This window comes from Vibrio sp. HENC-03, from assembly GCF_000305755.2.
Classification (GTDB): Bacteria; Pseudomonadota; Gammaproteobacteria; order Enterobacterales; family Vibrionaceae; genus Vibrio; species Vibrio owensii.
In genome coordinates, this window is sequence record NZ_JH976129.1 from 1 (window position 1) to 57,671 (window position 57,671).

General features: G+C 46.1%; 53 protein-coding genes, 5 tRNA genes and 1 other RNA gene (1 of these 59 running past the window's edge). 14 read left to right on the top strand and 45 right to left on the bottom strand.

Annotation, left to right across the window (positions count from 1 at the left end; all coding sequences use genetic code 11):
• Positions 1 to 119: 119 nt before the first annotated feature.
• From VCHENC03_RS03590 to pncC, 11 genes are all read right to left on the bottom strand, one after another.
• A tRNA-Arg gene (locus VCHENC03_RS03590) sits at positions 120 to 196 on the bottom strand.
• Between the two features lie 57 nt (positions 197 to 253).
• Positions 254 to 330 (bottom strand) — tRNA-Arg (locus VCHENC03_RS03585).
• An 85-nt stretch (positions 331 to 415) separates the two neighbouring features.
• Positions 416 to 507: transfer RNA gene (locus VCHENC03_RS03580), tRNA-Ser, on the bottom strand.
• 29 nt (positions 508 to 536) lie between these two features.
• A tRNA-Arg gene (locus VCHENC03_RS03575) sits at positions 537 to 613 on the bottom strand.
• 31 nt (positions 614 to 644) lie between these two features.
• Positions 645 to 736 (bottom strand) — tRNA-Ser (locus tag VCHENC03_RS03570).
• 243 nt (positions 737 to 979) lie between these two features.
• A complete protein-coding gene (csrA, locus tag VCHENC03_RS03565) occupies positions 980 to 1,177 on the bottom strand; it encodes a carbon storage regulator CsrA (protein WP_004415691.1) in 198 nt (65 codons plus the stop codon).
• Between the two features lie 92 nt (positions 1,178 to 1,269).
• Entirely contained in the window at positions 1,270 to 2,457 is a 1,188-nt protein-coding gene (locus tag VCHENC03_RS03560) for an aspartate kinase (RefSeq protein WP_009707582.1), read from the bottom strand.
• A gap of 203 nt (positions 2,458 to 2,660) precedes the next feature.
• Positions 2,661 to 5,243, bottom strand: a complete 2,583-nt coding sequence (alaS, locus tag VCHENC03_RS03555) for an alanine--tRNA ligase (RefSeq protein WP_009707583.1) — start codon at positions 5,241 to 5,243, stop codon at positions 2,661 to 2,663.
• Between the two features lie 142 nt (positions 5,244 to 5,385).
• Positions 5,386 to 5,853: a recombination regulator RecX gene (recX, locus tag VCHENC03_RS03550; protein ID WP_009707584.1), complete on the bottom strand. Its 468-nt coding sequence runs from the start codon at positions 5,851 to 5,853 to the stop codon at positions 5,386 to 5,388.
• 206 nt (positions 5,854 to 6,059) lie between these two features.
• Entirely contained in the window at positions 6,060 to 7,103 is a 1,044-nt protein-coding gene (gene recA, locus VCHENC03_RS03545; RefSeq protein WP_005436413.1) for a recombinase RecA, read from the bottom strand.
• A gap of 200 nt (positions 7,104 to 7,303) precedes the next feature.
• Entirely contained in the window at positions 7,304 to 7,786 is a 483-nt protein-coding gene (gene pncC, locus VCHENC03_RS03540; protein ID WP_009707585.1) for a nicotinamide-nucleotide amidase, read from the bottom strand.
• A gap of 85 nt (positions 7,787 to 7,871) precedes the next feature.
• On the opposite strand from pncC, the gene mutS reads away from it, so the two are divergent.
• On the top strand, positions 7,872 to 10,433 hold the full coding sequence (gene mutS, locus VCHENC03_RS03535; protein WP_009707586.1) for a DNA mismatch repair protein MutS: 2,562 nt from the start codon (positions 7,872 to 7,874) through the stop codon (positions 10,431 to 10,433).
• 88 nt (positions 10,434 to 10,521) lie between these two features.
• Here mutS and rpoS read toward each other — a convergent pair whose 3' ends face one another.
• The 8 genes from rpoS to ftsB all read right to left on the bottom strand — a co-directional run bounded on the left by rpoS (position 10,522) and on the right by ftsB (position 16,496).
• Positions 10,522 to 11,505, bottom strand: coding sequence for an RNA polymerase sigma factor RpoS (gene rpoS, locus VCHENC03_RS03530; RefSeq protein ID WP_009707587.1), 984 nt, complete (start codon positions 11,503 to 11,505; stop codon positions 10,522 to 10,524).
• 80 nt (positions 11,506 to 11,585) lie between these two features.
• Complete coding sequence (locus VCHENC03_RS03525; protein WP_005436421.1) at positions 11,586 to 12,509, bottom strand: peptidoglycan DD-metalloendopeptidase family protein; 924 nt, start codon at positions 12,507 to 12,509, stop codon at positions 11,586 to 11,588.
• Positions 12,510 to 12,523: 14 nt separating this feature from the next.
• Complete coding sequence (locus tag VCHENC03_RS03520; protein ID WP_005436423.1) at positions 12,524 to 13,150, bottom strand: protein-L-isoaspartate(D-aspartate) O-methyltransferase; 627 nt, start codon at positions 13,148 to 13,150, stop codon at positions 12,524 to 12,526.
• Positions 13,150 to 13,926 (bottom strand): 5'/3'-nucleotidase SurE, encoded by a 777-nt coding sequence (surE, locus tag VCHENC03_RS03515; protein WP_009707589.1) that lies wholly within the window; start codon positions 13,924 to 13,926, stop codon positions 13,150 to 13,152. Before surE ends, VCHENC03_RS03520 begins: the two co-directional genes overlap by 1 nt.
• Positions 13,926 to 14,969, bottom strand: a complete 1,044-nt coding sequence (gene truD, locus VCHENC03_RS03510) for a tRNA pseudouridine(13) synthase TruD (protein ID WP_009707590.1) — start codon at positions 14,967 to 14,969, stop codon at positions 13,926 to 13,928. Before truD ends, surE begins: the two co-directional genes overlap by 1 nt.
• Before the next feature lie 45 nt (positions 14,970 to 15,014).
• Positions 15,015 to 15,491 (bottom strand): 2-C-methyl-D-erythritol 2,4-cyclodiphosphate synthase, encoded by a 477-nt coding sequence (gene ispF / locus VCHENC03_RS03505; RefSeq protein ID WP_009707591.1) that lies wholly within the window; start codon positions 15,489 to 15,491, stop codon positions 15,015 to 15,017.
• 14 nt (positions 15,492 to 15,505) lie between these two features.
• Positions 15,506 to 16,213, bottom strand: a complete 708-nt coding sequence (gene ispD, locus VCHENC03_RS03500) for a 2-C-methyl-D-erythritol 4-phosphate cytidylyltransferase (RefSeq protein ID WP_009707592.1) — start codon at positions 16,211 to 16,213, stop codon at positions 15,506 to 15,508.
• Position 16,214: 1 nt separating this feature from the next.
• Positions 16,215 to 16,496 (bottom strand): cell division protein FtsB, encoded by a 282-nt coding sequence (ftsB, locus tag VCHENC03_RS0126235; RefSeq protein ID WP_005436434.1) that lies wholly within the window; start codon positions 16,494 to 16,496, stop codon positions 16,215 to 16,217.
• Between the two features lie 230 nt (positions 16,497 to 16,726).
• On the opposite strand from ftsB, the gene VCHENC03_RS26410 reads away from it, so the two are divergent.
• Positions 16,727 to 18,406 carry a discoidin domain-containing protein gene (locus tag VCHENC03_RS26410; protein WP_009707594.1) on the top strand — a complete coding sequence of 560 codons (1,680 nt, stop codon included), beginning with the start codon at positions 16,727 to 16,729 and terminating at the stop codon, positions 18,404 to 18,406.
• A gap of 79 nt (positions 18,407 to 18,485) precedes the next feature.
• On the opposite strand, the gene eno is transcribed toward VCHENC03_RS26410, so the two are convergent.
• The 5 genes from eno to rlmD form a co-directional block, all read right to left on the bottom strand.
• Positions 18,486 to 19,787: a phosphopyruvate hydratase gene (gene eno / locus VCHENC03_RS03495; protein ID WP_009707595.1), complete on the bottom strand. Its 1,302-nt coding sequence runs from the start codon at positions 19,785 to 19,787 to the stop codon at positions 18,486 to 18,488.
• A gap of 78 nt (positions 19,788 to 19,865) precedes the next feature.
• Entirely contained in the window at positions 19,866 to 21,506 is a 1,641-nt protein-coding gene (locus VCHENC03_RS03490) for a CTP synthase (protein ID WP_009707596.1), read from the bottom strand.
• 151 nt (positions 21,507 to 21,657) lie between these two features.
• Positions 21,658 to 22,455, bottom strand: a complete 798-nt coding sequence (mazG, locus tag VCHENC03_RS03485; RefSeq protein ID WP_009707597.1) for a nucleoside triphosphate pyrophosphohydrolase — start codon at positions 22,453 to 22,455, stop codon at positions 21,658 to 21,660.
• A gap of 222 nt (positions 22,456 to 22,677) precedes the next feature.
• Positions 22,678 to 24,897, bottom strand: a complete 2,220-nt coding sequence (gene relA / locus VCHENC03_RS03480) for a GTP diphosphokinase (RefSeq protein WP_005436441.1) — start codon at positions 24,895 to 24,897, stop codon at positions 22,678 to 22,680.
• Between the two features lie 127 nt (positions 24,898 to 25,024).
• A complete protein-coding gene (gene rlmD, locus VCHENC03_RS03475) occupies positions 25,025 to 26,344 on the bottom strand; it encodes a 23S rRNA (uracil(1939)-C(5))-methyltransferase RlmD (protein WP_009707598.1) in 1,320 nt (439 codons plus the stop codon).
• Positions 26,345 to 26,536: 192 nt separating this feature from the next.
• On the opposite strand from rlmD, the gene barA reads away from it, so the two are divergent.
• Entirely contained in the window at positions 26,537 to 29,335 is a 2,799-nt protein-coding gene (gene barA / locus VCHENC03_RS03470) for a two-component sensor histidine kinase BarA (protein ID WP_009707599.1), read from the top strand.
• 90 nt (positions 29,336 to 29,425) lie between these two features.
• On the opposite strand, the gene acpS is transcribed toward barA, so the two are convergent.
• From acpS to rpoE, 11 genes are all read right to left on the bottom strand, one after another.
• Positions 29,426 to 29,806, bottom strand: coding sequence for a holo-ACP synthase (acpS, locus tag VCHENC03_RS03465; RefSeq protein WP_009707600.1), 381 nt, complete (start codon positions 29,804 to 29,806; stop codon positions 29,426 to 29,428).
• A gap of 12 nt (positions 29,807 to 29,818) precedes the next feature.
• Positions 29,819 to 30,550, bottom strand: coding sequence for a pyridoxine 5'-phosphate synthase (gene pdxJ, locus VCHENC03_RS03460; protein WP_005426507.1), 732 nt, complete (start codon positions 30,548 to 30,550; stop codon positions 29,819 to 29,821).
• A complete protein-coding gene (gene recO / locus VCHENC03_RS03455) occupies positions 30,547 to 31,278 on the bottom strand; it encodes a DNA repair protein RecO (protein WP_005426504.1) in 732 nt (243 codons plus the stop codon). Before recO ends, pdxJ begins: the two co-directional genes overlap by 4 nt.
• Positions 31,279 to 31,406: 128 nt before the next feature.
• Positions 31,407 to 32,369, bottom strand: a complete 963-nt coding sequence (gene era / locus VCHENC03_RS03450) for a GTPase Era (RefSeq protein ID WP_005436447.1) — start codon at positions 32,367 to 32,369, stop codon at positions 31,407 to 31,409.
• Entirely contained in the window at positions 32,362 to 33,039 is a 678-nt protein-coding gene (rnc, locus tag VCHENC03_RS03445; protein ID WP_005436448.1) for a ribonuclease III, read from the bottom strand. Before rnc ends, era begins: the two co-directional genes overlap by 8 nt.
• Positions 33,040 to 33,059: 20 nt before the next feature.
• Positions 33,060 to 33,959 (bottom strand): signal peptidase I, encoded by a 900-nt coding sequence (lepB, locus tag VCHENC03_RS03440; RefSeq protein WP_005436449.1) that lies wholly within the window; start codon positions 33,957 to 33,959, stop codon positions 33,060 to 33,062.
• 104 nt (positions 33,960 to 34,063) lie between these two features.
• Positions 34,064 to 35,857, bottom strand: a complete 1,794-nt coding sequence (gene lepA, locus VCHENC03_RS03435) for a translation elongation factor 4 (protein WP_005436452.1) — start codon at positions 35,855 to 35,857, stop codon at positions 34,064 to 34,066.
• A 127-nt stretch (positions 35,858 to 35,984) separates the two neighbouring features.
• Complete coding sequence (locus tag VCHENC03_RS03430) at positions 35,985 to 36,455, bottom strand: SoxR reducing system RseC family protein (protein ID WP_009707601.1); 471 nt, start codon at positions 36,453 to 36,455, stop codon at positions 35,985 to 35,987.
• The gene (gene rseB, locus VCHENC03_RS03425) at positions 36,452 to 37,417 is read right to left on the bottom strand and encodes a sigma-E factor regulatory protein RseB (protein WP_009707602.1); all 966 of its coding nucleotides are present in this window, start codon (positions 37,415 to 37,417) and stop codon (positions 36,452 to 36,454) included. Before rseB ends, VCHENC03_RS03430 begins: the two co-directional genes overlap by 4 nt.
• The gene (locus VCHENC03_RS03420; protein WP_005449785.1) at positions 37,414 to 38,040 is read right to left on the bottom strand and encodes a sigma-E factor negative regulatory protein; all 627 of its coding nucleotides are present in this window, start codon (positions 38,038 to 38,040) and stop codon (positions 37,414 to 37,416) included. The genes rseB and VCHENC03_RS03420 overlap by 4 nt, the downstream gene beginning before the upstream one ends.
• Positions 38,041 to 38,066: 26 nt before the next feature.
• Positions 38,067 to 38,645 (bottom strand): RNA polymerase sigma factor RpoE, encoded by a 579-nt coding sequence (gene rpoE, locus VCHENC03_RS03415; RefSeq protein ID WP_005436461.1) that lies wholly within the window; start codon positions 38,643 to 38,645, stop codon positions 38,067 to 38,069.
• Positions 38,646 to 39,200: 555 nt separating this feature from the next.
• On the opposite strand from rpoE, the gene nadB reads away from it, so the two are divergent.
• Positions 39,201 to 40,808: an L-aspartate oxidase gene (gene nadB / locus VCHENC03_RS03410; protein WP_009707603.1), complete on the top strand. Its 1,608-nt coding sequence runs from the start codon at positions 39,201 to 39,203 to the stop codon at positions 40,806 to 40,808.
• Between the two features lie 34 nt (positions 40,809 to 40,842).
• On the opposite strand, the gene VCHENC03_RS28075 is transcribed toward nadB, so the two are convergent.
• Positions 40,843 to 41,283: a protein YgfX gene (locus VCHENC03_RS28075; RefSeq protein WP_332307026.1), complete on the bottom strand. Its 441-nt coding sequence runs from the start codon at positions 41,281 to 41,283 to the stop codon at positions 40,843 to 40,845.
• Positions 41,231 to 41,491, bottom strand: coding sequence for an FAD assembly factor SdhE (locus tag VCHENC03_RS03400; RefSeq protein ID WP_005429937.1), 261 nt, complete (start codon positions 41,489 to 41,491; stop codon positions 41,231 to 41,233). The genes VCHENC03_RS28075 and VCHENC03_RS03400 overlap by 53 nt, the downstream gene beginning before the upstream one ends.
• 236 nt (positions 41,492 to 41,727) lie before the next feature.
• Between VCHENC03_RS03400 and ygfZ the strand changes: the two genes are divergently transcribed.
• From ygfZ to VCHENC03_RS03385, 3 genes are all read left to right on the top strand, one after another.
• Positions 41,728 to 42,696, top strand: coding sequence for a tRNA-modifying protein YgfZ (gene ygfZ / locus VCHENC03_RS03395; RefSeq protein WP_009707605.1), 969 nt, complete (start codon positions 41,728 to 41,730; stop codon positions 42,694 to 42,696).
• Positions 42,689 to 43,162, top strand: coding sequence for an aminoacyl-tRNA deacylase (locus tag VCHENC03_RS03390; RefSeq protein WP_009707606.1), 474 nt, complete (start codon positions 42,689 to 42,691; stop codon positions 43,160 to 43,162). The genes ygfZ and VCHENC03_RS03390 overlap by 8 nt, the downstream gene beginning before the upstream one ends.
• 651 nt (positions 43,163 to 43,813) lie before the next feature.
• On the top strand, positions 43,814 to 44,020 hold the full coding sequence (locus VCHENC03_RS03385) for a DUF1107 domain-containing protein (protein WP_005449772.1): 207 nt from the start codon (positions 43,814 to 43,816) through the stop codon (positions 44,018 to 44,020).
• Positions 44,021 to 44,098: 78 nt separating this feature from the next.
• On the opposite strand, the gene VCHENC03_RS03380 is transcribed toward VCHENC03_RS03385, so the two are convergent.
• From VCHENC03_RS03380 to VCHENC03_RS03370, 3 genes are read right to left on the bottom strand one after another with little or no spacing between them, the layout of a single operon-like run.
• On the bottom strand, positions 44,099 to 45,307 hold the full coding sequence (locus VCHENC03_RS03380) for an FAD-dependent 2-octaprenylphenol hydroxylase (RefSeq protein WP_009707607.1): 1,209 nt from the start codon (positions 45,305 to 45,307) through the stop codon (positions 44,099 to 44,101).
• A 27-nt stretch (positions 45,308 to 45,334) separates the two neighbouring features.
• Positions 45,335 to 46,513 carry a 2-octaprenyl-6-methoxyphenyl hydroxylase gene (ubiH, locus tag VCHENC03_RS03375; protein WP_005449769.1) on the bottom strand — a complete coding sequence of 393 codons (1,179 nt, stop codon included), beginning with the start codon at positions 46,511 to 46,513 and terminating at the stop codon, positions 45,335 to 45,337.
• A gap of 40 nt (positions 46,514 to 46,553) precedes the next feature.
• Positions 46,554 to 47,132, bottom strand: coding sequence for a YecA/YgfB family protein (locus tag VCHENC03_RS03370; RefSeq protein ID WP_009707608.1), 579 nt, complete (start codon positions 47,130 to 47,132; stop codon positions 46,554 to 46,556).
• A 250-nt stretch (positions 47,133 to 47,382) separates the two neighbouring features.
• On the opposite strand from VCHENC03_RS03370, the gene VCHENC03_RS03365 reads away from it, so the two are divergent.
• The 5 genes from VCHENC03_RS03365 (at position 47,383) to serA (ending at position 50,687) form a co-directional block, all read left to right on the top strand.
• The gene (locus VCHENC03_RS03365; protein ID WP_005436471.1) at positions 47,383 to 47,691 is read left to right on the top strand and encodes a cell division protein ZapA; all 309 of its coding nucleotides are present in this window, start codon (positions 47,383 to 47,385) and stop codon (positions 47,689 to 47,691) included.
• Positions 47,692 to 47,699: 8 nt separating this feature from the next.
• A non-coding RNA gene (ssrS, locus tag VCHENC03_RS27125) (6S RNA) lies at positions 47,700 to 47,884 on the top strand.
• Between the two features lie 5 nt (positions 47,885 to 47,889).
• Positions 47,890 to 48,483, top strand: coding sequence for a 5-formyltetrahydrofolate cyclo-ligase (locus VCHENC03_RS03360; RefSeq protein WP_009707609.1), 594 nt, complete (start codon positions 47,890 to 47,892; stop codon positions 48,481 to 48,483).
• Between the two features lie 58 nt (positions 48,484 to 48,541).
• Entirely contained in the window at positions 48,542 to 49,198 is a 657-nt protein-coding gene (rpiA, locus tag VCHENC03_RS03355; RefSeq protein ID WP_005436473.1) for a ribose-5-phosphate isomerase RpiA, read from the top strand.
• A gap of 259 nt (positions 49,199 to 49,457) precedes the next feature.
• Entirely contained in the window at positions 49,458 to 50,687 is a 1,230-nt protein-coding gene (gene serA, locus VCHENC03_RS03350; RefSeq protein ID WP_009707610.1) for a phosphoglycerate dehydrogenase, read from the top strand.
• Between the two features lie 76 nt (positions 50,688 to 50,763).
• Here serA and VCHENC03_RS03345 read toward each other — a convergent pair whose 3' ends face one another.
• Both VCHENC03_RS03345 and VCHENC03_RS03340 read right to left on the bottom strand, forming a co-directional pair.
• Positions 50,764 to 51,459, bottom strand: a complete 696-nt coding sequence (locus VCHENC03_RS03345) for an oxidative stress defense protein (RefSeq protein ID WP_009707611.1) — start codon at positions 51,457 to 51,459, stop codon at positions 50,764 to 50,766.
• 261 nt (positions 51,460 to 51,720) lie between these two features.
• Positions 51,721 to 52,617 (bottom strand): LysR family transcriptional regulator ArgP, encoded by an 897-nt coding sequence (locus VCHENC03_RS03340; RefSeq protein ID WP_009707613.1) that lies wholly within the window; start codon positions 52,615 to 52,617, stop codon positions 51,721 to 51,723.
• A gap of 142 nt (positions 52,618 to 52,759) precedes the next feature.
• On the opposite strand from VCHENC03_RS03340, the gene VCHENC03_RS03335 reads away from it, so the two are divergent.
• Both VCHENC03_RS03335 and VCHENC03_RS03330 read left to right on the top strand, forming a co-directional pair.
• Positions 52,760 to 53,389, top strand: a complete 630-nt coding sequence (locus tag VCHENC03_RS03335; RefSeq protein ID WP_009707614.1) for a LysE/ArgO family amino acid transporter — start codon at positions 52,760 to 52,762, stop codon at positions 53,387 to 53,389.
• 24 nt (positions 53,390 to 53,413) lie between these two features.
• A complete protein-coding gene (locus VCHENC03_RS03330) occupies positions 53,414 to 53,896 on the top strand; it encodes a YbaK/EbsC family protein (RefSeq protein WP_009707615.1) in 483 nt (160 codons plus the stop codon).
• A gap of 63 nt (positions 53,897 to 53,959) precedes the next feature.
• On the opposite strand, the gene mscS is transcribed toward VCHENC03_RS03330, so the two are convergent.
• The 3 genes from mscS to VCHENC03_RS03315 form a co-directional block, all read right to left on the bottom strand.
• Positions 53,960 to 54,826 (bottom strand): small-conductance mechanosensitive channel MscS, encoded by an 867-nt coding sequence (mscS, locus tag VCHENC03_RS03325; protein WP_005436480.1) that lies wholly within the window; start codon positions 54,824 to 54,826, stop codon positions 53,960 to 53,962.
• 458 nt (positions 54,827 to 55,284) lie between these two features.
• Positions 55,285 to 56,361: a class II fructose-bisphosphate aldolase gene (gene fbaA / locus VCHENC03_RS03320; RefSeq protein WP_005449757.1), complete on the bottom strand. Its 1,077-nt coding sequence runs from the start codon at positions 56,359 to 56,361 to the stop codon at positions 55,285 to 55,287.
• Positions 56,362 to 56,516: 155 nt separating this feature from the next.
• On the bottom strand, positions 56,517 to 57,671 hold the 3' portion of the coding sequence (locus VCHENC03_RS03315; RefSeq protein WP_005436484.1) for a phosphoglycerate kinase. It continues 6 nt past the right edge of the window; the window shows 1,155 of its 1,161 coding nt (coding positions 7–1,161); its start codon lies off the right edge, out of view — the gene reads right to left on this strand; the stop codon is at positions 56,517 to 56,519.

Genomic DNA, 57,671 nt, shown 5'->3' on the forward strand with positions numbered 1-57,671 from the left:
GGATTCGAACCTCCGACCGCCTGGTTCGTAGCCAGGTACTCTATCCAGCTGAGCTAAGGACGCGCAATAATCTTTATTTTACTTTGTATAACCCGTTTATCAAACGAATTATTAAATAGTGGCGCGTCCTGGAGGATTCGAACCTCCGACCGCCTGGTTCGTAGCCAGGTACTCTATCCAGCTGAGCTAAGGACGCGCAGTTTTCGATATCAGTGTTACCAATATCAGGAGTTCACAAGGAAACCCTAAAGAGTGGCGCGTCCTGGAGGATTCGAACCTCCGACCGCCTGGTTCGTAGCCAGGTACTCTATCCAGCTGAGCTAAGGACGCGCAGATCTTCTTGCTAGGAAGTTGTGAAGTAAATCACATTCATTTCTTACGAAACAAAAAAAAGGCCGTCGGGCCAGTCAATGAATGGCGGTGAAGGAGGGATTCGAACCCTCGATACGGGATAAACCGTATACTCCCTTAGCAGGGGAGCGCCTTCAGCCTCTCGGCCACCTCACCGTTTTCATTGTTATATCTCAGAAGAGATATGGCGCGTCCTGGAGGATTCGAACCTCCGACCGCCTGGTTCGTAGCCAGGTACTCTATCCAGCTGAGCTAAGGACGCGCTTTTTGTTGATAAATCAACGTTGCAAGAATGGCGGTGAAGGAGGGATTCGAACCCTCGATACGGGATAAACCGTATACTCCCTTAGCAGGGGAGCGCCTTCAGCCTCTCGGCCACCTCACCGTCTTGCGGAGGCACATATTACGTTTTACCGAAAATATGTCAAACACTTTCTTTGAAAAAAAACGCAAAAATCGCTTAACCGATGCGGATTTAATCAAAGTGATTATTAAACAAACTTTATCACTCTATTATGATGAAAAAAAGAGAGTCTTCTCTTAAAAAATGACATTTTTTCGAAACTAAAAAGGCTAGCCATTCGGCTAGCCTTTTTCATTCAAACTAAGCTCTGTAAACAGGAGCGGCTTAGTAGTTACCTGAAGCAACGTTACCGTTGCCTTTTTCAGCTTGAATGCGCATGTAGATTTCTTCACGGTGAACAGAAACCTCTTTCGGAGCGTTAACGCCGATACGTACTTGGTTACCTTTAACACCTAGTACAGTTACAGTCACTTCATCACCAATCATAAGTGTTTCGCCTACGCGGCGAGTCAAAATTAGCATTCTTTGCTCCTTGAGTAATCTCTAAATTTTCTTGCTACAAAGCTATTATCCAACAAAAGTTATATTTTCGTAAACTACCTTGTTACCGAAAATTAGCCCAAAAAGGCATGTTTTTGCTGAATGTTTAATACTTCACTAGATGTAACGTAAGCATTATGAAGAATGTTTGCTGCTGCATCCACACTCTCAGGTGGTAAGACTAGCATCATAGTGAGTGCATTCGTTGCGCAGAAATTGATCGCAATATCTTGCTGTGCCAACAATTCACAGGCATGGTCAACCATTCCATTGGCTTCTAGCCCCACAGCGGTCAACAGGCTTACTACTTCACTATTACGGATTTTATCGCTGAACACCAGATCCAACTTGGCACATGCATCTTGTTTTATCATGATACCTGTTCGTTCTGTTTCCTCGATCACATTCCAAATGTCGATACCTAACATCTGACATTGCTTTGTAACGCTAGGCAAATGTTCGTCGTCAACTTCAATAATGGCAAGGTCACGTTGAATGGCTAGACCAGAGACGGCTTTTGAGCCTGACTCCCCTTTCACCAAACTGCCTTCATTCAGTTCAAATGTCGAAAGCACGCGTAGTGGAACATTATTCTTCCATGCATACTGCACAGAAGGGAGATGTAACACTTTCGCTCCACGGCTCGCCATCGCTTCCATTGAAGGAAAATCGATAACCGCCATCTTTTGAGCGTTTTTCACTACACGTGGATCACAAGTATATATACCATCAACGTCGGTAAAGATTTGACACTCATCCGCGCATAATGCGCCAGCCAGTGTCACTGCGCTCGTATCTGAGCCACCTCGACCTAATGTGGTGATATCCCCATTTTCATTCACACCTTGGAAGCCAGCTACGATGACGATTTGGTCTTGTTCAAGCAAATCCATAATCGTAGATGTATCAATGTGTTTAATCGTCGCGTCATTGTGTTGATTGTCCGTCACAATGTTCGCTTGTGCTCCGGTAAGTGAGCGCGCTGCATAACCCAATTTATTCAGAGTCATCGCCAGCAGTGCCATCGACACTTGCTCACCAGCAGAGAGCAAAACATCAAGTTCTCGAGCCGTTGGAACGCTATCTACTTGCTTAGCGAGATCCATTAGTCGATTTGTTTCGCCTGACATTGCAGACACAACAACGACAACTTGATTACCATCATTTTTCGCCTTAATGATGTGTTCAGCTACCTGGTGGATTCTTTCAATTGAACCCACTGAGGTTCCGCCAAACTTTTGCACGATAAGGGGCTTTTTCACCAGTCTTCACCTTCCCAAGACCAAAGTCTCATTAGGACCACTCATACTCCATTGAGATAAATTATATAAGCGGTAGTTACAACAAAAACCAAGCAGCGTAAATGACCTGGTTAAAATACGGTCAATTAAACCACTTGGTTACCATAAAAAAATTACGCTCAATCAAAGAAGCTTGATTGAGCGTAATTCATTATTTTAAAAGCTTATAGGCGTTCTTCTAGCCAAGGCTGTACTGACTGAATCGCCGCAGGCAGCGCGGCAACATCAGTACCACCCGCTTGCGCCATGTCAGGACGACCACCGCCTTTACCGCCAACTTGCTCAGCAACCATCTTAACTAGGTCACCTGCTTTCACTTTACCGATAAGGTCTTTGGTTACGCCTGCAATCAGACCGATCTTGTCATCGTTCACGTTAGCAAGAAGGATTACGCCGCTACCTACTTGGTTCTTGATGTCATCAACCATAGTACGTAGGTTCTTGTTATCTGCGCCTTCTAGAGCAGCGATCAGTACTTTAGTACCGTTGATGTCCTGAACTTTACCCATGATGTTTGCGCTTTCTGCCGCAGCCATCTTGTCTTTCAGTTTCTGGATTTCTTTCTCTAGAGATTTTGCTTTCTGCGCTGATTCAGCCAGTTTCTCTTCGTACTTAGCCGCTTGAGCTTCGATTGCGTCTAGCGCACCTTCACCCGTTACCGCTTCGATACGACGGATACCTGCTGCGATACCACCTTCAGATGTGATCTTGAATAGACCGATGTCACCTGTGTTTGAAGCGTGGATACCACCACAAAGCTCAGTAGAGAAGTCGCCCATAGACAGTACGCGTACTTCGTCGTCGTACTTCTCGCCAAATAGAGCCATTGCGCCTTTCTTCTTAGCAGACTCAATGTCCATCACGTTGGTTTCAATCGTGTGGTTACGACGAATTTGCGCGTTAACTAGACGCTCAACTTCTTTCAGTTCTGCTGCAGTTACTGCTTCTAGGTGTGAGAAGTCGAAACGTAGGCTGTCAGCTTTCACTAGTGAGCCTTTCTGCGTTACGTGCTCACCAAGAACTTGGCGAAGTGCTGCATGTAGCAAGTGCGTTGCTGAGTGGTTTAGAGAGATAGCTGCGCGACGCTCTGCGTCAACGATAGTTGCTACTTCGTCGCCTTTCGCTAGAACACCTTCTGCCATTACACCGTGATGTGCGATTGCGTTACCTAGCTTTTGAGTGTCTTCAACACGGAATACACCAGCTTCAGTACGGATTTCACCAGCGTCACCACATTGACCACCTGACTCTGCGTAGAATGGTGTCTCACCAAGCACGATGATTGCTTTGTCGCCTGCAGATAGAGATTCTACTTCGTTGCCTTCAACGAACATCGCCGCTACAGAGCTAGAGCCTTTAGTACCTGTGTAACCACAGAATTCTGTTTGCGTATCAACTTTGATTGCTGCGTTGTAGTCAGTACCGAAGTTACCAGCTTCACGCGCACGTTGACGCTGCTCTTCCATCGCTTTCTCGAAACCTTCTTCGTCGATTGCGAACTCCCGCTCACGTGCAACGTCGTTAGTTAAGTCAGCTGGGAAGCCGTAAGTATCGTAAAGTTTAAATACGGTTTCGCCGTCTAGTACTTTACCGTCTAGGTTATCTAGTGCTTCGTTTAGAATCGCCATACCGCGCTCAAGTGTACGACCGAAGTTTTCTTCTTCGATACGCAGTACTTTTTCAACCACAGCTTGTTGACGCTTCAGCTCTTCACCAGCCGTACCCATGATTTCCGCTAGTACACTAACCAGTTTGTGGAAGAATGCACCTTGTGCGCCCAGCTTGTTACCGTGGCGAACTGCACGACGGATGATACGACGTAGAACATAACCACGACCTTCGTTTGAAGGCATAACGCCATCAACGATCAGGAATGAACATGAACGGATGTGGTCAGCGATAACGCGTAGCGATTGGTTTGATAGGTCTTCGTAACCAATCACTTCAGCAGCAGCTTTGATAAGAGCTTGGAATACATCGATTTCGTAGTTTGAGTGAACGCCTTGCATGATTGCAGAGATACGCTCGATACCCATACCAGTATCTACCGATGGTTTTGGTAGCGGTTCCATAGTGCCGTCTGCATGACGGTTGAACTGCATGAATACGTTGTTCCAGATCTCGATGAAACGGTCACCATCTTCTTCAGGTGTGCCAGGACGGCCACCCCAGATGTGCTCACCGTGATCGTAGAAGATTTCAGTACATGGACCACAAGGACCTGTGTCACCCATTTGCCAGAAGTTATCTGACTCGTATGGTTTACCACCTTTCTTGTCGCCGATGCGAATAATGCGGTCTGCTGGAACGCCTACTTTTTGGTTCCAGATATCGAATGCTTCGTCGTCTGTCTCGTAAACGGTTACAAGTAGACGGTCTGCTGGCAGCTTAAGGGTTACTGTTAGGAATTCCCAAGCGAACGCGATAGCGTCTTCTTTGAAGTAATCGCCAAAGCTGAAGTTACCTAGCATTTCAAAGAATGTGTGGTGACGAGCAGTGAAGCCAACGTTTTCCAGGTCGTTGTGTTTACCACCAGCACGTACACAACGTTGAGCCGTAGTCGCTCGAGTGTAGGCTCGTTTTTCTAAGCCTAAGAAACAATCTTTAAATTGGTTCATACCCGCGTTTGTGAATAGCAGGGTTGGGTCGTTATGTGGAACTAACGATGAACTTTCTACGATTTGGTGTCCTTTGCTCTCAAAGAACTTGAGGAACGCGTTACGAACCTCATCAGTGCTCATGTACATGCAGCTCTTCCTGAAAATAGTCGAGTTAGAATTTTGCCGTATTGTAGATCATGCAATCAGCTACGACTAGTTTTCTTGCGGAAAAGAGGCATTAGAAGAAAAAATTTGAAGCAAAACAAAAAACAGTGCGAACGGCTGACCGCTAATCTTCGTCCTCAAAGCTCAGCGCATAGCTGATTTGGTCAAAACTGTAGCCACGATATTGCAGAAATCGCACTTGTTTAGCGTACTCTTTCTGGTCTTTGGCTTTTATTCCTTTGAATTTCTTCTCAGCAGCCATTCTTGCCAGTTCAAACCAGTCTTGGGGTTCTTCTGCCATCGCCATATCAATGATGGATTCTGCGACACGTTTTTGGTTCAGTTCTTGACGAATGCGGCGCTCACCATGACCTTTGTAAACATGCTGGCGCACTTGGCTTTTGGCATAACGCAGGTCGTCCAAATAGTTGTGGTCGAGACAAAAATTAATGGCCGCTTCGATGTCAGCCTCTTCATACCCTTTTAGAGCTAGCTTTTGGTATAACTCGTATTGCCCATGGTCTCGACGGCTCAATAATTGGATAGCCGCTTCTTTGCTAGATAGAGTCGGTTCTTGACGCTTTTGGTACATGGTGATCCTAAAACTGTTTTTGCTGTACAGGCTTTATAACAATCGTAGTAAATCGCGGCTTACTCTAGCTCTTTAAAGCACTAGAACTGCTCGCTTACCTACCCGAATTGATATTAACCTAGCCTTTGTTTTTTCGATTTTGATTTCAGCAGATACAACAAAGCCCCGCATAGCAGGGCTTTGTTCAATATGATTCAATCAGAAGCTTAAAACTCTTCTTCTTGCTCTGATTTTTCACCTGATTCTGGTGCTTCAGGTAGTGCTGGTGAAAGTAGCATTTCACGCAGTTTAGTATCGATAGTCTTACCGATTTCTGGGTTTTCGCGTAGGTAGTTACAAGCGTTTGCTTTACCTTGGCCAATCTTGTCGCCTTGGTAGCTGTACCATGCACCCGCTTTTTCAACTAGCTTGTGCTTCACGCCTAGATCAATCAGTTCGCCTTCACGGTTGAAGCCTTGGCCGTACATGATTTGCGTGTTTGCTTCTTTAAACGGTGCAGCAATCTTGTTCTTAACAACTTTGATGCGCGTTTCGTTACCTACTACTTCGTCACCTTCTTTGATTGCGCCAGTACGACGGATATCTAGACGAACAGAAGCGTAGAACTTAAGTGCGTTACCACCTGTTGTTGTTTCTGGGTTACCGAACATCACACCAATCTTCATACGGATTTGGTTGATGAAGATACACATACAGTTAGATTGCTTTAGGTTACCCGTTAGCTTACGCATCGCTTGAGAAAGCATACGTGCTTGAAGACCCATGTGGCTGTCGCCCATTTCGCCTTCGATCTCTGCTTTTGGTGTTAGTGCTGCAACTGAGTCGACAACCATAACGTCAATCGCACCAGAGCGTGCAAGTGCGTCACAGATTTCTAGCGCTTGCTCACCAGTGTCTGGCTGAGAAACCAATAGTGCATCGATATCAACGCCAAGTTTCTTTGCGTACACAGGATCTAGCGCGTGCTCTGCATCGATAAACGCACAAGTTTTGCCTTCGCGTTGCGCAGCAGCAATAAGTTCAAGAGTTAGCGTTGTTTTACCTGAAGATTCTGGACCGTAGATTTCTACGATACGACCCATTGGTAGACCACCAGCACCCAAAGCGATATCAAGAGAAAGAGAACCCGTTGAGATGGTTTCTACGTCCATTGCGCGGTTATCACCAAGGCGCATGATAGAGCCTTTACCGAATTGCTTTTCAATTTGACCTAGCGCAGCGGCGAGCGCTTTCTGTTTGTTCTCGTCCATTACTTTCTCCGATTTATTCATCTTCTTTGGGCGACGAATAGTAATTCATTTTTCTTAAGCAGAAGAACTGCTCAGCAATGAAAGTTATTATACTGTTGATTCATACAGTGTCTATACCTGTATGAAAAAAATTTGGCTGACCTAAAGCTGTGATTTGCTCTAGCCCTTATCAACGCTGGGCTAAGACAATTTCACAAATTCTAAATCAGATGTTGATGCAATTGAGTCAGTGCATGCTCGACCGCTTTTTTGCGAACTTCTGCACGGTCACCAGTAAAATGCATGGTTTCTACTTGCTGCCAATTTTGATTATCAGCAAAAGCAAAGCAGACCGTTCCGACAGGTTTCTCTTCACTGCCTCCTCCCGGGCCAGCGATACCACTGATGGATACGCCGATGGTTGCGTTGGAGTTTTTAATTGCGCCCTGCACCATTTCAATCACAACAGGCTCACTCACTGCACCGTGCGCTTCTAACGTTGAAGCTTGTACACCAAGCATCTCCATTTTGGCTTCATTACTATAAGTAACGAACGCGCGATCAAGCCACGCAGAACTACCAGCAATGTCAGTAATAGCGGTTGCGACACCGCCACCCGTGCATGATTCTGCGGTTGTTAAAACATGTCCATGCTTAGCCAATAATGCGCCTAGATCGGCACTCAATTTTGTTGCTCTTTCCATAGCCAAAAATGCCCTTTGTCTCTTTTTACTTGATAGGGATTCACGTATCCTAAGCCGCTACGGAAATAAACAAAAGTACTTACCTGTGAAAGCTGAACAAAAACATACTCCGATGATGCAGCAATATCTCAAGCTAAAGGCTGAGAACCCAGAAATCTTGCTGTTCTATCGCATGGGCGACTTCTACGAACTCTTCTACGACGATGCAAAACGTGCATCTCAATTGTTAGATATCTCGTTGACCAAACGCGGCGCATCGGCAGGTGAACCAATTCCTATGGCTGGCGTCCCATTCCACGCTGTTGAAGGTTATCTGGCTAAACTTGTTCAACTAGGTGAGTCTGTCGCGATCTGTGAACAGATTGGCGATCCAGCGACAAGCAAAGGTCCGGTTGAGCGTAAAGTAGTGCGTATCGTCACCCCTGGTACGGTGACCGACGAAGCACTGCTGTCTGAGCGTCTCGACAACCTGATTGCAGCGATTTACCAACACAATGGTAAATTCGGTTACGCGACATTGGATGTGACTTCGGGTCGTTTCCAACTAGTCGAGCCAGAGACCGAAGAAGCAATGGCTGCTGAGTTGCAGCGCACAGCTCCTCGTGAATTACTCTTCCCTGAGGATTTTGAAGCAGTTCACCTCATGTCTAGCCGCAACGGCAACCGTCGTCGCCCGGTCTGGGAATTTGAGCTAGATACCGCGAAGCAGCAGTTGAACCAACAATTTGGTACGCGCGATTTAGTAGGCTTTGGTGTTGAGCACGCTTCACTAGGCCTGTGTGCTGCGGGTTGTTTGATTCAATACGTAAAAGATACTCAGCGTACTGCCCTACCGCACATTCGTTCGTTAACGTTTGATCGCCAAGATCACTCAGTCATTCTTGATGCGGCGACACGTCGTAACTTGGAGCTGACGCAAAACCTATCAGGCGGCACGGATAACACGCTCGCTGAAGTGCTCGATCACTGTGCAACTCCAATGGGCAGCCGTATGCTGAAACGTTGGTTGCATCAGCCAATGCGCTGTGTCGATACTCTCAACAACCGTCTTGATGCGATTGGTGAAATCAAAGACCAAAGCTTGTTTACCGACATTCAACCGATCTTCAAACAGATTGGTGATATTGAGCGTATCCTTGCTCGTTTGGCGCTTCGCTCGGCACGTCCGCGCGATATGGCTCGCTTACGTCATGCGATGCAGCAGTTGCCAGAGTTGGAAGCCGTCACTTCTTCTCTAGCTCACCCATACCTTAAAAAGCTGGCTCAATTTGCTGCGCCAATGGATGAGGTATGTGACTTACTTGAGCGCGCAATCAAAGAAAACCCACCAGTGGTGATTCGCGAAGGTGGTGTGATTGCAGAGGGCTACAACGCTGAGCTGGACGAATGGCGAAAGCTTGCAGACGGCGCAACCGAGTATCTTGAAAAACTTGAAACAGACGAGCGTGAACGTCATGGTATCGACACCCTAAAAGTTGGCTACAACGCCGTACACGGTTTCTTCATTCAGGTTAGTCGTGGTCAGAGCCACTTAGTGCCACCACACTATGTACGTCGCCAAACGCTGAAAAACGCAGAACGCTACATCATTCCTGAGCTGAAAGAACACGAAGACAAGGTACTAAACTCTAAGTCAAAAGCGCTAGCAGTTGAGAAAAAACTGTGGGAAGAACTGTTTGATTTGTTGATGCCAAACCTTGAGAAGATGCAAAACCTTGCCTCGGCGATTTCTCAGTTGGACGTACTACAAAACCTAGCTGAACGTGCAGATTCACTTGATTACTGTCGCCCAACGTTGGACAAAGAAGCAGGCATTAGCATTCAAGCAGGTCGTCACCCTGTCGTGGAGCAAGTAACAAGCGAACCGTTTATTGCCAACCCAATTGAACTCAGCTCAGCTCGTAAGATGCTGATCATCACTGGTCCAAACATGGGTGGTAAATCGACCTATATGCGCCAAACCGCACTGATTGCTTTGATGGCTCACATTGGTTCATACGTACCTGCAGAATCAGCTCATATTGGCTCTCTAGACCGTATCTTTACTCGTATCGGTGCATCTGATGATTTGGCCTCTGGTCGCTCAACCTTCATGGTAGAAATGACTGAAACAGCCAACATTCTTCATAACGCGACCAAGAACAGCTTGGTGCTGATGGATGAGATCGGTCGCGGTACCAGCACTTACGATGGTCTGTCTTTAGCATGGGCAAGTGCAGAATGGCTTGCAACTCAAATTGGAGCAATGACCCTGTTCGCAACCCACTACTTCGAACTGACTGAGCTGCCAAACTTACTGCCAAATCTAGCCAACGTTCACCTTGATGCAGTAGAGCACGGTGACAGCATTGCCTTTATGCACGCGGTACAAGAAGGCGCAGCAAGCAAGTCTTATGGTTTAGCGGTTGCTGGTTTAGCGGGCGTTCCAAAACCAGTAATCAAGAATGCGCGTCACAAACTGTCTCAGCTTGAACAATTAGGTCAGGGAACAGACTCACCTCGTCCGAGTACCGTTGATGTGGCAAACCAACTCAGCCTGATCCCAGAACCAAGCGATGTTGAACAAGCATTGTCGAACATCGATCCTGACGATCTAACACCGCGTCAGGCACTGGAAGAGTTATATCGCTTGAAGAAAATGCTCTAGTTCCTGTACTGATACAGGAAAACGCAAAAAGGCTATGGTCACCCATAGCCTTTTGTTTATTCTGAACTCGCTTCTAAAGCTGACTTGTTTAGTCGTCTTCAACGTTAAACAGGTTTTCCATGTTTAAACCTTGCTTAATTAAGATCTCGCGTAGTCGACGTAAACCTTCCACTTGGATCTGACGAACACGTTCGCGTGTTAGTCCGATTTCACGTCCCACTTCTTCAAGCGTTGATGGCTCGTAACCAAGCAGACCAAAACGACGTGCCAGCACTTCTTTCTGTTTTGGATTCAGCTCTTCTAGCCAATGGATCAATGAAGATTTGATGTCATCGTCTTGAGTGGAAACTTCAGGATCCGAGTTGTTTGCATCAGGAATGATATCCAATAGCGCTTTCTCGCCGTCACCACCGATTGGCGTGTCAACAGAACTGATACGCTCGTTGAGGCGTAGCATCTTGCTTACGTCTTCTACTGGGATATCTAACTGTGCAGCGATTTCTTCTGCTGTTGGTTCATGGTCGAGCTTCTGAGAAAGCTCACGTGCAGTACGCAGATAAATGTTCAGCTCTTTTACCACATGAATTGGCAGACGGATCGTACGCGTTTGGTTCATCAACGCACGTTCGATCGTTTGGCGAATCCACCACGTCGCGTAAGTTGAGAAACGGAAACCGCGTTCTGGATCGAACTTCTCGACCGCACGGATCAAACCTAGGTTACCTTCTTCGATGAGATCAAGAAGTGCAAGACCACGGTTGCTGTATCGACGAGAGATTTTCACTACAAGACGCAAGTTACTTTCGATCATACGTTTGCGAGCAGCTTCATCGCCACGCAGCGCACGTCGAGCATAAAGTACTTCTTCTTCTGCAGTGAGTAGTGGTGAGAAACCAATTTCGCCCAAGTAGAGCTGTGTTGCGTCTAAGCTCTTACTGCTCGCGTCAAATTCTTCGCGCGCCGCTGATTTGGTTCCAGTAGATGTTTTTGCAGGTTCGTTTGAAATGCCTTCCGATTGTGCATTGTCGTAGTCGAACTCTTCAACTTTGGTTACTGTGTTGCTGATACTCATAACGCCTCCCCCTGGCGAGTTAGCAAGACATGACAACTCAATATGCCGCTAAATGATGTCGCAAGTTGTTATTCAAAGTTTTACGGTAAATAGCGCTTTGGATTCACTGATTTACCTTGATAACGAATTTCAAAATGTAGTTTGACGGATTTAGCACCTGAACTACCCATGGTTGCTATTTTTTGTCCGCTCTTAACACTTTGTCCTTCTGATACCAGCAGTCTGTCGTTGTGTGCGTATGCGCTTAAATAATTGTCGTTATGCTTCACTATAATTAGGTTGCCATAACCTCGTAGCGCATTACCCGAATAAACGACGGTGCCAGCTGCGGTTGAAACGATAGGTTGACCACGCTGTCCTGCGATGTCGATACCTTTATTTCCTTGTTCTCCCGCTGAGAAGTTACTGATTACTCTCCCTTTTGTCGGCCATAACCACTTCGAGACTTTTTCATTTTTCGCGGTGGTTGTTGGCGGTTTCGGTTTAACATTCTGATTACCTTTTGACCCAACATACTCCTTTGGTTTGGATTGTTCAACCTTCTTTGGCGGCTGTTTTTGTGCAACCTGAGTCGTAGTTGTCTTAGGTTTCTGAGTAGAGCTTTTACTTGAATTTGACGCCTTTGACGTTGTTGATGTTTTAGTCACCGGAGCAGGTTTTGCTGCAACAACAGGAGCGACAACGGGTTCCACTTTGTGGCCATATTTAGGGGCCACATATTTCGGAGCCCAAAGTTTCAACCTCTGGCCCGGGAAAATCGTGTAAGGAGCAGACAACTCATTGTAACGAACTAGATCATTTACATTCTTATCTGTGACGTAGGCTATAAAATAAAGGGTATCACCTTTCTTTACTTCGTAATAACTCCCTCTATAACTGCCACGCTCAACCGTCGAGTAATCCTTATTTAGGCTTGAAACAGGTGCAGGTGAATGAGCCGCGCAACCAACAAGTCCCGCAGCTAACAAACAGCTAATAACAAAACGATGTAATAACTTCTTCACCTAGTCTTTAACCTTTAAGCTAAATCACCTGCAACTAATGGCACAAATCTTACCATTTCTACCACGGTCGACAGATATTGTTCACCCTGACGTTCAATTTTTAATAGTTGTTGCTCATCGTCCCCCACCGGAATGACCATCTTACCGCCTTCTTTTAGCTGCGATAAAAGTGCTTGGGGGACACTCTCCGCGGCGGCAGTGACGATAATCGCATCGAAAGGACCTTTGCCTTCCCAACCAAGCCAACCATCACCATGTTTCGTCGATACATTATAAATATCGAGTTGTTTCAGACGGCGCTTCGCATCCCATTGCAAGGATTTGATGCGTTCAACGGAATAAACATGATCGACAATTTGAGCGAGAACAGCGGTTTGGTAACCTGAGCCTGTACCAATTTCTAATACATTGCTGTTCGATTTTAGATCCAACAGTTCTGTCATTTTCGCGACTATGTAAGGTTGAGAAATAGTTTGTCCCTGACCAATCGGCAACGCATTGTTGTCGTATGCTTGGTGCATCATCGCTTGTGAGACAAAGCTCTCACGTGGCAAACGATAAATTGCATCCAACACGCGTTGATCACTGATGCCACTGGAGATAAGAAACGCTATCAACCTGTCAGCATGTGGGTTACTCATTAATTCTCTTCCTTTAACCAACTATCCATTGCACGTAATGACTCATGAGCTGTTAAGTCGACTTGTAGCGGCGTGATTGAAACAAAGCCATGTTCAATCGCATAAAAGTCTGTACCAATACCAGCATCTTGCTCTTTACCCGGAGGGCCGAGCCAATAAATATCATGTCCGCGCGGATCTTTCTGCTTGATCATATTCTCAGCGTGATGACGAGCACCTAAGCGAGTCACTTTAATCTCACCAAGCTCTTCAAATGGAAGATCGGGTACGTTTACATTCAATAGACGGTTGGTTGGAATTGGGCGAATCAGATGCTGCTCAACCAACTGGCGAGCAATTTTAGCTGCCGATTCAAAATGTTGTTTACCGACTAGAGAAAAAGCAATCGCCTGCACACCAAGGAAGTGCCCTTCCATCGCCGCAGCGACTGTACCAGAGTACAGCACGTCGTCACCTAAGTTGGCACCATGATTGATGCCTGACAGCACAAGGTCTGGCAGGTCATCTTTCATTAACTCATTCAGCGCGAAGTGGACACAGTCAGTTGGCGTCCCCTGCACAGAGAAGGTTTTCGGCGCAATCTCAGTAACGCGTAGTGGCTGCTCCAACGTAAGCGAGTTAGAAGCACCAGAGCGGTTTCTGTCTGGTGCTACGATTGTCACTTCAGCAATGCTTCTTAGCTCATCAGCAAGCGCGTGAATTCCCTGAGCATGAACACCGTCATCATTACTGAGCAGTATTCTTAATGGCTTCGCGTTGTGTGAATCCATTTCCATTAATATTCTCTTTCTACCTTTTCTTCGATAACCAATTCGCGCACGATTGAAGTCGCAAAGGAGCCCGCATCCAGCGAGAATGTCAGTGTGATGTTGTTACCATCGACAGTCCAAGCTAAATCTTGTGGTTTGAGTGCGATGTCACGACGGTCATGACGCATACGATTACCGCGAATCAGTGCCATCAAATCTGGTTCTTCATCTAAGAACGGTTGCTCTAAGGTTAGCGCATCCGCTTGAGTCGGTAGTGCGTTATCGCCCGCCAGTGCAGCAGTGATCGCCACTTCACCTTGAGCAAACTGTGCTTGTAGATCTGCCATGTTACTTGCATCAACCAACTGAGTGCCAGAAGCTGTCTGCGCCACATCACCGTCGATAAATTTATCAAACACACCATTCTCTAGGCGAGCTGAAACAATACGGTTGAAGATCCATGAACGAGCCGCTGACAAGTACATGCTGCGCTTGTTTTGGTTGCGGGTACGAACGTTCTCGCGTCCCCATCGACGTGCTTCTTCAAGGTTGTTGCCATCGTTACCAAAACGCTGACTACCAAAGTAGTTTGGCACACCCACTTGTTTCACTTTTTCAAGACGTTGCTCAACATCCGCTACATCTGTCACTTCAGACAAAGTAACCACGAACTCGTTCCCTACTAAGTCACCAGGACGCAGTTTTTTGTTGTGACGATCCGTTGCAAGGATTTCGATGCTCGGGTATTGCGCCAAAAATGCTGAAAAGTCTGGTGTTTCACCTTTTGGTAAATGCACGCTTAGCCACTGTTCAGTCACAGCATGACGGTCTTTAAGACCTGCCCAGCTGACGTCTTTCGACTTAACACCACAGGCTTTAGCTAACTCGTTAGCAACAAAGCTGGTGTTCTCACCGGTTTTACGGATACGAACCATTAAGTGCTCGCCTTCACCCGTAAAGGCAAAACCTAAATCTTCGCGAACCTGAAAGTGATCTGGTTGCGCTTTGATTTTTGCAGATGCAACTGGCTTACCTGTTAGGTAAGCCAATGAAGATAAAATGTCTGACATGATGTGTTTCCGCTGATATCACAGCTTAGAGGAGCAAATTGCTAGTTATTGCTTAAACAGAAGTACAACTGCTTCCGTTGCAATGCCTTCTTTGCGTCCAGTAAAACCAAGACGTTCTGTCGTCGTCGCTTTTACGTTAATGTTGTTAATGTCGGTTTCCAAGTCTTCGGCAATCGCTGCGCACATAGCTTCAATGTACGGAGCCATTTTAGGCGCTTGTGCAATGATAGTGATGTCAGCATTACCAAGTCGGTAGCCTTGTTCTTTGACTCGACGGTATACGTCTTTCAATAATTCACGGCTATCCGCGCCTTTCCATTTGTCATCCGTATCTGGGAAGTGACGACCAATATCACCTGCAGCGATCGCTCCTAACAAAGCATCACTCAACGCATGCAGTGCGACATCACCATCAGAATGTGCAATCAAACCTTGTTCGTAAGGAATCGCTACACCACCGATGATTACCGGACCTTCACCGCCGAATTTATGTACGTCGAAACCATGACCAATTCGAATCATTTTTTATCCTTTCTTTATTCGCCGCGCTCACGGCTGAGATAAAACTCGGCTAACGCAAGATCTTCTGGCTGAGTAATTTTTATATTATTCGCATTCCCTTGAACAAGTGCCGGCGTTTCGCCTAGCCATTCCAAAGCCGAGGCTTCATCAGTGATGGTTACACCTTGTTCTAATGCGTCAGCCAGTGCTTGAGTAAGCTGCTGAGTTTTAAACATTTGTGGAGTTAATGCATGCCACAATGCTTCTCTATCTACCGTATGATCGATATCTTGTGCCACGTTTGCTCGCTTCATTGTGTCTCTCACTGGAGAGGCAAGGATGCCACCTGTTGGGTGTGCGCTACAAACGTCGATCAAATGGTCAATATCGGATGTGAGTACACATGGCCTTGCTGCGTCGTGAACTAAAACCCACTCGCTCTCAAGATGTGTACTTACATAGTTTAGCCCTGAAAGCACAGAATCTGCCCTTTCTTTACCACCAGCCACACGAATCACGTCTGGGTGCTGGGCAATGGACAGTTCAGGGTAGTATGGGTCACCGTCGGTAATAGCTACGACAACCTTAGAAATTTTTGGGTGAGAAAGCAGTTTTTCCACGGTATGTTCCAATACCGCTTTGCCGTCAATCAACAGGTACTGTTTTGGACGGTCTGCCTTCATTCGACTACCAACGCCAGCAGCTGGCACGATAGCAATATGAGATGGTGAAGTATCCAACATCTTATTGTTCATCCTCACCTACGATTCGGTAGAAGGTTTCGCCATCTTTGACCAAACCAAGTTCGTGACGCGCACGTTCTTCGATCGCATCAAGACCTTGTCGTAAGTCATCAATCTCAGCGAACATCTCGTTATTACGAGCTTGCAACTTGCTGTTTACTTGCTGCTGCACTTCAATTTCATCTTCTACTGTGTAGTAGTCAGACACCCCGTTTTTGCCAAACCAGAGGGTATATTGAAGCCAGCCAAACAGTAACGTAAGGGCTATAACAAAGATTCGCATATCGTTGCTAACATTCTGTACCGGAAGGGATTAGATAAGGTGACATATATAGCATAAATGCGTGGTTGGCTCTAGGGCATAAAAAGAGACTCACACACTCCTTACACATTAATTTAAGTTAGCATCGTTGAAAACAAAAGTCAGCCAACGCTAACCCGAGCTCTGAAACATCGTTCATTTTGTCGAACCTGATAGTTCAAATCAGGATAATCAAAAATAGGGACGTAAATATGAGAAATAATAAGGAAAATCTATTTAAACTAGGGCTAACCTTTTGCCTTTCAAGCCCTCTTCCTTTATATGCATCGCAATGTGACGATCTTTGGAAAGATTCGTTAGAGCCAAATAACTTACAGTTCAGTATCGATACCAATAGCCCAGGGGGACGGTTATTTGTAACTAACCTACCAAACTACAGAGACTTTACTCTCCAACATATAGTTAAGCTAAATCAATTATTGTATTTAGATGTAAACGAAGTTCCTTATATCAGCAATTTAAAAATTACTATTCACCCCTTCAACAATCCGAATTGCGACGGAGTTGCTTATAAATCTAGTGGTATAAATAGCACAAACATATACATAAACAGCTGCTTTTTAGAAAGCTTGCCAAGTGAAAAGGTTGAAGCTGAGATTAAAGGTATACTAGTGCATGAGTTGGTTCATGCTTACCAAAATTCTAATTTTGAACAAGGAAGTGGCACTCTAGAAGGCGTTGCAGATGCAGTTCGCTACCTGACCGAATTCAAATCGCTGGAAGAGAAGCGAACGTTGGGTGGTGACCACAATAGTTCTTATGATCTAGGTGCCTTTTGGATTGATTGGTTAAGGCACAAGTTACTTGCAAATGGTGATCAACGAGACTTTCTTTACGAATTAAACAAGTATGCGGGAAGTTCTAGTGGATTTAATTGGCAAAACGACATTACAGATTTTTTTTCAAGCACCGTAGATGAATTATGGCGTGAATATCAAACTTGCTTGCATGATAACGGTAATAATTGCCCAACAAGTATTCATTATCAAGCAATAGGGCAATGTGATGGAGAATCTCAAAGGAATAAAGATCTAGCCGTCGCCCTAGAAAAAAATATCAAAGCCTCAGACGAAAACAAGCCTTATGAGACGGCTTATAATGCCTTTGACAACAGTAATAATACTAAATGGCTTAGCTTCGCCGATACGGGTTGGATAAGTTATCAATTCGACAAGCCCGCCCTTGTATCGAGATATACGATAACTTCAGCGAATGACGTCGCAACTCGAGATCCTAAGGCTTGGTTACTACAAGGCTCAATTAATGGGCATCAATGGCAAACATTAGATAGTCAAGATAACCAATTTTTTACTTCTAGGCATCAAACGAGAAACTATGATTTTTCGCCATCTATACCTTTCAGTTACTACCGTTTAAACATAACGGAAAATGCGGGAGCCAACATTATTCAGTTAGCAGAAGTTGAATTGCTCGGCAACTTCCCAACAGTAGTAAACCTAACTCAACAATATCCTGGCACATCTTCGGCTTCAGCAAGTAATGCTCCAAAGGAAGATCACTCTCATGCATTCGATGGAAATATAGCGACCAAGTGGTTAACTTTTAGTTCAACTGGAAACATCACATATTACTTCCCAAAACCGGTTACCGTACATCAGTATTCTTTGACATCAGCCAATGATGCCTCGGACCGAGATCCTCAAAATTGGAAACTACTTGGCAGTAATGATGGTGTCACTTGGCAAATACTAAATAGCCAGACACAGCAAAGTTTTACCAAAAGATTTCAGACAAAGTTCTATCAGCTAGCTACTCCTTTAAGTTATCAGTACATTAAATTGGAGATCAGTAAAAACCATGGTTCAGAATTCTTACAATTAGCAGAATTTACTCTGAAAGGAAATATATAGAAAGTGAACTGGAAAAAAACACCCTGCCAAGGCAGGGTGTTTTAAAAGCTTTAAGTTAAGCGGTTAATTCAATTAAGAATTAAGCTTGACCTTTAACTTCTTTAAGACCGTTGAAAGGAGCGCGCTCACCTAGAGCTTCCTCGATACGGATTAGTTGGTTGTACTTAGCAACACGGTCAGAACGGCTCATAGAACCAGTTTTGATTTGACCTGCAGCTGTACCTACCGCTAGGTCAGCGATAGTTGCATCTTCAGTTTCGCCAGAACGGTGAGAGATTACTGCTGTGTAACCTGCGTCTTTAGCCATCTTGATTGCAGCTAGAGTCTCAGTTAGAGAACCGATTTGGTTGAACTTGATAAGGATAGAGTTAGCAACGCCTTTCTCGATACCTTCAGCAAGGATCTTAGTGTTAGTAACGAATAGGTCGTCACCTACTAGTTGAAGCTTGTCACCTAGTAGTTCAGTTTGGTGCTTGAAGCCAGTCCAATCAGACTCGTCTAGACCGTCTTCGATAGAAACGATTGGGAATTGGTTAGCTAGCTCAGCTAGGTAGTGGTTGAACTCTTCAGAAGTGAAAGTTTTACCTTCGCCTTTCATGTTGTAGATGCCAGCTTCTTTGTCGAAGAACTCAGATGCAGCACAGTCCATAGCTAGAGTAACGTCTTTACCTAGTTCGTAACCAGCAGCTGCAACAGCTTCTGCGATAACTTCTAGAGCTTCAGCGTTAGACTTAAGGTTAGGAGCGAAACCACCTTCGTCACCAACTGCAGTGCTGTAGCCTTTAGACTTAAGAACTTTAGCTAGGTTGTGGAATACTTCAGCACCGATACGTAGACCTTCTTTAAGAGTCTTAGCACCAACTGGTTGGATCATGAACTCTTGGATGTCAACGTTGTTGTCTGCGTGCTCACCACCGTTGATGATGTTCATCATTGGTAGAGGCATAGAGAACTGACCAGCTGTGCCGTTTAGCTCAGCGATGTGCTCGTATAGAGGCATGCCTTTAGCTGCTGCTGCAGCTTTAGCGTTTGCTAGAGAAACAGCTAGGATAGCGTTCGCACCGAACTTAGATTTGTTTTCAGTGCCGTCTAGTTCGATCATTACTGCGTCGATTGCAGCTTGGTCTTTAGCGTCTTTGCCAACTAGAGCTTCAGCGATTGCGCCGTTTACAGCTTCAACAGCTTTAAGAACACCTTTACCTAGGAAACGGGCTTTGTCACCGTCACGTAGCTCAAGAGCTTCGCGAGAACCAGTAGATGCGCCAGATGGAGCTGCTGCCATACCTACGAAACCGCCTTCTAGGTGTACTTCAGCTTCTACAGTTGGGTTACCACGTGAGTCGATGATTTCACGACCTAGAACTTTAACGATCTTAGACATTAATGTTTCCTCTCGTTTCAAATATAAATGTCAATTTTAAAGGGCAGCAGTACAACCTTTGCCGCTGCCCGTATCCTTTTACTTCTCGAATTCGCCGCGAGCGTTTTGGCCTGCAGCTTTAACGAAACCTGCGAATAGTGGGTGACCATCGCGAGGCGTCGAGGTGAATTCTGGGTGGAATTGAGCCGCTACAAACCATGGGTGAGCTGGGTTCTCAATCATTTCCACTAGTTTTTTGTCCGCTGATAGGCCAGATACTTTCAGACCTGCTTTTTCGATTTGCGGACGAAGATTGTTGTTTACTTCGTAACGGTGACGGTGACGCTCATGAATTGTCGCGTTGCCGTATAGTTCACGAGCTTTCGTACCTTTCTCTAGGTGACACAGCTGTGAACCAAGACGCATCGTACCACCTAGGTCAGACGTTTCAGTACGTTCTTCAACTTTACCTTCGCCGTCTACCCATTCAGTGATCAAACCTACCACAGGGTACTTAGTGTCTTTGTTAAATTCTGTTGAATGTGCACCTTCCATACCCGCTACGTTACGCGCGTATTCGATAAGTGCTACTTGCATGCCTAGACAGATACCTAGGTAAGGTACTTTGTTTTCACGAGCGTATTGTGCTGCGCGAATCTTACCTTCGATACCACGATCACCGAAGCCGCCAGGTACTAGAATTGCATCTAGACCTTCAAGTACTTCTACGCCTTTCGTCTCAACATCTTGAGAGTCTACGTATTTAATTGTGACGTTTAGACGGTTTTTCAAGCCTGCGTGTTTAAGTGCTTCGTTTACTGACTTGTAAGCATCTGGTAGTTCGATGTATTTACCGACCATACCGATAGTTACTTCGCCAGTTGGGTTCGCTTCTTCATAGATAACCTGTTCCCATTCAGACAGGTCAGCTTCTGGTGCGTTGATACCAAAGCGAGCACAAACTAGGTCATCTAGACCTTGAGACTTAACAAGTTGAGGGATCTTGTAGATTGAATCTACGTCCTTCATTGAGATTACCGCTTTCTCAGGAACGTTACAGAATAGCGCAATTTTCTTACGCTCGTTCGCTGGGATCATACGATCAGAGCGGCAAACAAGAATATCTGGTTGGATACCGATAGATAGCAGCTCTTTAACAGAGTGCTGAGTTGGCTTAGTTTTCACTTCACCTGCAGCTGCTAGGTAAGGAACTAGCGTTAGGTGCATGAACATTGCGCGTTCACGGCCTAGTTCTACAGCAAGCTGACGGATAGCTTCCATAAATGGTAGTGATTCGATATCACCTACCGTACCACCGACTTCAACGATAGCAACATCATGGCCTTCAGAACCAGCGATTACGCGGTCTTTGATAGCGTTAGTGATGTGAGGGATAACCTGAATGGTTGCACCTAGGTAATCGCCGCGACGTTCTTTACGTAGTACGTCTGCATAAACACGACCAGCAGTGAAGTTGTTACGCTTAGTCATCTTGGTGCGGATGAAACGCTCGTAGTGACCAAGGTCAAGGTCAGTCTCTGCGCCATCTTCCGTAACGAACACTTCACCGTGTTGAGTTGGGCTCATTGTGCCTGGATCAACGTTGATGTAAGGGTCAAGCTTCATCATAGTCACTTTTAGACCACGAGCTTCTAGAATAGCTGCAAGAGATGCTGCTGCAATACCTTTACCTAGAGAGGATACAACCCCGCCAGTAACAAAAATGTAATTTGTCGTCATGTTTAACCTGAAATTGGTTGAATGAGGGAAATGGAGTGCTTCTGGACGGGACGTAAATATACCAGAAGCTCCTAACCGCCACAACGTGAAATCTATCACACCGTAATTTTTTATTTTTTGCTTCAAATCAAAGTCGAGTATTCATGCAATTTCAGCTTTGCTCTTCTCGTTTCACTTCATCCCACATGGAATCGAGTTCATCTAGAGTAAAGTCTCTGAGCTGCTTACCGTGCGCTGCAACTTTAGTTTCCACGCCTTTAAAGCGTTTCGAGAACTTTAAGTTGGCTTTTGCCAGTGCCACTTCAGGGTCTTTCCCTAGGTGACGAGACAGGTTCACGGTAGCAAATAAAAGATCGCCTAATTCAAGTTCGACTTTTTCCTCATCCGGAGTAATTTGAAGCGCTTCTTCCATCACCTCTTCAATTTCTTCCTGCACTTTTCCGACAACAGGGCCAAGCGAGTCCCAATCAAAGCCGAATTTTGCGCACTTTTTCTGGATCTTTGTAGCACGTGAAAGCGCAGGTAGAGAGTTTGGTATTGAGTCTAGAATACTTTCTTCAGCTTTGCCTACTTGCGCTTTCTCTTTGGCTTTTTCCGCCTCCCAATTAGCGTTAATAGCCTCTTCAGAATCAAACTCTACTTCTGAAAAAACATGTGGATGGCGACGCGTCAGTTTCTCGTTAACGGTTTCCACCACATCAGAAAAGTCAAATAGTCCCTGCTCTTTCGCCATTTGGCTGTAGAAAATCACTTGGAACAATAAGTCACCCAACTCTTCTTGCAAGTTCGGCCAATCGCGGTTTTGAATCGCATCCACTACTTCGTAGGTTTCTTCGATAGTGTGCGGAACAATAGTGTCGAAGGTTTGCTTTAAGTCCCAAGGGCAACCGCTTTCTGGATCACGCAGCTTCGCCATGATTTGTTCTAACTGTTCAATTGGATGACTCATTTTCTGTTCCTTTAAACCTTTCTATCTAAAGAAAAAGGTGAGCAGTCAAAACCACTCACCTTTAATTTGTTTTCTAACTGTTTTTACTAAGTCGTTGGTTCTTCTGGCAAGGCAGCAAACTTATGAGCCCCATGAGCATAGCTTGTCTATGAGATGGACTGGGCCGGCATTCCGGATATAAGTGCAGCTAACGCCGCTAGAAAGCCAAATACGACGTAAAAATTAGCCTAAGCGTTTCACCGACATGACATCCTTAATTTGCTCAACACGTTTCGAGACGCGTGAGAACACTTCAAGGTTGGTCACTTCAAGGTCAAAGTCCATGATCGACATTTGCGTGCGGTAATCGACGCGGCTCTTCATACTGGTGACTTTGATTTTCTCGTTCGCAAATAGCGTTGTGATGTCTTTAAGTAGACCGCCACGCTCCATTGCTTCAACACGAACCGTCAAGATGTAAGAACCGACAAAGCCGCTGCCCCAGACGGTATCGATGATACGTTCTGGTGCGTGATGACGAAGCTCCTCAAGTTGCTCACAGTCACTGCGGTGCACCGAAATACCACGACCTTGGGTGATGTAACCTGCGATTTCATCACCTGGGATAGGCTGACAACAGCGCGCTAGATGCGTCATTAAGTTATCAACGCCTTCCACTACGACCGCATCTTTCTTCGGACGACTCTGTGCTGGCGCGCGACTTTCTGCTTCTTGCAGTTTTTCTAGCGCTTGCTGGTCTTCTTCTTCCGCTGTTGGTTTGTTCACCAATGCGTTGATGTGGTTGATGATCTGGTTGATACGCAAGTCACCACTACCAATACCAACATACAACTCATCGGCACTATTAACGTTAAAGCGTTTCAATGCGTAGTTATCAGCGTCTTTCAGTGTGGCGCCGATTTTCGCCAGTTCGTGTTCTAGAATTTCACGACCCGCTTCTAGGTTCTTCTCACGACTTTGCTTGCGGAACCATGCGTTGATCTTCGCACGCGCTCGGCTTGAAGTCACAAAGCCTAGCGACGGGTTCAACCAGTCTCGCGAAGGGTTTGGTTCTTTCTGGGTGATGATTTCAACCTGATCGCCCATTTGCAGTTTATGAGTGAACGGTACGATACGACCCGCTACTTTGGCACCGATACAACGATGCCCCACTTCTGAGTGAATGTGGTAAGCGAAGTCTAATGGGGTTGCGCCCATCGGTAGATCGACGACATCACCACGTGGGGTAAAGGCATATACGCGGTCATCAAATACCTGACTACGCAGCTCATCCAACATCTCGCCAGAGTCGGACATCTCTTCTTGCCAATCCAGTAGCTTACGTAGCCACGTGATCTTCTCATCGTAACCGCTGCGGCTGCTTGCGCCTTCTTTGTATTTCCAGTGCGCTGCAACACCTAGCTCCGAGTCTTCGTGCATCTCTTTAGTACGAATCTGGATCTCGATGGTCTTGCCTTCAGGGCCAAGAATCACGGTATGGATGGACTGATAGCCATTTGGTTTCGGGTTCGCAACGTAATCGTCGAACTCACTTGGTAAGTGTTTGTATTTGGTGTGAACCACACCCAGAGCGGCATAACAGTCTTGAAGTTTGTCAGCGATGATACGTACCGCACGTACGTCAAACAATTCATCAAACGCCAGACTCTTCTTCTGCATTTTGCGCCAGATACTGTAGATGTGCTTTGGACGACCACTGACTTCTGCGTTGATGCCGCATACGGTCATTTCTTGAGTAAGGTCGTCGACAAAGTCTTTGATGTATTGTTCACGGACAATACGACGCTCAGCCAATTGCTTCGCGATTTGCTTGTAGGTTTCTGGTTGTTGGTAGCGGAAGGCATAATCTTCGATTTCCCACTTCAACTGACCAATACCAAGGCGGTTTGCCAGAGGCGCATAGATGTTTGCACACTCTTTTGCCGCTGCACGACGAACTTCGTCCGGCGCTTTTTTTACTTCAATCAGGTTGCAGATACGTTCCGCCAGCTTGATGACCACGCAGCGGAAATCATCCACCATGGCCAACAACATACGACGAACATTATCTACTTGAGACGAGGCAGCACCACCATCCATTGTTACATTCAACTGGCCGATTGCCGCCATTTCGTCGACGCCATCGATCAGCTTAATGATTTCTTTGCTGTATTTTTCCTCAAGGAGTTCTCTATCAAAAGCACCGCTTGAGACCAAAGGGAACAGTTGCGCAGCAACGAGTGTCGCTTTATCCATCGACAAGGTGATCAAGATTTCGATCATCTCTCGTCCACGCCACAACAAAAGCTCCGCCTGCTCGTGGTTCGCCAAAATCGATTGGCAATCACGATACACTTCGGTTAAGCGTTTCGCTGTGTTCTTCTCTTGACCTAGGCTAGCCACCCAGTTTTCAAGTTCAAACTGTTCATCTTGGTTTAAATGCGCGCTTCTTACCGCAACCATCTCATCATCCTAATTATTATATTTGTGTGGTTTGACTAACACCATCCAGGTTAGTTCTTGTGCCAAGCTTTAAGCGTTGGCTTATTGACCACCCACCACGTGTAAGTGATCAACAAAGTCCCAATTATCAGGACTTTTCAAACAGTGCCATCGATTCTAGATGGCTGGTATGAGGGAACATGTCCAGCATACCTAATTTGGTTAATTGGTAGCCTTGCTCCAGCAAGCTCTGGCTATCCCTTGCAAGGGTAGCAGGATTACACGAAACATAAACTACACGCTGTGCGCCAAGCGCAGAAACTTGATCGATGATCCCACTCGCGCCAGCACGCGCCGGATCAAGCAGCACTTTGTCGAATTGTTCAGCCGCCCAAACTTGCCCTTCAAAATCTTGCTCAAGGTTAGCGTGATAAAATTGCGCGTTATTGATTTGGTTCAAAGATGCATTATTTGCCGCCTTTTCCACCATTTCTGCCACGCCTTCTACGCCAACCACGTGTTTTGCACGTTTCGCGATAGGCAAACTGAAGTTACCCAGACCACAGAACAAATCTAACACTCGTTCGTCACTTTGTGGGTCTAACCACTCTACTGCCTGAGCGACCATTTTCTGGTTTACCGCTTGGTTAACTTGAATAAAGTTATTTGGCGTAAATGGCACGGTGACACCCGCTTCTTGATAGAAAGGCACTTCGCCCTCAATCAAATCAAGCTGATCGGTTTCTGGCATCAAGTAGAACGATGCATTGTGACGCTTCGCCAATTCCACCAATGAGTTGGTTTCTTTTTCAGTCAGTTTGCTTAGATGACGCAATGTGATGCATGGACCATTATCGCCTAGCACCAACTCTACGTGACCAAGTTGCTCTGGCTTCTTAAACGCTTTTAACGTCGAGTAGATTTCTGGCAATAGTACATTCAACTCAGGTGCGAGCACTGGGCAGTCTGTCACTTGCGCGATTTGCTTACTCTGTTTCTTACGGAAACCAAAGTGCAACTGACGAGTCTTTTTATCTACGAACAAGCTCACACGAGCACGGCGACGGTAGCCAAGAGACTCACCCAACACAGGCGCATCCAACTCGATATCACTGCCGGCAAATTTTCTCATCAACTGGCGAAGCGTTTGCTGCTTGTGCGTCAATTGTTGGTCATACTTCAAATGCTGCAGGTCACAGCCACCGCATTCATGGTAGTGCGGACAAAACGGCTCCACGCGAGCGTCACTCGGTTTAAGGATTTTAATCAACTTACCGCGAGCGAATTTGCTCTTTTCTTCCACCAATTGGGTTACCACTTCCTCACCCGGTAGCGCACCATCAATAAACAATGGTTTCTTCTTAAGGTAAGCAATGCCTGCGCCGTGGTGATCCAAACGCTCCACTTGTACCGCTTGGTGGCGGGTATTCAGTTGCGTTTTCTTTTTAGGTTGAAAGATACGTGCCATGCTCTGTGCCTGATTTGTGTCTAATTGCTCTACTGCTTCACTATTCTTGATTGCAGCCGTTGTGTGATTCGAGTGACTTGATTATGCTTACCGTTTATCCGGTGACGTCACTTCTTTGCTCAAGGCTTTATCGTGCGCTTGAGAAATAATGCGTTATTTTCCCATATCCAGACTCCGATGTAATTAGATAACATGACCAGATATGGCTTAAGAGCACGTGTAATTACACTAACTCTCGCTCCCACTCTCATTATTGGTTTATTACTGAGCGGCTTTTTCTCATTTAACCGCTACCAAGACCTCGAGAAACAAGTTATCACCACAGGCAATAGCATCATCGAACCGCTTGCGATTGCCAGTGAAACTCACCTACTTTCCGAAAGTCGCGAAGCCGTTCGTCGCCTTATCAGTTACGCCCACCGCAAAAACTCGAAGCTGGTTCGTAGTATCGCGGTGTTCGATGAAAATCATGAGCTTTTCGTTACTTCTAACTTCCATCCCAATTTTGAAGCTCTGATGTTCCCGAAGGATAAGCCTATCCCTCAATTAGGCAATTCGGAAATCTTCGATAACTCGCTTATTCTGCGCGTGCCGATTCTATCTGAAGGTCACTATCTTTCGGAGCTCTCAAATGAGAATCAGGGCACAAAAGCCATCGGCTACATCGCAGTAGAAATGGACCTTTCGTCACTTCGATTACAACAATACCAAGAAGTGTTCTCTGCGTTCTTGGTGTTGATCCTCGGTCTTGGTCTCGCGAGTGTATTCGCCTCTCGCCTCATGCATGACGTAACCCAACCGATCACCCACATGAAGAACGTGGTTGACCGCATTCGTCGTGGTCACCTTGATGTGCGTATCGAAGGCAAAATGCACGGTGAGTTAGACCAGCTGAAAAACGGTATCAACGCCATGGCGGTCTCGCTGTCGGAATACCACGTTGAGATGCAGCACAGTATAGACCAAGCGACGTCAGACTTGCGTGAGACTCTGGAACAGCTAGAGATTCAGAACGTGGAATTAGACATCGCGAAGAAGCGTGCCCAAGAAGCAGCACGTGTGAAATCCGAATTCTTAGCGAACATGTCTCACGAGCTTCGTACTCCGCTGAATGGTGTGATTGGTTTTACCCGTCAAATGTTGAAAACACAGCTTTCAAACAGCCAAACGGATTACTTGCAGACTATTGAGAAGTCCGCAAACAACCTACTGAACATCATCAACGACATCCTCGACTTCTCGAAACTGGAAGCCGGTAAGCTGGCACTGGAAAACATTCCGTTTGAATTCCGCGAGAGCTTAGAAGAAGTAATCAACCTACAAGCTACCAGCGCGCACGAAAAAGGTTTAGAAATCACCTTGAAAGTGGATCCGAAGATCCCGCAAGGCTTGGTGGGTGACCCACTTCGTATCCAACAAATCCTCACTAACTTGGTCGGCAACTCCATCAAGTTTACTGAGCGCGGTAACATCGACATCAGCGTTGAGATGCGCTCACAATCTGGTGATTCGGTCGAACTGCAATTCATGGTGCGCGATACGGGTATTGGTATCTCCGAACGTCAGCAAGCGCAGTTGTTCCAAGCGTTTAGCCAAGCAGATGCAAGTATTTCACGTCGCTATGGTGGTACCGGTCTTGGTCTGGTTATCACTCAAAAACTGGTAAGCCAGATGGGCGGTGAAATCAGCCTAACCAGTCGCCTACACCAAGGTTCTACCTTCTGGTTTACGGTTCGCTTGCACTCGACTGAAATGCCAATGAGCGATCTGATTGAAGTCGAGCTATTAACTGGTAAGCAATTGCTGTTGGTTGAACCAAACATGCAAGCGGCGTCAGTGACACAGCAGATCCTGAGCCAAGAAGGCATTCTGGTGACCTACCGCTCCTCGTTGCCAGAAAATGATGAGAACTACGATTACGTCTTGTTGAACTTGGCTGCCAACCAAACCTACGACGAACAGTCGGTAGCAGCTTGGATTGAGCAAGCCAAACGCATGGCGCCGAGTGTGATCATGGGTACGCCGAGTACCGAACTGGCACTGGCAGACCAAGTGATGAACGACCATCAGATCCAATGTCTGACCAAGCCATTATCACGCCGTAAGCTTCTACAAAGCCTAATCACGGACCATGTTGAAACACCACAAGCGGTAATTGCACCAATTGAGCCAGTGGTGAATGAACGCTTACCACTGACGGTGCTTGCGGTTGATGACAACCCGGCCAACTTGAAACTGATCTCTGCGCTACTAAAAGAGCGAGTAGAAACGGTAACGGCGTGCAGCAATGGTCAGCAAGCGGTGAATCTCGCGACTGAGAAGAAATACGATCTGATCTTCATGGATATTCAAATGCCATTGATGGACGGCGTGACGGCTTGTCAGCACATTAAAGAGCTAGAGCTGAACAAAGACACCCCTGTGATTGCGGTAACCGCGCATGCCATGGCGGGCGAACGTGACCGACTACTGGCAGCGGGTATGGATGACTACCTAACCAAGCCAATTGAAGAGCATGTACTGCAACAGGTTTTGGTTCATTGGAATCCAAATACCTGTACTGAGAGTGTCGACAAAATCGCGCCATCGTATGTCGAACCTGTTGCGGAAACTGCACCACCAGCACCAGAAAAACCACAGCAAGACGTCATCATCGACTGGCAAGCAGCGTTAAAGCAGAGTGCCAACAAAGAAGACTTAGCCAAAGACATGCTGCGCATGCTGATTGATTTTATTCCTGAGGTGGAAGAAGTGGTCGATCAAGCATTAGAGCAAGAAGACTTCTCGCGTGATGACCTTATCCATGTGGTGCATAAACTTCACGGCAGCAGCTCTTACTGCGGTGTGCCGAGATTGAAGTCATTGTGTGCAACCTTAGAACAAGCGCTGCGCTCAGGGGCTAGTATTGAAGACATCGAGCCAGAAATGTTTGAACTGCAAGATGAGATGATAAAGGTTACTAGCACCGCGAAACTCTATCTTGAGCAGTAGAGAATGACAGCATAAATCAGAGTAATAAAAAAGCCAGAGCATCGACTCTGGCTTTTTCGTATTCGGTTATTAATCCGTAGTCAGGCTAAGTTAGGATTCAAAAATCACCGTCGCAACGGCGTAATGACGCTCATCCGAAATAGACAGATGAACATGATTGACGCCCATCGACTCAGCGATTTGTTTCGCCACACCGGATAAGGTTAATACTGGTTTACCAAACTCATCATTCGAAACCGTAAAATCATGAAAGGTCACGCCTTTTGCGATGCCAGTTCCTAACGCTTTTGAGGCCGCCTCTTTTACTGCGAAACGCTTCGCAAGGTAACGCCCTTTTTGCTTCAATTCAGCAAACTTTATCATTTCATCTTGCGACAAAATGCGCTTTGCGAAGGGTTCACCAGTACGACCGAGCGCTTTTTCAATGCGCTCAATCTCTGCGATGTCAGTGCCTAATCCTAAAATTGCCATGCTTAAATCTGATTACTTACGAGCCGCAACCATGATGGCTTTCATTTCTGCCACAGATTTTTCTAGACCATCGAAAACTGCACGACCAATGATCGAGTGACCGATGTTTAGCTCGTAGATTTCTGGCAGTGCTGCGATTGGTGCAACGTTGTGGTAAGTCAGACCGTGACCTGCGTTTACGATGATACCTAAGTCATCAGCGTAGCTCGCACCAGCTGCAATCTTCTTCAGCTCATCTTGCTGGTCTTCTTCTGTTGTCGCGTCTGCGTAGTGACCAGTGTGAAGCTCAATGTAAGGTGCGCCACATGCTTTTGCCGCATCGATCTGTTGACGGTCAGCATCGATGAACAGAGATACTTTGATGCCCGCTTCGGTTAGCTTTTGCGTTGCCGCTTTCACTTTCTCAAGTTGACCGACAACATCCAGGCCACCTTCTGTTGTCAACTCTTCACGTTTTTCAGGAACCAGACAAACGAACTCAGGCTTAGTTTGTAGCGCAATCTCAACCATCTCGTCCGTTACTGCCATTTCAAGGTTCATACGAGTTTGAATGGTTTCACGTAGGATGCGAACGTCACGATCTAGAATGTGGCGACGGTCTTCACGTAGGTGGATGGTAATACCGTCAGCACCAGCACGCTCTGCGATCTCAGCAGCATGAACTGGATCTGGGTATTTAGTACCACGTGCATTACGTAGAGTGGCAATATGGTCGATATTAACGCCTAAGTAGATTGAGCTCATTTTCCGTTACTCCGTGCTCGATATGTCTGAATGAATAATTCGCGACTTTTTAAAGGTTTGCCGCCAAGATACGGCTTTAATGCCATACGTGTAAAGCGTTTCGCCGCTTTTAATTGCTCTTTAGTGACGAATCGCCGTTCGCTAATCGCAATCAATTCATTACCTAAAAATGTCAGGTTGTCGCGCCTTACTGAAGCTATGAATCCCTTTTGCTCACGATAGCGGTAAGTCATCTCAGGATCGACTGGCTCACCTGTCCCGGCGCAATGCAAGAAATCGACGCCATAGCCCATTGAAGACAGCAGGGCCAATTCAAAACGACGCAACCCCGGTTCAGGGTTATCACTCTGAGCCAATTCCGTTAGTGCATGCAGGTAATCATGAAATAACGCAGGCATCGGCACTTCCGCCATTAACACGCGTCCGACTAATTCATTTACGTACATCGCGGAATAAAGGTTTATCCCGAACAACGGCAAGCCTAAACTGATTGGCTCTGCCTGACGTAAGGTTTTCATCGAACCTTTGCCGGACCATTTCAGCAATAGTGGCGTGAAAGGCTGTAATGCCCCTTTCAGATTGGAGCGTTTGCTGCGCGCGCCTTTCGCCATCAACGTGATACGACCATACTCCTCGCTGAATACATCAAGGATTAAGCTCGATTCACTGTAAGGGCGTCGGTGCAATACAAAGCAGCGCTGGAAGCCTTCTGAAGACTGGTTGCTCATTTCAATCAGTGTGCCTAAGTCGGTAATAAAAAATAAGGAGCCAAGTGGCTCCTTATTTTAATCGATATTATATTTTAGTCGATGTTGGAACGAAGTGTCTTCGTTACCAAACTTACAAGCAACCAAACTTATAGGTCGTCGATGTATCCTAGTGAGCGCAGTGCACGTTCGTCGTCTGCCCAACCAGATTTCACTTTTACCCAAGTCTCTAGGTAAACCTTACGACCGAATAGCTCTTCCATATCTAGACGTGCTTCACGACCAATTGTCTTGATCTTCTCGCCGCCTTTACCAATCACCATTTTCTTCTGACCATTACGTTCAACAAGAATCAGGGCGTTGATATGGAAACCGTCAGTTTCTGGGTTGTAATCGAAACGCTCAATCTCAACCGTTACCGAGTATGGCAGCTCTTCACCAGTAAAACGCATCAGCTTTTCACGCACGATTTCAGACGCCATGAAACGCTGAGAACGGTCGGTTACGTATTCTTCTGGGAAGTGATGCGTTGCTTCTGGCAAGTGATCGCGAACGTGCTTGCGCAGTACGTCGATGTTCTTACCTTGCTTTGCAGAGATTGGCACAACATCAACGAAGTCCATCTTCTTAGACATGTCGGCCATGTGCATCATCACTTCGTTACGATCTTGCACGTTGTCTACTTTGTTCACACAAAGTACAACTGGGAAGTTCGACTTTTGAAGCTTAGTCAGCACCATCTCGTCGTCTTTTGTCCAATGTGTACCGTCGACCAAGAAGAAGACTAGGTTCACATCACTTAGAGATGAGTTTGCTGCACGGTTCATCAAGCGGTTAATCGCGCGCTTTTCTTCAATGTGAAGTCCTGGCGTATCTACGTAGATCGCTTGGTAATCGCCGTCTGTGTCCACACCCATGATGCGGTGACGAGTCGTTTGCGGCTTACGAGATGTAATCGAAATCTTCTGACCAAGAATTTTGTTTAGAAGCGTCGATTTGCCAACGTTTGGGCGACCAACAATCGCAATAAAGCCGCAGTGCTGGTTTTCTGGTGAACTTACTTCACCATTTGATGCAAAAAATGCATCGATATCGAATTCGTTATCAGCCATTTGTTAATTGCTCAAGTGCTGTTTCAGCAGCCGCTTGTTCTGCCTTGCGGCGGCTGGTGCCTTTACCAATGACAGGCTTATCCACACCTGCTACGTCACACTCAACCGTGAACTCTTGGTTGTGCGCTTCACCTTTAATATTAGTCACTGTGTAGACAGGCAGTGGTTTTCTTCTGCCTTGCAGGAACTCTTGTAGGCGAGTTTTTGGATCTTTTTGTGATACGCCAGGCTTGATGGCTTCAAGACGCGAGTTGTACCAGCTCAGTACAATACCGCGCACGGCTTCAATATCACTATCAAGGTAAATCGCACCAATAATGGCTTCTACCGCATCGGCTAGAATAGAGTCTCGGCGGAATCCGCCACTCTTCAATTCACCTGGACCTAATTTTAAATAATCTCCTAGATCGAATTCACGACCCAGTTCCGCCAATGTGTGCCCACGTACCAAAGTAGCGCGCATACGGCTCATGTCACCTTCGTTCACTTTCGGGAAACGATGGTACAGATCATCAGCGATGACAAAACTTAAAATTGAATCGCCCAGAAACTCAAGACGTTCATTATGCTTGCTGTTGGCGCTGCGGTGAGTCAGCGCCAAGTTGATAAGCCCAGCATCCTTAAATTGGTAGCCGAGCTTTCTCTCTAGTTTATCAATTGGAGAATTCATACTCTCTCGATATGTAATGGTTAGTGAATACCACCGACGCGGTTAAAACGCACACCAGTTGGAATCCATGAAGGTAGAACGCTGTCCGCGCCACGATCAAACTCGAAGCTGATCCAGATCGCGACAGCTTTACCGACTAAGTTTGCTTCTGGAACAAAGCCCCAGTAACGGCTATCAGCACTGTTATCACGGTTATCACCCATAACAAAGTACTGACCTTGTGGCACAACCCATTCGTTAACTCCTGGACGTGGCTGGTAGTTCTGCACACGGTCACGAGCGAGCGGGTTCACCAAAACTTGGTGTTCCACTTCACCCAGTTTTTCATTCATCTGAATCAGAGGAATGCCATTTTGGATGAATTGGCTCTCTTCAACATTGCTCAATTTGACTGGCTTACAAGATGATTCACCTTTCGATTGAATACATACCTGTTTGTCAGCAGAGTAACGCACGGTATCACCAGGCAAACCAACCACACGTTTAATGTAGTCAATGTTTGGCTGTGGTGGGTATTTGAATACCACGATGTCGCCACGCTCAGGCTTGCCAGTTTCCACTAGCTGCGTGCGCCATACAGGGTCTTTCAAGCCGTATGCGTATTTCTCAACCAAAATGAAGTCGCCCACTAGTAGAGTTGGCATCATTGAGCCTGAAGGGATTTGGAACGGTTCATAGATAAAAGAACGTAATACCAGTACGAATGCAATCACTGGAAAGATAGAGACGCTGTTCTCTACCCACCAAGGTTGGCTTTCTACTTTTTGTAGCGTCACCGCATCCAGACCATTTGCTGTTTGCGCTTGGATCTCCGCTACCTTTGCTTGACGTTTTTTCGCAAACACCAGCTTTTCTAGTAGCCAAACTACGCCAGTTACCAAAGTCACGATAACTAGAATCAGTGAGAATGTATTCGCCATTAAATTCCCTTATCTAAAAATACGAAAGTGAAAGAGCCGAAACCCTTTCACTTATTTTACTATCTAACGTCTTATGACAGACAAGAGTACGAGATAGTTCAACTCTAGTCTTTACCAACGTGAAGAATTGCTAGGAACGCTTCTTGAGGCAGTTCTACGTTACCGATCTGCTTCATACGTTTCTTACCTTCTTTCTGTTTCTTCAGAAGTTTCTTCTTACGGCTCACGTCACCACCGTAACATTTCGCGATTACGTTCTTACGTAGCTGTTTCACAGTAGAACGCGCGATGATGTGGTTACCGATAGCCGCTTGGATCGCGATGTCGAACATCTGACGAGGGATGAATTCTTTCATCTTCTCTACAAGCTGACGACCACGAGTCTGAGACTGGTCTTTGTGCGTAATCAACGCTAACGCATCCACTTTGTCGCCGTTCAGTAGTACGTCTACGCGTACCATGTTCGATGCTTCAAAGCGTTGGAAGTTGTAATCCAGAGACGCATAACCACGTGATGTAGACTTCAGACGGTCAAAGAAATCCAGTACTACTTCTGCCATTGGAATATCGTAAGTAACGGCTACTTGGTTACCGTGGTAAACCATATCTACCTGAGTACCACGTTTCTCAACACAAAGTGTGATTACGTTACCTAGGTAATCCGCAGGTACTAGGATGTTACAACGTGCGATAGGCTCACGGATCTCTTCGATGTCGTTAACCGCTGGCAGTTTTGCCGGGCTATCAACATACAGAGTCTCGCCGTTTGTTTGCTCAACTTCGTAAACTACCGTTGGTGCCGTTGTAATCAGGTCTAGGTCGTATTCACGCTCTAGACGCTCTTGGATGATTTCCATGTGCAACATGCCAAGGAAACCACAACGGAAACCAAAGCCTAGTGCTGCTGAGTTTTCTGGCTCGTAGAATAGCGATGCGTCGTTAAGGCTCAGTTTACCTAGTGCGTCACGGAAGTTTTCGTAATCATCAGAAGATACTGGGAACAGACCCGCGTATACCTGAGGTTTTACTTTCTTAAAGCCTGGTAGTGGCTTCTCGCTACCGTTTTTCGCTAGTGTCAGCGTATCACCTACTGGCGCGCCTAGGATGTCTTTGATACCACAAACTACCCAGCCTACTTCGCCAGTACGCAGAACATCAGTGTCCACTTGCTTAGGCGTGAAGATACCTAGACGGTCTACACCCCAAGTCTGGCCTGTGCTCATTACTTTGATCTTGTCGTTTTTCTTCAGTGAGCCGTTTTTAATACGAACCAAAGAAACAACGCCAAGGTAGTTGTCGAACCATGAGTCGATGATCAGCGCTTGAAGTGGCGCATCTGGATCACCTTCTGGTGCTGGAATTGCTGATACGATGTTTTCTAGAACGTCATCTACACCGATACCTGTCTTTGCAGAACAGCGAGTAGCTTCCATTGCATCAATACCAACGATTTCTTCAATTTCTTCCGCTACACGCTCAGGATCAGCCGCTGGTAGGTCAATCTTGTTCAGGATTGGCACAACCTCTAGATCCATTTCGATCGCGGTGTAACAGTTAGCTAGCGTTTGAGCCTCTACACCCTGACCTGCGTCAACCACCAGTAGCGCACCTTCACAAGCGGCTAGAGAACGTGATACTTCGTACGCAAAGTCAACGTGTCCCGGAGTATCGATGAAGTTCAACTGGTACGTTTCGCCGTCTTTAGCGGTGTAGTTCAGCGTCACACTCTGAGATTTGATGGTGATACCACGCTCACGTTCAAGATCCATAGAATCCAGAACCTGTGCGGCCATTTCACGATCGCTTAATCCACCACAAACTTGGATTAGACGGTCAGATAGGGTCGACTTACCATGGTCGATGTGGGCGATAATCGAAAAGTTACGAATGTGCTTCATAGATTTAGGGTGACTAACTCTTTACAAATAGGGACAGTAAGAAAGCCGTCAGTTGACGGCATTTCAATCAAGTTGGCAGATTCTACCCAATTTCGTTAACGGGCGCACCTTATTTAAAGTTTAGAACTTATTGAATAGGTTCACCGAGAACTCGAATGAGGGTGACTTGACGTTTGGACTCGTCTTCTAGCGGGCGTGACACACGTTTTGCGAGCCACATACCACCAGCCGCGAACAATATCGAAGCGAGGATGGTAATGCCCTCACCACCAGCGGTTAAAGGCGCAAGCAGGAAGTTGCCAATCACGGCACCGAGAATCAAACCAAACAGAGGAAGAAGGTAGACCGCCATGGCGGATTTGATCAGGCTTGCTTCAGGGAAGCCAATTTCCACGACTTGGCCAACTTTGACGGATTTTGGGGTACGCAAATGCCACGACAGCGTTTTGTTACCGATGGCTTTGGTAACCACGCCAGTGCCGCAGCTTTTTTGCGATGAACAGCTGCTGCAACTGGTCTGTTGCTCGCAGCTGAGATCGACATCATATTGCCGACCGTGACGATGAACACCCGTCACAGTAGCCAATGCAGTCATCATTGCACTTCACTCTTTGTTACATTAAAAGTGACCGATTGTGCGATGCGCTGAGCCGTTGTTGGTGGGATATCACCTACAACAGAGATTTCGTGGTTGCCGTTAATAAAGCTATGTAGAGTGCGACGACCTTGACGAACCAACTGACCTTTCAGCGAATGCTCATCTTTGTTCGCCACATACACAGAGAAACTAAACAGCCCATCTGAATACAATTGGCTTTCTACCATTTGATCGGTCACGGCCATACGGTAGCGATTCAGTTCATTTGGTTGGAAGCCTTCTGGTATCCAGCCTACAGTCCAATCGCTGGTGCCGATATCGCCTTTCGGCATGGTCAAAACACCAGGTAATTGAACCTCTTCCAAACCACTCATCAGCTCGCCAATTTTAGGGTTCACTGAGTAAGAGATAGTTCGGTACTGTTCAAGCATTTCACCATCGCGATCGACAAGATCAGCACGCAGTGGCAACTTACTCTTCTCATCAATCCACAACACATAAGAATAACGCAGGCCATCTTTTGGCACGATACGTAGCACTTGTGTTGGTACACCTGCTTCACGGGCACGACCTACTTTTACATAGTCGTAGTACAAGTTTAGCTCGTCGATATTCGCGTTCAGCATTGGCATGATTGGAGCAACCATTTTACCCGATTCGATGGTAAACGGTTCCGCGCCGGTTTCGATGTAGCTTACTTCAGTGCCGCGACGAATAACCTCACGCACAGGACCGCTTAGATACACAAGATGTGCATACTGGTCTTTGTCGTGAGTCGCATGACGATACAGCAAAGGTTCAATGCTGTTCTTTTTGATAAGGATATAAGAGAGTTCGTAGCTTAAATTCTTGCTCGCCTCGCTCATTTGATGCAATAAAGCCTCCGCTGGCTTATCACCAGCAAAGGCTTGCGAAGACATCAGACTGAACAGAGCGCAAGCGCTGATCAGAAATTTTTTCATTCAATATCCGGAGTCAGATGTGCATCTTGCTGAGACGCATCACTGTTAATTCTTAGCTGCAGTTCGTAGTCACGAAGCATAGCATGAACGCGTTTGCGTTGCTCTTGCATATTTGCTTCACCAACCGAACGCTCTACGGATTCACGCGTCAAGCTTACTGGTTCAGCGCTGCCAGCGAATGGCACGGTTTGAAGCACAGGAAGTTGATCGGCTTGTGGCGACATTGGGTCACTACCACCGTATTGTTGCACACCTAAAATCACAACGAGTGACACACACGCAGCGACCGCAACTTGACCAAACTGGGTCAACCAAGCTGGCAATTGGCGTTTCGCTTTTTGTGGCTCTGGTTGCGACTCTTTTGGCGCGTCGTTAATTGAAATCACGTTTGCACTGCGCGAATCGATAGCACGATGCACAGGCTCGTCTTCTAACGCTAACGCTACGCTTTCAGCAATATTCCACTCAGGCTTTGCTGGCGCTTCGCCTCGCATCACATCACCAATCAGGTGATAGTTCTGCCAAGCATCACGGCTCTCTTGGTCTTGCTCTAATTCTTGAATTAAAGCCTTATCGACCAATTCTCCATCCATGAGAGCTGAAAGTTTTTCTTTGTCAGCCATTGTTTTCACCATAGTTATCACTTGTACTAGCGCTGCAAAAGAGGTTTGATTTTCTTTTCCACCGCCTCACGAGCACGGAAGATACGTGATCGTACCGTTCCCACCGGGCAATCCATTACTTCAGCAATTTCCTCATAGCTTAAGCCGTCAAGCTCACGCAGAGTCATTGCCGTTTTCAAATCTTCAGGTAAGGCTTCGATTGCGCTGAACACTACCCGTTGCAATTCTTTGGACAACGTTAAGTTCTCAGGGTTCGAAATTTCTTTCAGTGCATTACCTGTTTCGTAAAATTCAGCATCTTCAGCATCAACATCCGTCGCAGGCGGTCTACGACCCTGAGCAACGATATGATTCTTCGCAGTATTCACCGCAATGCGATACAGCCAAGTGTAAAACGCACTCTCCCCGCGAAAGCTAGGGATAGCTCGGTAAGCCTTGATAAACGCTTCTTGTGCTACATCTGGAACATCGCCAGGATTACTTACGTATCTGGAAATAAGATTACATACCTTGTTCTGATACTTTGTTACCAGCAGGTTGAATGCTTGCTTATCTCCATTCTGAACTCGCTCAATCAATACTTGATCGGTCAGCTGCTCGTTCATTCGAGCGGATACTCCTATTTGTTATGCCCCTACTCTTCTCAGATATGGGTACTAATTATGCAAAACGTAGTATTGACACCACTGCTTACTTGAGCACTATTGTGACTCCGACGTGAATGAGAAAGTTCCATAGTTTCTCAAATTTTTTGTCATTGTTTTTTCACAGTGTGATGTCACTAGCCAAATCCCTCGCCACGTCTGAATTACGTCTCGTTTTGACAAGCGAGCATAGTGTTGGGGAAATGGGTATAATGGATGATCTCTGTCCCAGATTGTGCTGGGTAGAGCCTAGAAAAGCAATGGCATTGACAAACTATTACTTTTTGTTGGCACGGCTAATGGCTATCTGAACAACGCGTTTAAAATAAAACTCAGGAAGCATTCGCATGTCATCGACATGCAAAAATAAGAGTGGCACAAGTCACCAGAGTTGCGGTGATTTAGATACCTCCCAACTTAGCCCTTAGCGACGGATGTCGCGTTAATGGATGCACATGGTGTGCAAAATATACACAAGGTAGCCTTGTTACCTTAGCTTGGGATTGTAAAAGTAATATGAACACAAATCGTGAACATGAATGTGATGTGTTAGTGGTAGGGAGTGGCGCCGCGGGCTTGTCGTTGGCTTTGCGTGTCGCAAACCACTGTAAGGTGATGGTTCTAAGTAAAGGACCACGTAGCGAAGGCGCGACGTTTTACGCGCAAGGTGGTATCGCTGCGGTATTTGATGAGTCGGACACCATTGAGTCTCACGTTGAAGATACACAAATTGCCGGAGATGGTATCTGTGACGAAGAGACGGTTAAATTCATCGCGGAAAACTCAAAAGAGTGCGTGCAATGGTTGATTGATGGCGGCGTACCATTTGACCGTGAAGATGATGATTCTGACGATGAGCCACGTTATCACTTAACTCGCGAAGGCGGACACAGCCGTCGTCGTATTTTGCACGCTGCCGATGCCACTGGTATGGCAATGCAAACTTCTCTGCAAGACAACGCACACAGCCACCCAAACATTCATGTTCTTGAACGTCACAATGCTCTGGATTTGATCACCGAAGATAAAATTGGCGGCGACAAAAACAAGATCATTGGTGCTTATATTTGGAACCGCAACGAAGAGCAAGTTGAAACTGTTCGTGCAAAATTTGTTGTTCTCGCAACGGGCGGCGCTTCCAAAGTTTACCAATACACATCTAACCCAGACGTCTCTTCTGGTGATGGTATCGCAATCGCGTGGCGCGCAGGCTGTCGCGTTGCGAACATGGAATTCAACCAATTCCACCCGACCTGTCTGTTCCATCCAGAAGCGCGCAATTTCTTACTAACAGAAGCGTTGCGTGGTGAGGGTGCGTATTTACGTCGTCCTGATGGCTCACGATTTATGCCAGATTTCGACGAGCGTAAAGAGCTTGCTCCGCGTGATGTCGTGGCTCGCGCGATCGACTTCGAAATGAAGCGCTTAGGTGCTGACTGCATGTATCTCGACATCAGCCATAAGCCCGCGGATTTCATTACTAAGCATTTCCCAACCATCTACTCTCGTTTGATGGATTTGGGTATCGACATGACTAAAGAGCCAATCCCAATCGTACCTGCGGCGCACTATACATGCGGCGGCGTCATGGTCGATCAAAACGGCCATACCGATCTGAAGAACCTTTACGCGATTGGTGAAGTGAGCTACACAGGCTTGCACGGTGCGAACCGTATGGCATCAAATTCACTACTTGAGTGTGTGGTTTACGCATGGTCGGCAGCCAAAGACATTCTTAAACACCACAACGAAGTAGAACTCGCACCACAGGTTCCATGTTGGGATGAAAGCCAAGTGACCAACAGTGATGAAGAAGTGATCATCCAACACAACTGGCATGAGCTGCGCCTATTTATGTGGGATTACATGGGCATCGTTCGTACCGATAAACGTCTTGAACGCGCACTGCGCCGTATCCAGATGCTGCAACAAGAAACGCACGAGTACTACAGTCACTTCCGCGTATCAAACAACTTGCTAGAGCTACGTAACCTGCTGCAAGTCGCAGAGCTGATGGTACGTTGTGCGATGCAGCGTAAAGAGAGCCGTGGTCTGCACTACACCTTGGATTATCCAAACCAGCTAGAAAACAGCGGCCCAACGATTCTTACGCCAAACAAATAGCTCTGACACTAAAAAGTAATCGTCAGATACAAGATCAAATGGGAGCTTCGGCTCCCATTTTCCATTGTCGTAATATCAAACACAGTTGACGATATGCCACGTCTTCACAACTGTCTCGCCAAATCGTGACTTTCTCACCCGACGCTAATTCAAACGTGACTTTGAACGCTGCCGCCGACACATCAACACTCGATATTGTCGAAGTTTGTTTGTCATTGCGTACTGTGCCATCACGATGCAAATACCAACCACCACAGGCTGAAGGTACGACAAAGCCACCTTGCATTTGGCAACGAATAATCAGTAGTAACAGATAAGTTGATAAGACGAGTGGGATATCAGAACAGATAACCGCCCAAACGCAACCTAGGAGAAGAAGTTGGTTGGCAATTTGGGCGTATAGAGAAGTGTTAACCTTGAGATTAACGAACCTTGCTGAGGTTGTGTGCGACAATTTTATCGACCATCGATGCATGGCCTAGATTTTCGCTACGACCGTGGCCCATCACCCAAGTAAACAGATCGGGATCATCGCATTCTAGTAGTGAGACGAAATCACGCTGCTCTTGCTCATTTAGTGCATCAAAGCACTCTTCAAAAAACGGCATAATCACCACGTCAAGCTCAAGCATGCCACGACGACAAGCCCATTTAATACGCGCCTTTTCTTCCGCAGTGTACATTCAGTATTCCTTCATAGATGTCTTGTTCTTAGTGCGGAGTGTAACAAGGGATGTGCAACGTCACTAGTGTGCGGGTCACAATATGTAGCCAAGTCGCTGCAAATCCTGAACGCATTTAATAAACAAACGTTCAGCAAAGCCAAACACCTTAAAATTGAGTGGATATATTGAGTGCTGACAAATGCCGATTCTGCATTTAACATAGCTGAAAAATATCTTCAAAAGGCATTGTAATCATGGAATGGCAAACTCGCTTTTCACCGCTGAACCTATCGACACAAGACGCACTACCTGAGCTGTCTATCTCGCTATTGGATAACCTGGGTATGATCACCATGATTGGAGACGACAAAAAGTCGTACCTACACGGTCAAGTTACCTGCGATGTGGTTTCTCTTGAGAAAGACCAATCAATGTTGGGTGCACATTGTGATGCGAAAGGTAAAGTGTGGAGTGTCTTCCGCCTATTCCACCATAACGATGGCTATGCAATGGTTCAGCCAAAATCAGCGATTGAAGTGGAACTGAAAGAAATCAAAAAGTACGCGGTGTTCTCGAAAGTGACCATCGAAGAGTCTAGCGATGTTGTGCTGGGTGTCGCTGGTGAGAATGCAGATGCCTTCATCTCAACACTAAATGCTGATTCTGGCGACGTGCGTACAGTTGAAGGAGGCACTGCAGTCAAAGTGGCTTCAAACCGCTGGTTGCTTGCGCTTACAGCAGAAGCAGCACAATCGTTAGTGGAAGATAGCCAAGCAACACTAACAACCCATGAGCTTTGGACCCGTTTCGATATTGAAGCAGCACTACCATACGTGGCAGCAGACGCGCAAAACGAGCACATTCCACAAGCACTAAACGTACAAGCGCTTGGGGGCATCAGCTTTACGAAAGGCTGCTACACAGGTCAAGAAACCGTAGCGCGCGCGAAATACCGCGGTACCAACAAACGTGCAATGTACATTGTTAAAGGTGCAACCGCTGAAGCCTTAGATGAAAGTACAATCGAACTGGAACGTAGTGTCGGTGAAAACTGGCGTTCAGTAGGCGCATTGCTCACACATTACCAATTCAGCGACAACCAAGCGATGGGGCTCATTGTATTGCCAAACAATCTAGACGATGACACTCGTCTGCGCTTGGTTGCTCAACCTGAGTCTGAATGGGAAATCGCAGCATTGCCGTACAGCCTTGACGATGAGTAATACCATTCATACCCCTTTGATGCAGTTTTTGGCGGACCAAAACATCGAGTACCGCCTTCTTCCTCATCAAAGGCCAGCAACAACCATTGAGGATGCCGCGCAACAACGCGGCATTCGCCCTTCTCAAATGGTCAAAGCGATTCTTTTGCGTGATATGGGAAATCAATATGCGCTTGCTTGTGCACCAGGTGATCGTAGCGTTGATCCAAAGAAGGTGCGCGCATTACTGCAGTGCCGTCGCATGACGTGTGTTGATCAAGCGGACGTAGAAGCGATTACCGGATACAAGATTGGTACTGTCACACCACTCCTCCTAAAACGCTACATGCCGATCGTATTTGATCCAAGTTTGCTTGAAGAAAAAGAAATCACCATTAGCAGCGGAGATCGTATGGCTGGCTTAGCGCTATCCATCGATGATCTCATCCAATTATGCCAACCAACCATGGCTGATATCTGCCGCTAACATGTAATCAAGCGCAGGATTCTCACTCCTGCGTGATCTCACTCATATCTCTCCGATTACACTCAAGAATTTTTAATCATTTTTAAAACATAAATAGTCACAAATGAAAAACTCGTATATGCTGAATTCGTTGGTTAAGTTTTCAACAACGACTCAGCCAACGTAAAGTGAATCTGCTGACTTGTATGACAGCGTTCATTAAGTCAGTCGTCCACTTTTGTGTAATGCATCTGTGACTATTCGCCCGCCGAAGCGGGCTTTTTTTTGCGTGGAACTTTTTTCCTTTTCCTTCCTCTAACTCAATGAAAGCAATGCATTTGAGGTTTCAACCTCGTCAAAACGAACAAAATGCAACCCATTGAGAAAAACATTTAGCAAACAATCATTTTCCTTCTATTCTTATTTCTGTAACAAAACTGTTGCTTAATGCACCACGTAAGAACAGGAGAGCTCAAGGACTGGTTCCTTCGACAATGATTTTTTGAGGTAATCCTCACGCTATTTGAGATATGACTCTGTCAATTTGTCTAAGGCAGCACAAATCTCTAAAGCCAAGTGCCTCAACTGCACTTAATACTATTGCTGTCACAATAATTTTTACGCGAAAAACGTAGAATAACTGGGCTAGGTAAGAGATAAGGAAGAGTAAATATGAGACTGTTTAAGCGCTATACACCAGGTATGATTGCTAAACACATAAGTCGTCTTTTTAAAGGAAGAATTTATATTTACGGAGTCGGTAAGTTCGAGTTTGATAACGGAAAATTGATGTTGCCAGAGAAAGCTGAGAAACGTCACTTTCAGGCAGTAAAAGAGATTAACCAAGAGATTATGAAGCTCAGATGCGCATACGCTTAGCTTAAACATCGATGTAATAAGAAAGGCTGGATTAACCAGCCTTTTTTGTATCTTCTATTCGTGAATCGAGAAACGCATTTATTGACGCGCTAGTTCCGGCAAATTGCCTTTCAAACCTAGTGCACGCTTCATGATTTCATCTTTCGCACCCGGCAGTTGTCCTGCTAGGCTCAAACCAATACCACGAACCAGCTTCTTGGCAGGGTTCTCACCGGAGAACAGATCACGGAAGCCTTGCATCGCCGCTATCATCTTCGCCGCCTCAGCTTTGCGCCAACGTTCGTAACCACGTAGGTTACGTTTGGTGCCAATGTCCTGCCCCTGTTTCCACAGCGCCAACACTTCTTGCGCTAAGCTCGCAGCATCCAATAAACCAAGGTTCACACCCTGCCCTGCTAGTGGATGAATTGTGTGTGCTGCATCGCCAACTAGCGCCACGCGTTCAACCACAAAGTCACGCGCATAACGCATCTTAAGTGGGAATGCTGCACGTTCGCCAACTACTTCACACAAACCTAAACGCGCATCAAATTCGCTAGTCAGTGCTTTATTAAACTCTTGCTCGTTCATCGCCAGCAGTTGCTCTGCGCGATTTGGCTCGGTAGACCAAACAATCGAACACATGTGCGGATCAGACATTGGCAGGAAAGCCAATGGACCTTGCGGTGTAAAGATCTGACGCGCAACACTGTTGTGTGGGTCAGCGGTTTTCACGTTCGCAACAAGGGCACTATGACCGTAATCCCAATGCGTTAGTGGGATATCCATTTGGTTACGCAGCCAAGAGTTTGCACCATCGGCGCCAACAACCAACTTAGCTGTCATAGCCTGACCATTATCGAGCGTTAGCCAGCTTTCTTGCTCACCCACCGCAAGCGTTGCACAACGAGCAGGCATAAACAGCGTCACGTTATCGAGCTTTTGAACTTGCTCTAGCAGCGCCAATTGAATTACGCGGTTTTCAACGATATGGCCAAGATCCGGTTGAGCCATGCTTTGTGCATCAAATGCGATGTTAGCGAAACTGTCTTGCTCCCAGACTTCCATTGCATGGTATGGTGCAGCGCGACGCTGCTCGATACCCTGCCAAGCACCAAGGTTACGAAGGATAGTTTCACTTGAACGGCTCAACGCCGACACGCGAACATCTGGCTGTTCATTTAGGGTGTCGTTTGGCACTGCACCTTCGATAACGGCTACTCGCAGGTCACTGTCCTTAAAAGCGGCAGCTAATGCTAAACCCACCATTCCACCACCGATGATGGCGATATCTACACTTTGCATCATTGCTTTTGTTACCTAATTCGTTGCCGTTTATCGTTTCACTAGACCAAGTGTATGGCGTAGCAGCGGCTGCTTAAAAGTAGAAAGGTTATCCATCGTTGCGAGAGCAAGGTTACGCCCAATTCGCATCGCCGGTAAATCATTTGAGAAAATATGCACGAGAGAGCTAGTTAACCAAATCGTTTCGCTGCGATCATCTTCACGGCGCTGGCTAAATCGCATCAAACCTTGGTAGCGACCGGCATCTTCAGCTTGCTTAACCACCTCTTCCGCTAATGATGCCACATCACGAATACCAAGGTTGAAGCCTTGCCCAGCAATCGGGTGAAGCGTTTGTGCAGCATTGCCGACAATAGCAAAGCGGTGCGAAATGTTCTGCTTACGATGACGCAGAAGAAGCGGATAGCTCGCGCGTTGTCCGACTTTCTGCATCGCACCTAGTCTCCAACCAAAATCGTTCTGCAAGCGCTCAAGAAACTCTGCGTCAGACAAGTTCACGACGCTTTGCGCCTCTTCAGGACGCAGACACCATACTAACGACATACGGTTATCACTCATCGGCAACAGTGCGACTGGACCATTCTCTGTAAAGCGTTCAAAAGCGCGACCTTGATGAGGCTCTTGCGTCACAATATTCGCGATCACAGCCACTTGGTCGAAATCATGCTCAGACAGCTCTAAACCGATTTGCTGGCAACATTGCGACACAGCGCCATCAGCAGCCACTAGCAACTTAGCTTCCAGCTTCTCACCGCTGCTCAACTCTATGTGTGCTTTGTCTTGCTCACGCTCGATGTTCGCAACCGAATCAGGGCAAAACAGAGTGATTGCTTTGCTCTTATCCAAGAGCTCTTGGTAGACACGACCTACATCGGCAAGTTCGACTACGTAGCCAAGGGCTTCAACGCCAACTTCGTGCTTGGTAATCTCAGTCATGCCCGCATGAGAGCGGTCAGAAACATGAATATGTTCAATTGGAGTTGCACAAGGCTCGATAGCAGACCACAACTGCAAGTGACGCAGAATGTTGACCGTACCGTAGGACAGAGCAATCGAGCGCGAATCAAAGCCCGGATGTTGATCCGATTGGGCTTTAAAAGGCTCAACAACCGCAATTTGCAGCGCGCCTTTAGATAAACGGTCGATTGCTAACGCAAGTGTGGCACCAGCCATGGCACCACCAGCAATTACAACGTCATATTGCCTCATGCTAACCTCTAGAAACTATTCGATAATGGGGAACGAGTGATTAATGAATCGTTGGTTTGTTTTCGTTGCTTTCAGGACGAGCACCAAACTCTGCATGAATAGTTAATACGCAGGCTTTAACGTGTTCGATTACTTGCTCTAGTAATAGCGCTTGCTCGCCTAGGTCATCGTCTTCATCAATACCAAGCTTGGCGATTTCTTCTAGATCAGCCAAGGCCTCTTTTGCATCGTCTGATGCCTTATCAATCGCTATGCCCGCTAAGCCCATACCTGAGATAAAGTGGTTCACAAAGTCAGACACACCATCTGCTAGCGCAAACAAACCTTCTTCGCCCGCTTCATCTGGAAGCAGCAGAGACACCTCCATCGAAGTGCCCGTTAGCTCGTTAACAGTTACTTGGAACACGCTTTGTGCCAATGCTAATGCGTTTGATGGCCAGCCCATGCCTTCGTTGGTGTAATCAAACAGAATCGGTTGCCAGGTTTGGTCGTTAATCGCCAATCCACCACTTAGCATGCCAACAAGTAGACCGTGCAATTCTGCTGGGGTCACAGCAAGGCTTGCAGATTTCAGTTCAGCAGCAATAGATTGGTATTCAGGAAGGGTGATTTCACTCATAATCTTGGCTCATTCTTGCGTAATAATGTATCGACATATCCTACCATCAAGCCTAGTCGGCTGAAACGGCTATCAAATTCAATTTTGGACAGCATTTAATCAATTTGCCCAATTCCTGTGTGATCACTTCACCATTTTTCTTTCTGTGATGGGAAATGCTTGAATCTTAATAGCGGTTTTCCTATAGTTTCCTCCTCGGTAGTTGTATAACGCAACGCCTTAGATAGCGCGAATATAGAGTTTATTCATCATGAGCAATCAAGCGATCGACGTTGAAATCCTTGGCAAAATGACACGAGTCAATTGTCCTGCGGGGCAAGAAGAGTCACTAATTACAGCGGCTAAAGATCTTGATCGTCGATTGAAAGAGATGAGCGAGCGTACTAAGGTAACCAATGAAATTCAGCTACTGACCTTTGCTGCGTTGAACATTTGTTATGAATTGCATACAAAATCATACGAATCTAACGGTCAGCAACAAGAAATTACTGAGCGAATGGAAAAGCTCACCGCGTCTTTAGAAAGTGCGCTTAGTAAGGTAAAGCAAGGACAGCAGTAGATACAAAATTTACCCTGGGGTGTGCGTCAGTTGGATTTAAGTCCCTGAGCCGATAAGCAATACCAAAGGGTTAGTACTTGATAGCTATTGAGCAAGCTTGGCATGCACCGAGAAGCCTACGGTTATCATTGCTGATCCGCCTTGAACCAGCTGGTTCAAGGGCCACAATCCTCAACGGCACCCTGGGGTATCCTCTCTATGTCAGACCTATCTCGACAAGAATTCCGCAAACTCATCCGTGAAAAACGCAACGCCCTTTGTAGCGATACTCAGTTCCAAGCTGGGCTCGATCTCGTTCAGCAGTTTTCGCAGTTAGCAGAAATCAAAACCGCGCAGCACATTGCCATCTATTTGTCTGCCGATGGTGAGTTAGACACCAAACCTTTGATTGAATCACTATGGCAGCAAGGTAAGTCGATTTACCTGCCCGTCATTCATCCTTTCTCTAAAGGTCAATTACTCTTCTTGCAATACGTCAATGATGAACAGTTGGTGTACAACAAATACGGAATCTTAGAACCTGCGCTTGATATCCGCTTCCTCAAACCGGTCCGTGAACTGGATGTCATTTGTACGCCGTTAGTCGGGTTTGACAGTGTAGGCCATCGCTTAGGTATGGGCGGAGGCTACTACGACCGGACACTCTCGCGCTGGTTTAGCACTGGCGAAGGTGCTAAACCGATCGGTATCGCCCACGATTGCCAGCATGTAGAGCGCCTACCCGTTGAAAGTTGGGATATTCCATTACCTAAGATCGTGACTCCAAGCCAAATCTGGCAATGGGAAAAGTAACACTTACCCGCTATAATCACGCCGCAAACGTTAACGAACATCTATTCAGGAGATTGGCATGACTCAAGATGAAATGAAGAAAGCGGCTGGTTGGGCAGCACTTAAGTATGTTGAGAAAGGCAGCATTGTCGGTGTTGGTACTGGCTCTACCGTGAATCACTTCATCGATGCCCTAGGCAGTATCAAAGATGATATCAAAGGCGCAGTGTCTAGCTCTGTTGCTTCTACTGAGCGTCTAAAAGAGCTTGGTATTGAAGTTTACGAGTGTAACGACGTAGCAATGCTAGATATCTACGTTGATGGTGCAGATGAAATCAACGCAGCGCGTGAAATGATCAAAGGCGGCGGTGCTGCTCTGACTCGTGAAAAGATCGTTGCGGCTATTTCAGAAAAATTCGTATGTATCGTTGACGGCACAAAAGCAGTTGACGTACTTGGTCAGTTCCCACTTCCTGTTGAAGTTATCCCAATGGCGCGCTCATACGTTGCTCGTGAATTGGTAAAACTAGGTGGTGACCCTGCATACCGTGAAGGCGTAACGACGGACAACGGCAACGTAATCCTAGACGTGCACAACATGCAAATCACTAACCCGAAAGAGCTTGAAGACAAGATCAACGGCATCGCAGGTGTGGTAACGGTAGGTCTGTTCGCTCACCGTGGTGCAGACGTGGTTATCACTGGCACACCAGAAGGTGCGAAAATAGAAGAATAAATCATTAGATGATTTAAATTTTCTGTTATTTCATTACAGACGGCGCCCTAGGGCGCCGTTTTTTCTTCCTTTTTCTAAGAAAAGCATGCCTTATTCCGTAATTTTCTTACCCAAAGCAAAAATTTTTTGTTACTTTATTGAACAGAAGACGCACAGGGAAACGTTTGTCTTCCGACAAAACTGTTAATTATCCCCTTTTTAATGGTTTTGCTTTATGTGCGCCACATTAGCCCACCTTTCCATTTTAAGGACGAGAAAAATGGCCAAAGTTTCACTGGAAAAAGAAAAGATTAAGATCCTCTTGCTAGAGGGACTCCACCCTTCTTCAGTTGAAGTTCTTCAAGCAGCTGGCTACAGCAACATTGAATATCACAAAGGTTCCCTTTCAGAAGAAGAGCTGATTGAAGCAGTAAAAGACGTGCACTTCATCGGTATCCGTTCCCGAACGAACCTATCTGAAGAAGTGATCAATGCGGCAAATAAGCTGGTTGCGATTGGCTGTTTTTGTATCGGTACCAACCAAGTTGACCTAAGTGCTGCCGCTCGACGCGGTGTCCCTGTATTTAATGCACCATTCTCAAACACGCGCAGTGTTGCCGAGTTGGTGTTAGGCCAAGTACTACTGCTTCTTCGTGGTATCCCAGAGAAAAACGCACTCGCACACCGTGGTATTTGGAAGAAGAGTGCAGACAGCTCTTACGAAGCACGTGGTAAGCGTCTGGGTATCATCGGTTACGGTCACATCGGTACTCAGCTAGGTATCATCGCAGAAAACTTAGGCATGCGCGTTTACTACTACGACATTGAAAACAAACTGTCGCTAGGTAACGCAACGCAAGTGTTCACCATGAGCGAGCTGCTGAACAAGTGTGACGTCATTTCTTTGCACGTTCCTGAAACGCCAGAGACCAAGAACATGATGGGTGCAGAAGAGTTCGCACGCATGAAGCCAGGCGCAATCTTTATCAACGCTGCGCGCGGTACTGTCGTAGACATCCCTGCTCTATGCCACAGTCTAGAGTCTGGTCATATCTCAGGCGCTGCGGTTGACGTATTCCCAGTAGAACCAAAAACCAATGCTGATGCATTTGAGTCTCCACTGCAGAAGTTCGACAACGTCATCCTAACTCCACACGTCGGTGGTTCAACGCAAGAAGCGCAAGAAAACATTGGTGTTGAAGTTGCTGGTAAACTGGCGAAATACTCTGACAACGGTTCAACCCTATCAAGTGTGAACTTCCCAGAGGTATCACTGCCTGAGCATCGTGAATGTTCACGTCTGTTGCACATCCACAAAAACCGCCCTGGTATCCTGACGCAAATCAACACCATCTTCGCGGAAGACGGCATTAACATCGCAGGTCAGTACCTACAAACGGCAGCTGAGATCGGTTACGTGGTTATCGACGTCGAGACTTCTCGCGCAGAAGAAGCACTAGTGAAACTAAAAGGCATCGAAGGCACAATCCGTGCTCGTATCCTTCATTAATCACTGATTACTAGACATAAAAAAGGCAGGGACTCCCCTGCCTTTTCTGTTTCTATTCGTCGTGATTTTCTCTGTACTATTTCAGCTTATAAACCACATCTACTTGGTCACGAATCACAAGCGTAGAGTCTTGGTAGCTATTCGAACTCTCTCTTGCATCCATTGCCATTGAACGTAAAAGCACTGGACGAGCGTGCATTTGGTTGTAGTTAATCTGCCAAACATCACCCAACTTTTTGTCAAAACCAGTCGCTAAAGATGCCGCCTTGCTTTGCGCATCTTTGATTGCTTCCATACGCGCTTTTTGCTGATACTCAGACTGGTTACTCACTTTAAGCTGAATATTATCGACTTGATTAATGCCAGCTTTTAACGCCATGTCCAAGTATTCATTCAAGTTAGCAAGATCGTTTACCGTCACATCAATACTACGTGATGCGCGATAGCCAACTAGCTCTGCTTTGCCCGATTTCGGATAGTGGTACTGCGGTGCTAAGTATAAGTTTGAACTGGTGATGTTATCTTTTGACAACCCTGCATCCGCTAAGCTTTTTAGAAACGCATCCACGGTATTATCGACCGATTGCTTCGCTTGCTCCGCAGTCATTGTCGTATCAACTACCTTCACAGAGAAAGTGGCCATATCTGGAGTTGCAACAACTTCACCGTATCCAGTCGTACTCACATGAGCAAAATCAGGTGCATCATTCGCAAGTACAGAAACGCTAGTAAGGCTTAATGCCGAAGCCAGAAAAATTGAAGACAGTTTCATTCGATAAATCCATCCGTATTGAAATAGAAAAGTCACTCCAAATGCCGGAGTTCAAGACGAGATACTCGATGAATGCCATGGCGGATTAAGTTGACGCCTCATCAAAACCAGAAAGATAAGAGGCACCAATGAACTGGAGTGTATATAGCTTCATCATAGAAACTTCTGCCAATTATCCAAGCGCCCTAAGCGACTTCTAACACAACTTTGACTGTGTTACTTCGCCGTAATTTCAGCTTAAAACGCGAGGCAAGCGGGAACTTATTGTGGCAAATGCTGTTGCGCGTAGCCAACAATCGCTTGTGAGATTTCTTGAAGCACACCCGTTTCTAACTGCCAGTGATGCCAGTAAATTCGATAGGACATCAAAAAGCCCGGCGTAATATCAATCAACTCACCTTTCTCCAGTTCGTCAGTGATCTGCAATCGAGGAATCAAACAATAAGCCACGCCTGCTAACGCCATCTTAAGGAAAGCTTCTGAGCTACTGATGTTGTGATGAATCACGCTATCTGGCCTCACGTTGAAGTGTTCCGTTAAGAACTTCTTATGCAGATCATCATATTGGTCATAAGACACTGCAGGAGCTTTCGCGAGCGTTTGATTGTTGACCCCTTCCGAGAAGTAACGTTGATAAAACTCTGGGTTGGCGACACAGACATAATCGATGCGACCAAGATAGTCTGCTCGACAGCCAGGAATGGCTTGAGATTCTAAACTGATCGCCCCTGCAACCTCACCACTTCTTAGCTTCTCAATCGAGCGCGACTCGCCATAAATGGTTAGTTTTAGTTCCACTTGGCGATGCTTCATTACGTCTTGCAACGCAGGTAAAAGCCAGGTTGCGAGACTGTCTGCATTGGTTGCCAATGAAAGCTGTACAGGACGTGTTGTCGTGTCGTTTTTTAGTTCAGGGAGGATTTCATGCTCAAGCAATCTTACTCGGCGATACAACCCGAGTAACTTCTTACCAATCGGGGTTGGTTTTGGTGGTTGCTCCCGAATAAGAACCGGTTGGGCAAGGTACTTCTCTAGCTGCTTGATACGCTGGGAAATAGCGGATTGTGAGACAAAAAGGTGCTCAGCCGCTCGGTCAAAGCTGCCTTGATGCACTACCGCATCTAACGCTTCAATCCATTTATAGTCCAATCCTCGCACGTGTTTTTCCTCCCTAATAAACGCCAAAAACACCAGATAAGTGTTACTAATAATATATTAAAATCATTAATTATACTTATTTCAATAAAAGCTTTATCTTCCATTCCTCTGTTGTTCTATTGCTAATTTTTTGAGGTGTGTTGTGAGCTTTTGGGTGTTATTACAAGGATTCGGTTTAGGTGCGACGATGATCATTCCGATCGGAGCGCAGAATGCGTACGTCCTTAACCAAGGTATTAAGCGTCAACATCACCTGACGACCGCGACCATCTGTAGCATCCTAGATATGATCTTCATATCGCTTGGTATTTTTGGTGGTGGTGCGATCCTATCGCAAAATGAAATCCTGCTGACCTCAGTCACTTTAGGTGGCATTGCCTTCTTAAGTGTTTACGGTTTACTGTCACTAAAAAGCGCATTCAAACCGGCAGACGCCTCTGAATCGAAAGGTGAAGTCGTCGCTCGAGGTCGTCGTACCGTGATTCTTGGCGCACTTGCCGTCACAGTGTTGAACCCACATCTTTACTTAGATACCGTAGTGATCTTGGGTTCAATTGGTGGTCAATTCGAAGGCAACGATCGCATCGCATTTGCTATGGGCACCATCATGGCTTCATTTGTGTGGTTCTACACACTCTCATTAGGTGCTGCGAAATTAGGTCCGACGCTCTCAAAACCGAAAGTGAAGAAAGGCATTGATATTGCGGTTGCCGCTATGATGTTTACTATCGCTTTTGTACTTGCGAATGAGTTAGTCACCAAATACTGGTAAAGACAAATAGGAAAGAAACACGACATGGAGTCACTGGAAAAAATCCATCAAATCAACCGAGAGCGATTCAATGCGCTCTCCATCCCCTTTAGAGAATGGCAACACGAAGCCATTCTCGACTTCGAAACCGACGTCAAAGTCGCCGCACAACTCGGTTGGACAGGCACGCATACTAAGAGTCTTTTTCTCAAGCTAAAAGGACAAGGTTATGCCGTGTACCTAACCGACAAGGACTCGCGTTTAAACTCCAAGCAAATCAAAGCCATTACTGGTAAACGACCTTCAATTTGCAACGACGATGAAATGATTGAGCAACTAGGTTGTGTGCCCGGCGCAGTTTGCCCTATTGGCTTACCTGAACATGTCACCATTATCGTTGATACAGCACTCTACCAACATGAAGAGTTGCTCTATACACCAGGTTTACCCGAGTTAACCTTTGGCTTTGCAGGTAGCGAGCTTAAGCGTCTGCTCCTTGCTGGCAGTAACACTCTGTTAGAACTTTAGAAAATTGGGATATAAAAAAAGCGAGGCCATTGCCTCGCTTTTTCATGTTCTCAATCGAAGGGATTAAGCTTCTACTTTGTTCAAGTGAACATCCATTTGTGGGAATGGAATTTCGATGCCTGCTTCATCCAACGCTTCTTTGATTGCTTGAGTAGAATCGAAGTAAACGTCCCAGTAATCAGCGGTTTTACACCATGGACGAACCACGAAGTTTACTGAAGAATCTGCTAGAGCCAGTACACCAATTTGGATTGCTGGATCTTTAAGGATACGCTCATCTTTTTCTAGCACGTCACGGATAACTTGCTTAGTTTGTTTAAGGTCAGCGCTGTAAGAAACACCGATAACTAGGTCTACACGACGCGTAGCGTGGCGAGAGTAGTTCGTGATTGCGCCGCCGATAACTGATGAGTTCGGTACAACAACCATTTTGTTGTCAGGTGTTTTTAGTACAGTTTGGAAGATTTGAATTGCTTCAACACTACCTGCTACACCGCCGATTTCTACGTAGTCACCAGACTTGAATGGACGGAATGCAACAATTAGTACGCCCGCTGCAAAGTTAGATAGTGAGCCTTGTAGAGCAAGACCAACAGCAAGACCTGCCGCACCGATTACCGCAACTACAGATGCAGTTTGAACACCTACACGGCCTAGTGCCGCGATAAGTACGATAACAAATAGAAGGTAACGAACTAAACCATTGACGAATTCAACAACAGCTTTGTCCATCTTTTTCTTTTCAAGCACTTTTGAAACGCTGTTTGCTACCGCTTTAACGATAATGTTACCGATAAATAGGATCAGCAGTGCAGAAATGATGTTCACACCGTACTGAATAAGAAGATCTGAGTTGTTATTTAGCCATGTTTCAGCTTTGCTCAAACCATCCGTTAAAGAGGTATCGATACCCATCGATTCACCTGCCATAATTCGTATCCTCAAAATAAAGATATTAAATCTAATTGCCGTTAATTTATGAACCTTGTTTTTTATAGGTTCTTATTCACAACAACATCCCTATTGTTTTCCTGAACAGTGTCAGATTTTTGGCACAATATCTCAAAACTGAAATTTTGCAAAGTCAGAGTTTAGCAAAGACCTACAAAACAAAGCTTTATCAGATTTTTCTGATACTGGCATGTTACAGAGTACGCAATGGATTTACATTTCGCCACACTTTTTACTTGGTTTTATGCCACTTGGTGCGGAAATGCGCTGAGTTTCGAAATTTGCGCCAAAAACAGAAGGGATATGAAGTGCGGTGATCATATAGCAGTTGATTTAGTTATCAATTGCTACAGGAAGGAGAATCTAGGCTGTCTCATTGTTTAGACATAAAAAAACCCGCTCTAAGAGCGGGTTTTTAGAAACTCAGTTGAGACGAATTATAGTACGTCTACTGCGTTTAGGTCAGCAAATGCTTTCTCTAAACGAGCTACCATTGAAGCTTGACCAGCACGTAGCCATACGCGTGGATCGTAGTACTTCTTGTTTGGAGCGTCTTCGCCAGTTGGGTTACCGATTTGACCTTGTAGGTAATCGTGGTTGTCAGCTTCGTACTGACGGATACCATCCCAAGTTGCCCACTGTGTATCAGTATCGATGTTCATTTTGATAACACCGTAGCCGATAGACTCTTGGATTTCTGCTTCAGTAGAACCAGAACCACCGTGGAATACGAAGTTTAGAGCGTTTGGTGCGATACCGAACTTCTCTGCACAGTATGCTTGAGAGTCACGTAGGATAGTTGGAGTTAGAACAACGTTACCTGGCTTGTAAACGCCGTGTACGTTACCGAAAGAAGCTGCGATAGTGAAGCGGTGTGAAACAGCGCTTAGTTTCTCGTATGCGTAAGCAACGTCTTCTGGAGAAGTGTATAGCTCAGATGCGTCCATGTGAGAGTTATCAACGCCGTCTTCTTCACCACCAGTACAACCAAGTTCGATCTCGATTGTCATGTTCATCTTAGCCATGCGCTCTAGGTACTTAGCACATGTTTCGATGTTTTCTTCTAGAGACTCTTCAGAAAGGTCTAGCATGTGAGAAGAGAATAGAGGTTTACCAGTTTGAGCGAAGAACTCTTCACCAGCGTCTAGTAGACCGTCGATCCATGGAAGAAGTTTCTTAGCAGCGTGGTCAGTGTGTAGGATTACTGGCACACCGTAAGCTTCAGCTACAGTGTGAACGTATTTAGCACCAGCTACAGCACCAAGGATTTGAGCACCTTGACCTTCAAGTTTCACGCCTTTACCAGCGAAGAAACCAGCACCGCCGTTAGAGAACTGAACAACAACTGGAGCTTTAACTTTTGCAGCTGCTTCTAGTACTGCGTTTACAGAATCAGTACCAACAACGTTTACTGCAGGAAGAGCAAATTTGTTTTCTTTTGCTACTTCAAATACTTTCTGAACGTCATCGCCAGAGATAACACCTGGTTTTACGAAGTCGAAGATCTTAGACATGGATGTAATCCTATTTATCTGTCGTTTTTTAAACAAAACTTGTTAAATTGAAAAATCTTGCAAACGTTTGCTCACAACTGAGGCTATTCTAGCAGAGTTCCACTCTCGTTGCAGCAAACAAGAAAGCGGGAGATGACTCCCCCGCTTTGCGATTATTACTTAGCGCGTGCTTCTAGCATTTCAACTGCTGGAAGTACTTTACCTTCTACGAACTCAAGGAAAGCGCCGCCGCCAGTAGAGATGTAAGATACGTCAGCTTTGATACCGAACTTGTCGATAGCTGCTAGCGTGTCACCACCACCTGCAACAGAGAAACCTTCAGAAGCTGCGATAGCTTCAGAGATACCTTTAGTACCTGCTTCGAAGTTCTTGAATTCGAATACGCCTACTGGACCGTTCCATAGGATAGTCTTAGCGTTCTTAAGGATTTCTGCTAGTTCAGCAGTTGAATCTGGACCAAGGTCGAAGATCATGTCGTCGTCTTGTACTTCAGAAACGTGCTTGATTTCAGCTTCTGCGTTCTCGTCGAATGCTTTCGCACATGCAACGTCAGTTGCTACTGGAATTGCACACTCGTCCATTAGCTTCTTAGCTGTTTCAACTAGGTCTGCTTCGTATAGAGACTTACCAACGTTGTGACCAGCAGCTGCGATGAATGTGTTAGCAATACCACCACCAACAACTAGTTGGTCAGCGATTTTAGATAGAGACTCAAGAACAGTTAGCTTAGTAGAAACTTTTGAACCACCTACGATAGCAACCATTGGACGAGCAGGCTTGTCCATTGCTTTACCTAGAGCTTCTAGTTCGTTCGCTAGTAGAGGACCAGCACATGCTACGTCTGCGTGCATACCAACACCGTGAGTAGATGCTTGTGCACGGTGAGCTGTACCGAATGCGTCCATTACGAAGATGTCACATAGAGAAGCGTACTGCTTAGACAGTTCTTCTTCGTTTTTCTTCTCGCCTTTGTTGAAGCGAACGTTTTCTAGAACAACTAGTTCACCAGCGTTTAGTTCTAGACCGTTTAGGTAGTCTTTCGCTAGTTTAACTTCGCAGTCTAGTGCGTCGTTTAGGTAGTTAACTACTGGTTGTAGAGAGAACTCTTCAGCGTATTCACCTTCAGTTGGGCGACCTAGGTGAGAAGTAACCATAACTTTAGCGCCTGCTTCTAGACAGTGCTTGATAGTTGGAAGAGATGCGATGATACGTGCATCTGAAGTTACTTTACCGTCTTTTACTGGCACGTTTAGGTCAGCACGGATAAATACACGTTTACCTGCAAGATCCAGGTCAGTCATCTTGATTAC

Bases quoted from the DNA above. Each gene is read 5' to 3' on its own strand.
- VCHENC03_RS03520 (WP_005436423.1), bottom strand. From the start codon at position 13,150: ATGAGTAACCCACATGCTGACAGGTTGATAGCGTTTCTTATCTCCAGT.
- rlmD (WP_009707598.1), bottom strand. From the start codon at position 26,344: ATGGCACGTATCTTTCAACCTAAAAAGAAAACGCAACTGAATACCCGC.
- rseB (WP_009707602.1), bottom strand. From the start codon at position 37,417: ATGAAAAAATTTCTGATCAGCGCTTGCGCTCTGTTCAGTCTGATGTCT.
- rpiA (WP_005436473.1), top strand. From the start codon at position 48,542: ATGACTCAAGATGAAATGAAGAAAGCGGCTGGTTGGGCAGCACTTAAG.
- serA (WP_009707610.1), top strand. From the start codon at position 49,458: ATGGCCAAAGTTTCACTGGAAAAAGAAAAGATTAAGATCCTCTTGCTA.
- surE (WP_009707589.1), bottom strand. From the start codon at position 13,926: ATGGAAATGGATTCACACAACGCGAAGCCATTAAGAATACTGCTCAGT.
- VCHENC03_RS03370 (WP_009707608.1), bottom strand. From the start codon at position 47,132: ATGAGTGAAATCACCCTTCCTGAATACCAATCTATTGCTGCTGAACTG.
- VCHENC03_RS26410 (WP_009707594.1), top strand. From the start codon at position 16,727: ATGAGAAATAATAAGGAAAATCTATTTAAACTAGGGCTAACCTTTTGC.
- VCHENC03_RS03380 (WP_009707607.1), bottom strand. From the start codon at position 45,307: ATGATGCAAAGTGTAGATATCGCCATCATCGGTGGTGGAATGGTGGGT.
- ygfZ (WP_009707605.1), top strand. From the start codon at position 41,728: ATGGAATGGCAAACTCGCTTTTCACCGCTGAACCTATCGACACAAGAC.
- csrA (WP_004415691.1), bottom strand. From the start codon at position 1,177: ATGCTAATTTTGACTCGCCGCGTAGGCGAAACACTTATGATTGGTGAT.
- pdxJ (WP_005426507.1), bottom strand. From the start codon at position 30,550: ATGAGCTCAATCTACTTAGGCGTTAATATCGACCATATTGCCACTCTA.
- VCHENC03_RS03490 (WP_009707596.1), bottom strand. From the start codon at position 21,506: ATGACGACAAATTACATTTTTGTTACTGGCGGGGTTGTATCCTCTCTA.
- VCHENC03_RS03430 (WP_009707601.1), bottom strand. From the start codon at position 36,455: ATGATGACTGCATTGGCTACTGTGACGGGTGTTCATCGTCACGGTCGG.
- VCHENC03_RS03330 (WP_009707615.1), top strand. From the start codon at position 53,414: ATGGAGTCACTGGAAAAAATCCATCAAATCAACCGAGAGCGATTCAAT.
- rpoS (WP_009707587.1), bottom strand. From the start codon at position 11,505: ATGAGTATCAGCAACACAGTAACCAAAGTTGAAGAGTTCGACTACGAC.
- ispD (WP_009707592.1), bottom strand. From the start codon at position 16,213: ATGTTGGATACTTCACCATCTCATATTGCTATCGTGCCAGCTGCTGGC.
- mscS (WP_005436480.1), bottom strand. From the start codon at position 54,826: ATGGCAGGTGAATCGATGGGTATCGATACCTCTTTAACGGATGGTTTG.
- relA (WP_005436441.1), bottom strand. From the start codon at position 24,897: ATGGTTGCGGTAAGAAGCGCGCATTTAAACCAAGATGAACAGTTTGAA.
- recA (WP_005436413.1), bottom strand. From the start codon at position 7,103: ATGGACGAGAACAAACAGAAAGCGCTCGCCGCTGCGCTAGGTCAAATT.
- lepB (WP_005436449.1), bottom strand. From the start codon at position 33,959: ATGGCGAATACATTCTCACTGATTCTAGTTATCGTGACTTTGGTAACT.
- lepA (WP_005436452.1), bottom strand. From the start codon at position 35,857: ATGAAGCACATTCGTAACTTTTCGATTATCGCCCACATCGACCATGGT.
- pncC (WP_009707585.1), bottom strand. From the start codon at position 7,786: ATGGAAAGAGCAACAAAATTGAGTGCCGATCTAGGCGCATTATTGGCT.
- ubiH (WP_005449769.1), bottom strand. From the start codon at position 46,513: ATGAGGCAATATGACGTTGTAATTGCTGGTGGTGCCATGGCTGGTGCC.
- eno (WP_009707595.1), bottom strand. From the start codon at position 19,787: ATGTCTAAGATCGTTAAAGTTCTAGGTCGTGAAATCATCGACTCACGT.
- nadB (WP_009707603.1), top strand. From the start codon at position 39,201: ATGAACACAAATCGTGAACATGAATGTGATGTGTTAGTGGTAGGGAGT.
- fbaA (WP_005449757.1), bottom strand. From the start codon at position 56,361: ATGTCTAAGATCTTCGACTTCGTAAAACCAGGTGTTATCTCTGGCGAT.
- VCHENC03_RS28075 (WP_332307026.1), bottom strand. From the start codon at position 41,283: ATGCATCGATGGTCGATAAAATTGTCGCACACAACCTCAGCAAGGTTC.
- VCHENC03_RS03360 (WP_009707609.1), top strand. From the start codon at position 47,890: ATGTCAGACCTATCTCGACAAGAATTCCGCAAACTCATCCGTGAAAAA.
- rnc (WP_005436448.1), bottom strand. From the start codon at position 33,039: ATGAATTCTCCAATTGATAAACTAGAGAGAAAGCTCGGCTACCAATTT.
- VCHENC03_RS03420 (WP_005449785.1), bottom strand. From the start codon at position 38,040: ATGGCTGACAAAGAAAAACTTTCAGCTCTCATGGATGGAGAATTGGTC.
- recX (WP_009707584.1), bottom strand. From the start codon at position 5,853: ATGTACCAAAAGCGTCAAGAACCGACTCTATCTAGCAAAGAAGCGGCT.
- ispF (WP_009707591.1), bottom strand. From the start codon at position 15,491: ATGATTCGAATTGGTCATGGTTTCGACGTACATAAATTCGGCGGTGAA.
- mazG (WP_009707597.1), bottom strand. From the start codon at position 22,455: ATGAGTCATCCAATTGAACAGTTAGAACAAATCATGGCGAAGCTGCGT.
- truD (WP_009707590.1), bottom strand. From the start codon at position 14,969: ATGTCAGACATTTTATCTTCATTGGCTTACCTAACAGGTAAGCCAGTT.
- VCHENC03_RS03385 (WP_005449772.1), top strand. From the start codon at position 43,814: ATGAGACTGTTTAAGCGCTATACACCAGGTATGATTGCTAAACACATA.
- era (WP_005436447.1), bottom strand. From the start codon at position 32,369: ATGGCTGATAACGAATTCGATATCGATGCATTTTTTGCATCAAATGGT.
- VCHENC03_RS03345 (WP_009707611.1), bottom strand. From the start codon at position 51,459: ATGAAACTGTCTTCAATTTTTCTGGCTTCGGCATTAAGCCTTACTAGC.
- VCHENC03_RS03400 (WP_005429937.1), bottom strand. From the start codon at position 41,491: ATGTACACTGCGGAAGAAAAGGCGCGTATTAAATGGGCTTGTCGTCGT.
- VCHENC03_RS03365 (WP_005436471.1), top strand. From the start codon at position 47,383: ATGAGCAATCAAGCGATCGACGTTGAAATCCTTGGCAAAATGACACGA.
- recO (WP_005426504.1), bottom strand. From the start codon at position 31,278: ATGAGCAACCAGTCTTCAGAAGGCTTCCAGCGCTGCTTTGTATTGCAC.
- acpS (WP_009707600.1), bottom strand. From the start codon at position 29,806: ATGGCAATTTTAGGATTAGGCACTGACATCGCAGAGATTGAGCGCATT.
- alaS (WP_009707583.1), bottom strand. From the start codon at position 5,243: ATGTACATGAGCACTGATGAGGTTCGTAACGCGTTCCTCAAGTTCTTT.
- ftsB (WP_005436434.1), bottom strand. From the start codon at position 16,496: ATGCGAATCTTTGTTATAGCCCTTACGTTACTGTTTGGCTGGCTTCAA.
- rpoE (WP_005436461.1), bottom strand. From the start codon at position 38,645: ATGAACGAGCAGCTGACCGATCAAGTATTGATTGAGCGAGTTCAGAAT.
- VCHENC03_RS03390 (WP_009707606.1), top strand. From the start codon at position 42,689: ATGAGTAATACCATTCATACCCCTTTGATGCAGTTTTTGGCGGACCAA.
- barA (WP_009707599.1), top strand. From the start codon at position 26,537: ATGACCAGATATGGCTTAAGAGCACGTGTAATTACACTAACTCTCGCT.